This is a genomic window from Sphaerisporangium sp. NPDC005289, from assembly GCF_040607455.1.
Taxonomy (GTDB): Bacteria; Actinomycetota; Actinomycetes; order Streptosporangiales; family Streptosporangiaceae; genus Sphaerisporangium; species Sphaerisporangium rhizosphaerae.
Genome location: NZ_JBEXGS010000015.1, coordinates 174931 through 225586 on the forward strand (window position 1 = coordinate 174931; position 50656 = coordinate 225586).

Sequence of the window (50656 nt, forward strand, 5' to 3'; positions counted from 1 at the left end):
CCGCGTCGCCGTAGGTGCCTCGGCCGGGCGTCCCCGCACCGTCACGGGGCAGAGACTCCGGCTCGCGGGGAATCGTGGACCGCCAGTAACCTGCCTCGCCGGCCAGCTCGGGAGAGCGGGCCATATCGTGCAGGCGCTCCGCCCATGTCGGGAAGGAGGTGGTCCTGGCGGGCAGCACGGGGTCGGTCCGGCCGTCGAGGAGCTGACGGCACACAGAATCGAGGTCCTCGGTCAGGATGCGCCACGAGACGGCGTCGACGCAGAGGTGGTGGACGACCATCAGCAGCACGGGCCTGGTGCCGTGACGTTCCAGGTACACCGCCCGGGCCATCCGGCCCGCCAGCGGGTCGAGCGATTCGGCCGCCCTCGTCGCGTGGTCGTCCAGCAGGGCGTCGAGGTCAGGGGCGTCCACTGTGACCCGGGCCAGCCGGTCCTCTGGCCGGTACGCCTCCACGGTCTGGGTCCAGGACCCGCCGTCGAAGACCAGTCTCGCCCTGAGCATGTCATGGTGCCGCACCAGGTGGTCGACCGCGGTACCGATGATCTCGGCGGGCAGGTCCGCGATGATCTCCAGGGCCAGGTACTGCGTCTGGTAGTCCCGGCGGGCGTCGCCGACCGAGACGAAGGAACGCTGGATCGGGGTGAGGCCCACCGGCCCGGTGACCTCACCCCGCTGGGCCGCCTCCTCGCCGTCGGTCTCGGTCTCGGTCTCGGTCGCGGCCGAGGCCAGCTCGGCGAGGCTCTGGTGCTGGAACAGCTGGTTGGGGCGCAGCCGCAGCCCGGAGGCGGCCGCCAGTGACGTCACCTCGATCGCGCGGATCGAGTCACCGCCGAGCGCGAAGAAGTTGTCGTGCACGCCCACCTCGTCCAGGCGCAGCACCGCCTGCCACACCTCGCCCAGTACCCGCTCCGCCCTGGTGCGCGGTGCGACCACCACCGGACGGTCAGGCGCAACGGCGGGCGGCGGAAGCGCGCCCACGTCCACTTTGCCGTTGCGGTTGAGGGGCAGGGAATCAAGGACGACGAACGCCGAGGGCACCAGATAACCCGGCAGACGACCCGACAGGCCGGCCCGCAGCGCCGCGGGCAACCGGCCGGGGTCGGCGATGCCGTGCGGGACCACGTAGGCCACCAGCCGCTTGTCACCGGAGGCGTCCTGCCTCGCCACCACGACGGCCTGGCGAACGGCGGGATCGGCCGTCAGGTGACTTTGGATCTCGCCGGGCTCGATGCGGACGCCACCGATCTTCACCTGGTGGTCGGTGCGGCCGAGGAACTCCAGCGTCCCGTCGGGAAGCCACCGGACAAGGTCACCGGTGCGGTACATCCGGCCGCCCGGTGCGCCGAAGGGGTCGGGCAGGAACCGTTCGGCGGTCATGCCCGGCTGGTCGTGGTAACCACGGGCGAGTTGGACACCCGTGAGGTACAGCTCACCGATGGCGCCCTGCGGGACAGGGCTTCCGGCGGCGTCAAGAACGTACACCCGGGTGTTCCACACCGGACGGCCGAGCGAGACCTTCTCCTCTCCCGGCCGCAGATCGCACCCGGTGACCTGGATGGAGGCTTCGGCAGGGCCGTACTGGTTGTGCAGCACGGCGTCGAAGGTCCGGTGGAAGCGGCTCACCAGGTCCGTGGTGATGGCCTCGCCGCCACAGATCACCAGACGCAGTTCCGCGCACTCCGCGGCGGCGGACTCGGCGACGACGAATCGCAGCACGGAGGGCACGAAGTGCGCGACGGTGATCCGCGCCTGCCTGATCAGGTCGACGAGGTATCTCGGATTCCCCTGCTCGCCGGGCCGGGCCGGCACCACGGTGGCTCCGGCGCTGAGCGGCCAGAAGATCTCCCACACCGACACGTCGAACCCGAACGGCGCCTTGTGCAGCACCCGGTCCCCCGCGGACAGTCCGTGCTCGCTCTGCAACCAGGTCAGGTAGTTGACGATGCCGGCGTGCGGCGTGACGACGCACTTGGGACGGCCGGTGGAGCCCGACGTGTGGATGGCGTAGGCGAGGTTCTGCGGGACGGTGGTGCCGACCGGCGGCGTGGTGGGGAATCTCTCCGTGGTGGCCCAGTCGCGTTCGAAGACGTAGGTCCCCATGCCGTCCACCGCGGAAAGCGTGGCCGGCCGGGTCCGGGTGATCAGCATCGACGCACCGGCGTCGGTGAGCAGCGAGGCCAGCCGGTCGACGGGCTGGTCCGGATCGAGTCCCAGGTAGACGCCGCCGGCCTTGAGGACGGCGAGGGCGGCGATGACGAACTCAGCGGACCGCTCGACACAGACGCCGATCATCGACTCGGTCCCGGTGCCGAGCGCGCGGAGGTGGTGGGCCAGCGCGTTGGCGCTTTCGTCGAGCTCCCGGTAGGTCAGCCGAACGTCCTCGGCGATCACGGCGACCGCGTCCGGCACGCGTTCCGCCTGCGCCTGTACGAGTTCGTGCAAGCATCGTCCGTCGGTACCCGGCCGGGCGGTGTCGTTCCACTCCTCCAGGACGCGCACGCGCTCCCGCTCGGCGAACGGCGGCAGTTCGGACAGCCTGCTGTCCGGACCGGCCGCGATTCCTTCGAGCAGGGCGGTGAGGTTGTCGGCGAACCGCTCGATGGTGGACCCGTCGTACAGGTCGGTGGAGTATTCGATCCGGCCGGTGAGGTCCCGCCCGCTTTCGCCGAATTCGACGGACAGGTCGAACTTGCTCGTGCGCGTCGCCACGGGCAGCGACTCGACGTGCAGGCCGGCCAGGTGCAGGTCCTCGCCGTGCGCCGAGGTACGGTCCGCCGCGGGAAACCGGGCCGGGTCGAGGTTCTGCCTCTCGTAGACCTGGAAGTTCACCTGAGCCAGCGGGTGCACGCTCAGGTTGCGCGTCGGCCGCAGTTCGTCCACCAGTTTCTCGAACGGCAGTTCCTGGTGGTCGTAGGCGTCCAGTGCGGTGCGGCGGACCCGCCTGATGAGCTCGGTGAACGGCGGGTCGCCGGCCAGGTCGGTCCTGAGCACCAGGTTGTTGACGAAGAAGCCGATCAGCGGCTCCAGGTCGACGTGGCCGCGGCCGGCGACCGGAGAGCCGACGACGATGTCGGTCTCGCCGCAGTACCGGGAGAGCTGCGCCTTGAACGCGGCCAGCAGCACCATGAACAACGTCGCGTCCTGTGCCGTGGCGATCGACCGCAGCAGCGCCACAGTCGGCTCGGGCACGGTGAAGACGTGCTCCGCACCGCCGAAGGACGGCACGGCACGGCGTTGCCGATCCGAGGGGAGGGTGAGGATCTGGGGTGTGCCGTCCAGCCGGTCGCTCCAGTGGGCGAGCTCCCCTCGCATGCGTGCACCGGACATCGTCCGGCGCTGCCAGAGGGCGAAATCCGCGTACTGCACGGCGAGGTCCGGCAGGGCCGGCGAGACTCCGTCGCGTGCCGCGGCGTACAGCGTGGCGATCTCACCGAACATCACGCCGAGCGACCAGGTGTCGGTCACGATGTGGTGCAGTGTGATCAGCAGAACATGGTCGTCGGTGGCCAGTTCGATCAGCTCGAGCCGAAGCGGCCGATCGGTCTGCAAGTCGAAGGGAACCCTCGCCTCGGCCATGGACCGGCGGACGGCTTCGGCCTCCCTGTCCGGCCTCCCGGCCAGACTCACCACCGGGATGTCGATGGGGCGGGGGGCGCCGATCACCTGGACGGGGTTTCCCGCGCGCACGGCGAAGGTGGTCCGCAGCGCCTCGTGGCGGGCGACCACGCCCGTGAACGCCCTGCGCAGGGCGGAGAGGTCCAGCGCGCCGCGTATCCGGTAGGCCAGGGGCGCGTTGTACAGGGAGCGCTCGGGCAGCAGGCCGTCGAGGGTCCACAGCCGTTGCTGGGCGAACGAGAGCGGCAGGTCCACGGCCCGGTCGGCAGGAGTGATCCGATTCGAGCGGCCTTCCCTGGTGATCAGAAGATCCAGCAACCGCTGCCTGTTCGCGACCGCTCGAGCCTGTGCATCTGCGCTCATCCTGCGATGCCCTCCACTTCCGCCGCCAGGTGAAGCGGGCTCACCGGCTTCGGTGCCCATCATGACCTCGCGCACCGGTACGGCACCGACGCGCGCGTGGTCGGCCGGCCGCGACGACACCGCTGGTCGGGCACATCACCGTCGGTGTGCATGGGACCGTTACGGGTCGAGTACGGGGATGGGACGACGGCCAGGGCCGCATCGCGCCCGCTGTGCGGCACACGAGCACCCGGCTTTCCCCGCCGTCCGGACAATCATTCCGTAGGCGACCCGTACCCGACCCGGCACCGGTCTCGATCACCAGCGGATACCTGCGCCCGAGTCGTTGATCTCGGTGACCTTCACACGTCCGTGCCATGACAGGCGCGCATTTCACCATGGGCGAGCAGCGAAACTCGTGAAAGAGGCCGTGATGCTTGAGCCCACCGACGAAGCGACCGGCCCGCCCGCGCCGCCCTCGGAGGAGTACCGCCGGCAGATCACCGAGTGGAACGCGACCGAGGTGACACGGCCTGTCATCCCGGTCCAGGTCCGGATCGCGGCGCAGGCCGCGCAGCGCCCGGACGCGGTCGCCGTGACCGACGGGACACGGTCACTGACCTACGGGGAACTCGACGCCGCCGCCGCCCGGCTGGCCCGCCGGCTACGTGAGGCGGGCGTGGTCCCGGATGTCGCCGTGTCGATCTGCCTGCCGCGCTCACCCGAACTGGTCATCGCCATGCTGGCCGTGCTCAAGGCGGGCGGCGCCTACGTACCGCTGGATCCGGACTACCCCGACGCGCACCTCGAGTACATGCTGACGGACTGCGGCGCTCTACTCCTGATCACCACGGACGACATCCGCGCACGGCTCTCCGTCCCCGAGGGCGTCCGGGTCCTGCGCCCCGGCGCCCGCGGCGGTGAGCTGAGCGACGCTCCGGTGGATCCCCGCAACCTGGCCTACGTCATCTACACATCCGGATCGACGGGACGGCCCAAGGGCGTCGCGGTCACGCACGCGGGTCTGGCCAATCTGGTGGCGTGGCACCTGGATACCTACCGAATCGGCCCCACTGACCACATCGGGCAGTGCGCCGCCGTCGGATTCGATGCTTCGGGGTGGGAGATCTGGCCCGCGCTGGCCGCCGGAGCGACCCTGCACATCGCCGGGGACGACGTGCGGCTACGGCCGGACCTGCTGCTGAGTTGGCTGGCGGACCGGCAGGTCACCGTCACATTCCTGCCGACCCCGCTCGCCGCGGAGGTTCTGAGGCTGCCGCCGCCACCGGGTCTGGTGCTGCGCGCGTTGCTCACCGGCGGTGACCGGCTCGGCGAGCGGCCCGCGCCCGACGCCGGATACGAGCTGGTCAACCACTACGGACCGACCGAGGCCAGCGTGGTCACCACGGCCGGCGTCGTCTCGCCGCGCACCGGTTCGCGGCGGGCGCCTTCGATCGGGCGGCCGATCGACAACGTCCGCGCCTACATCCTGGACCACGCCCTGCGCCCCGTCCCCCCCGGCGTCACCGGTGAACTGCACATCGCCGGGACGAGCCTCGCCCGCGGGTATCTGGGCGGCCCGAGGCTGACCGCCGAGCGATTCGTCCCCGATCCGTTCGCCACCCGGCCGGGTGAGCGGATGTACCGGACGGGCGATCTCGCCCGTCACCGCTCCGATGGCGCGATCGAGTTCGTCGGGCGGAGCGACGGCCAGGTCAGCATCGGCGGTGTCCGCGTCGAGACCGGGGAGATCGAAGCCAGGCTGCGGGACCACCCGGCGGTATCCGAAGCCGTGGTCACCGCGTGCGCCGGCGAGCGGGAGAACACCTACCTTGTCGGCTACCTCACCCCCGTGGCGGGTGGGACGATCGACATCGACGCCGTACGCGGACATCTGGTGGACCACCTGCCGGGTCCGATGATTCCGGCGGTCCTCGTGCCGCTGCGACGCCTCCCTCTCACGCCGAACGGCAAGATAGACGTCGGCAATCTCCCGGTGCCCGAGTCGGCCGGCGCCGACACACCCCGGGATCCGGTCGAGGAGCTGATCGCCACGACCTGGGCCCTGGTGCTGGACCTGCCGGAACCCGGCCGGATCGACGTCCACGCGAACTTCCTGACGCTGGGCGGGCATTCGCTGCTCGCGCACCAGGTGATCGCTCGCGTCAACGCGACCTTCGACGTCGACCTGTCCGTGCGCGCCCTGTTCGGCGCGCCCACGATCGCGTCGTTCGCCGACGTGGTCCGTCGCGCCGGTACGCCGGGGCGGATCGAGGCGATCGCCCGGCTGCTCCGTCAGGTCGACGAGATGTCCGACGACGAGATCGAACGGCTGCTCGCCGAGCACTCGACCACGGACCACCCCCCTGCCGAGGAACGGAAAGGAGAGCGGGCAGATGACCTCGACCGAAGATGACGACCGGTCCTACCTGGTCGTCGTGAACGACGAGGAGCAGTACTCGATCTGGCCGGAGGACCGGGAGGTCCCGGCCGGCTGGGAAGCGGTGGGAACGGGCCGTTCGAAACGGGACTGTCTCGGCTACATCGAAACGGTGTGGACCGACATGCGGCCGCGCAGTCTGCGTGAGCGCATGGCGGGCTCCTGAACAGGCCGGCGTCCGACGGCAGATGGATGGTGAGGCGTCATATGACCAGAGTTCCCGCAGGGGCGTCCGTCGTGATCATCGGCGGCGGAGTCATCGGAGTCAGCGCCGCCTACCACCTGGCCGCCGCCGGAGTGCGTGACGTCGTCCTGATCGAGCGCGGTGCCCTCGGGTCCGGATCCACCTGCCGCGCGGCGGGTGGGGTCCGCGCCCAGTTCTCCGACCGCGTCAACATCGAGCTGGCGACGCGCAGTCTTGAGACCTACGAGCGCTTCGGCGAACGCTTCGGCCAGGACATCGACCTGCGTCAGGTGGGTTACCTGTTCCTGCTGGACCGGCCGGAGACCGTGGCCGAGTTCGAGTCGGCCGTCGCCCTCCAGAACGACCTCGGCGTGCCCAGCCGGATGGTATCGGTCGCCGAGGCGCGGCGCCTGTCACCGTTGATCGGCACCGACGGGCTCGTGGCGGCCGTGTACTCGCCGACCGACGGCCACTGCACCCCCGAATCGGTGGTGCTGGGATTCGCCACCGCCGCCCGCAGGCTCGGTGCGCGGCTGGTCACCCACTGCGCCGCGACCGGTATCGAGCGCGACGGGGACCGGATCGTCGCGGTCGACACCGAAGGCGGCCGGATCGAGACCGACACGGTCATCTGCGCGGCCGGTCCCTGGTCTCGCGAGGTGGGCGCGTGGGCCGGCGCCGACCTGCCCGTCTTCCCACTGCGACGGCAGATCGTGCTCACCGAGCCGATGGACGGCGTCGATCCGGCGACGCCTTTCACCATCGATTTCGGCACCGCCTTCTATTTCCGCGCCGAGGGCGCCGGGCTACTGCTGGGCATGTCCGATCCGAACGAGAAGCCGGGCTTCGACACCAGCTGGTCGGAGAGCTGGCTGGAGGGGGTCGCCACGGCTGTGCAGCGAAGGGCCCCCGCTCTCGCGGAGGTGGGCCTCACCACCGGCTGGGCGGGCCTGTACGAGATGACTCCCGACCACAACGCGCTGATCGGGGCCGGCAGCGACGGCCGTTTCCTCTACGCCGCCGGGTTCTCCGGACACGGCTTCATGATGGGCCCCGCCGTCGGGGAGGTCCTGCGCGACCTCTACCTGCAGCGGCCGACCTTCACCGACATCAGCGGCTTTCACGCGGGCCGGTTCGCCGACGCCGCGAACCGCCCCGAACTGAACGTGGTGTGACCGACGACAAGGAGCTGGGGATGGCTAATGGCACCGGCCGCGCACCGCGGCGCATCTCGATTTTCGACACGACCCTGCGGGACGGCGAGCAGGCTCCGCGCAACGCGATGAGCCCGCGGACGAAACTCGATCTCGCCCTGCGGATCGAGGCACTCGGCGTGGACGCCGTGGAAGCCGGATTCCCCGCTTCGTCCGCCAAGGACGTCGAAGCCACCCGGCTGATCTCCGAGGCGCTCACCACCGCGCGGGTGGCGACCCTGTGCCGGGCGACCCGCGGTGACGTCGAGACCGCGGTCGAGGCGGCGGGCACGAGGAACCATCAGCTGCAGGTCATCGCCACCGCCAGCGAGATCCACCTTGAGCACAAGCGCGGCATCACCCGTGACACCGCGTTGCGTGAGCTGCGCGACGCCATCTCGCTCGCCTCCTCGCTCGGCGTCCCGTTCATCACCCTGGCGATGGAGGACTCCAGCCGCGGTTCACTCGACCTGCTGCGTGCCACCGTCGAGACCGCTCTGGAGGCCGGCGCCACCCAGGTCGGAGTCGGGGACACGATGGGGTGCTCGACACCGGCCGAGTTCGGGGAGCTGGTCGCGACGGTCCGGGAGTGGGCCCCGGCGACGGCGAGCCTCACCGTGCACTGCCACAACGACTTCGGGCTGGCGCTGGCCAACACCATGGCCGCCATCGAGTCCGGCGCGGACGAGGTCCAGGTGACGCTGGGCGGCATCGGCGAACGCGCGGGCAACACGGCCCTTGAGGAGGTCATCGGCCTGCTGGCGTACAAGAGCGACGTCTACGGGGCCACGACCGACGTCAAGACCGAGGGGATGTACGAGGTCTACTCGGCGGTCCGCGCGGCGATCGGACTCGAAGAGCCGCGCAACAAGGCGCTGTTCGGCACCTACGCCTTCTCCACCGCGGCGGGCATGCACCAGCAGGGGATGCTGCAGAACCCGCTGACCTACGAGTACGTCGAGCCGAGCCGGTTCGGCCGCGAGTCGCAGCTGCTGGTCGCCCGCCATTCCGGCCGCGCGGTGCTGCGGCACGTCGCCGCGCAGGCCGGACTCGACCTCGACGACGCCACGGTGGACTCGCTGTACGAGAAGTACGTCAACGGCCGTCCCGACGGCGACTGCGTCGAGCCGGGTGTCCTGCGCGAGGAGATCATCGCCGAGGTCGCGGGCACCGCGAGGGTGGCCCGATGAGCGGCGGTACGCTGGCCGAGAAGCTGTGGCGGCGCCACGTCGTCCGCGCGCTGGACGAGCGGACCGATCTGCTCTACATCGATCTGCATCTGATCCACGAGGTGTCCTCGCCCCAGGCGTTCGAGGGTCTGCGGCTGTCCGGCCGCCGGGTCCGGCGCCCGGAGCTGACGCTCGCGGTCGAGGACCACAATGTGCCGACCCGCTCGCTGACCATCGGCGACGACGCGAGCAGGGCGCAGATCGAGGCGTTGCGCGGCAACTGCGCCGAGTACGACATCGAGCTGTACTCCATCGGTGACGCCAGCCAGGGCATCGTGCACGTCGTCGGTCCCGAACTCGGACTGGTACACCCCGGAATGCTCGTGGTGTGCGGTGACAGTCATACCTCGACCCACGGCGCCCTCGGCGCGCTCGCATTCGGGGTGGGCACCAGTGATGTCGAGCACGTGCTCGCCACGCAGACGCTCGCGGTCGCCCGTCCCCGCACCATGGCGGTCGAGTTCACCGGCCTGCCCCCGGCGGGGACCGAGGCCAAGGACATGATCCTCGCGGTCATCGGCGCCGTCGGCACCAACGGCGCCCAGGGCTTCCTTATCGAGTACCGCGGCGAGGCGGTGCGCTCACTGTCCATAGAAGGCCGGATGACCATGTGCAACATGAGCATCGAGGCCGGTGCGCGCGCCGGGATGATCGCGCCGGACGACATCACGCTCGACTACTTGAGGGACCGGCCCTACGCGCCGTCCGGCGCGGCCTGGCAGGAGGCGGTGTCGGAGTGGGAGACGCTGGTGACCGACGACCCGGACGCCTTCGACCGCGTGGTCCATGTCGACCTCTCCGAGCTCAGCCCGCACGTCACGTGGGGAACCAATCCCGGGCACGCCTTGCCACTGAACGCGGCGGTGCCCTCGCCCGAGTCGTTCACCGACCCGGCGCAACGGGCCAGCGCCGAGCGCGCGCTGGAGTACATGGATCTCCGGCCCGGGACCCGGATGCGTGACATCCCGATCGACGTCGTGTTCATCGGCTCGTGTACGAACGGGCGGATCGAGGATCTGCGAGCGGCGGGCGAGATCCTGCGTGGCCGCCGGGTCAAACCCGGTGTCCGGATGCTCGTGGTGCCCGGCTCCGGCCGGGTGCGCGCCCAGGCCGAGCAGGAGGGCCTGCACGAGGTCTTCCAGGCGGCGGGCGCCGAGTGGCGCCTGCCCGGCTGCTCCATGTGCCTCGGCATGAACCCCGACCGGATCTCCGGCAGCGAACGGGTGGCGTCCACGTCGAACCGGAACTTCGAGGGGCGCCAGGGCGGCAGGGCCCGCACCCATCTGGTGTCGCCCGCCGTCGCGGCGGCGACCGCAGTGACCGGCAGGCTCACCGCCCCCCACGATCTGGTCTGAGAGCAGGCACAATGGAACCGTTCCTCACACATACCGGCCGGGCGCTGGTGCTCCGGCGCAGCAATGTCGACACCGACCAGATCATTCCGGCCGAGTTCGGCAAGCGGATCTCGCGGCACGGCCTTTCGGACGCCCTGTTCGCGCGGTGGCGCAAGGACCCCGGCTTCATCTTCAACTCCAAGGAGCACGAAGGCGCGACGGTGCTGATCGCGGACACGAACTTCGGCACTGGAAGCTCGCGTGAGCAGGCGGTCTGGGCGCTGCGCGACTGGGGGCTGGCGGCGGTCATCTCGACCCGGTTCGGCGACATCTTCCATCGCAACGCGTTGCGCAACGGCCTGCTGGCGGTCGTCCTGCCGGAGGAGGCCGTCGCGTCGCTGATGGACCGCGCCGAAGCCGATCCGGCCTTCGAGATCAGCATCGACCTGACGACGTGCGAGGTGAGCGCCGGACGGGACCGCTGGTCGTTCGACATCGACGAACGGGCACGCTGGCTGCTCCTCAACGGGCTCGACACCATCGAGGTGACCCTGCGCAACGCGGCCGACATCGCCGACTACGAGCGGAGCCGGCCGTCGTGGCTGCCCGAGATTCCGCGAGGCGGTGGCGCGACGCAGGCCAGAGCGGCCACCCGGTGACAGGCGGAGCGCCCCGGGCCGCGGGCGCGCGCCGCCTGGCCCGCATCCCCGCCGACGGCCTCAGCGAGTTGATCGAGGCGGGGCGCAGAATGGGCGCGGTGGACCTCGCGCTCGGCAGCCCCGGATGGCCACGGCCGCCGGAGGCGATGATCGACCAGGCGTGCGCCGCCCTGCGGGAGGGCAACAACCAGTACGGCGACATGCGGGGCAACGGGGAGCTCCGGGCGGCGCTGGGCCGGTCCTTCCGGACCCCGGCCGATCCCGACACCGAACTCACCATCACGGTGGGAACGGCCGGAGGGCTGGCCGTCGCGATGCTCGGCGTCCTGGACCCGGGTGACGAGATCGTCGTCTTCGAGCCGTTCTTCGAGCCCTATCTCGTCTCGATCGCGACGGCGTCGGCCGTGCCGAGGTTCGTCCGGGTCCGGCCACCCGACTGGCGGTGGGACGCCGCGTCGCTCGCCGCCGCGATCGGTCCACGCACCAGGGCGATCCTGGTGAACACCCCGAACAACCCCACCGGCCACGTCCTGGAGGAGGACGAGTGGGCGGTCATCGCGGAACTGTGCGAGCGCCACGACCTGGTGGTCATCTCCGACGAGGTGTACGCGTCGTACGTCTACGACGGCAGGCGGCACATCTCGGCGGCGGACGTGCCGGGCCTGCGGGACCGTGCGATCGTGGTCGGCAGCTTCTCGAAGAGTCACGCCATCAGTGGTTGGCGGATCGGTTTCCTCCGTGCCCCCGCCGCGCTCACCCGTTCCCTGCGGAGCATCCACATCGGCCTGACGGGAGGGGCCCCGGTGCCCCTGCAACAGGCCGTGGCCCGTTGGCAACAGCTCGACGGGCGCGACTGGGATCCGCGGCCGGAGCTTCAGCGGCTGCGGGACAGGGCGCTGCGCATCTTCCGCGGTGTGGGGTTGGGCTGCTCACGCCCCCGCGGAGGCTGTTATCTGGTCGCCGACCTCGGGCCGTACGGCCGGGAGGACTGCCGGTCCTTCGTCCACAGGCTCGCGACCGACCTCGGCGTGCTCCTCGCGCCGGGACGGCTCTTCCTGTCCGACCGGACATTGGACTCCGGCTTCGTTCGTATCGCGTTCAACAAACCGCAGGCATATCTCGACACCGCGCAGGGACGGCTGGCGACCCTGGAACCCCAGCGATGACGACCACGCTTTCTGAGGAGACCACAGTGACGGTGATCGCTGTTGTACCCGGTGACGGAATCGGGCCGGAGGTGACGGACGAGGCCGTCAGGCTCCTCGACGACATGCGGCTCGGACTCGAGTTCGATCACCTCGACGAGGTCAACGCCACCACGTTCCGGAGAACGGGGGCGGGCATGTCCCCGCAGGACTTCGAACGGATCCGTTCCTCGAAGTCGGTGCTGTTCGGCGCCATCGGCGCCCCCGGTGTCAACAACTCGGAGTACGGCCGGGGCGTGCTGATCAAGATGCGTTTCGAGCTGGACCTGTACGTGAACCACCGGCCGGCGTTCCTGTGGGAGGACCGGCTGAGCCCTCTGCGGGACGAACGCCGCAGGAACGTCGACTGCGTCATCGTGCGGGAGAACTCCGAAGGCCTGTACGTCGGAGTCGGCGGCAGGGTGCGCGCCGACACACCGCACGAGATCGCGATCGACGAGGAGGTCACCACCTACCACGGTGTCTCACGCGTACTCGACTACGCCTTCTCGAAGGCGCGCAAATCAGTGTGCCTCGTGGACAAGTCGAACGCCGTCCCCAACGGCGGGAACCTGTGGCAGCGCTGCTGGCGCGACGCGGTCGAGAAGAACCCCGGCATCGACTGTTCCCACCTGTACGTGGACGCGGCCGCGATGAGACTCATCGCCGACCCGTCGGCATTCGACGTCATCGTGACCAGCAACTCCTACGGTGACATCCTGAGCGACCTCACCGCCCAGCTGGCCGGCGGCCTCGGCATGGCGGCATCGGCGAACCTCAACCCTGAGACCGGTTTCGGGGTGTACGAACCGGTTCATGGCAGCGCACCCGACATCGCGGGGCGAGGAACGGCGAACCCCCTCGGAGCGATCCTCAGTGCCGCGCTCCTCTGCGAGGGGATCGGCCTCACGGAGGCCGCACTGGCGATCCGGGGAGCGGTGTCGGCGGCGGTGTCGGCGGGGCGCTGCACACCCGACATCGGCGGCTCATTGAGCACCCGGGAGGCCGGCGCCGCCGTTCGCGCCGAACTCGGGTGATCTTGGTCTGCCTCGACGACCTCGAAGATGCCGTTCCCGCGGAGCGCTTCGAGGCTGGTCGGCTGGTCAGGAATACCGCAGCCCTTTGAGAGCCGCGCCCGGGAGGCCGCTCGGGTGGCGCCCGGGCACCACGGGCCGTTCTCATCCTCAAGTTGGGGGATGAGGGCGGGGCGGGGACGGCGAAGGATGGAAGGCGGGCATCGTCCGTGCCCACTCTCACGCATGTCGGGAGGAGCGCGATGATCGGGATCGACATCCCTCTGTGGGCCGCGCGGCTGCGGGCGTGGCGGCGGGGTCGGCTGTGGAGCCGCGAGGACCTGGCCGGGCGGATGGCCGGCGCCGCGGACGACGACACCCGTGACCGCCTTCCCGCCGGGGAGGGCCTCACCGCCATGATCCGCGCGTGGGAGACCGGCGAGGCGCGGCCGGCGCCCCGGTACGCCGAGCTGCTGTGCGGGGTGTTCGGCGCGCGGGAGCGGGAGCTGTTCGGCCAGGAGAGCGGGGAGCCCGCCGGCACCACGCTGTGGCACCACCTCACCGGCGTCCCGCTGCTGCCCGGGCGCTTCACCGCCGAGGAGGAGGAGCGCACCGGGCGGGCGATCGAGGACCCGCGCCGGGCCGACGAGCCGACGGTGGCCTACCTGTCGGCCGTGGTCGAGGCGTGCGACCGGCCGGACCTGCGGCCCGGCGAGCAGGCGGGCGCGCTGTCGGCGGTGTTCGGCGTGCTCCGGGGGTTCCGCGGCGAGGCGGGGAGCGGCGTGCGCAGGTCGCTGATCACGCTGTCGTCCCGGGACGCCGACGCCGTGGGCCGCATGTGGTACGAGGCCGGCGACCTGCGGCGGGCGCTGTGGTGGTCCGACGTCGCCCGGCGCTCGGCCGCCCAGGCGCAGGACGAGCGGCTGGTGGCCTACACACTGGCGGGTCGCGCCGGGCTCACCGGCCCGGAGACCGACCCTGGAGAGGTGGTGGAGATCGCGGTGGCGGCGCGGGAGCGCCCGGCCCGCGAGCACGCCGTCCCCTCGCCGGGCCTGGCGGCGATGGCGCGTCTGCGCGAGGCGCTCGGTCACGCCATGGCCGGGGAGGAGGATCTGTGCCGCCGGCGCCTGGATGAGTCCGCCGAGCCGCCCGGGGAGGAACCCGAGGAGCGCCCGAGGTTCGGGTGGGACTACTCCCGGACCCTGCACGACCTGCTGGCCGCCGACTGCCTGCTGGACCTCGGCCATACCGGCGACGCGATCGAGATTTTGGAGCGGGAGCTCGCCACGGCCGGGCGCAGCCGCGAGACGGCCTACGACCTGGCCCGTCTGGCCCACGCCTACGCCGACGCCCACGAGGGCGAGCGGTGCGCGCAGGCGGCGCGCCGCGCTCTCGATCTGGCCAGGCAGACCGGCGCGGCGCGCGCCCTGCGGGAGCTGGACCTCACGCTGGCAGCGAGGTCCCGAGCTCCAGTGTCGACGGCAGCTCCGCGCGGCTGGTGATGTCCAGCTTGCGGTAGGTGCGCGTCAGGTGCTGCTCGACGGTGCTCACGGTGACGTAGAGCTTGTCGGCGATCTCGCGGTTGGTGTACCCGGCCGCGGCCAGCACCGCGACCCGCCGCTCGGCGTCGCTGAGAATGGCCGTCACGTCGGCCGTCTCCGCCACCGCGCCCGGCGCCGGGACGGTGCTCGCGTCGCCCTCGCGGGCCAGCGAGCGGGTCAGCGGGTCGGCGTGGCATTCCTGGGCGACGGCGCGCGCCCGCCCGCCGATCATGCCGGCCCGGCGGTACTCGCCGAGCGCCTGGAAGGCCTCGGTGAGGTCCACCAGCACGCGGGCCAGCTCGTATCGGTCGCCGCCGGACTGCAGCAGGTCACCGGCCTGGCGCAGCAGCATGGGCCGGTGCCGGGGCTCGCTGGTGGCGGCGAGCAGGCGCATGGCGATGCCGTGCACGCGGGGCGCGCTGGTCCCGCACCGCCTGATCTGCTCCTCCACCAGTCGGCGGGCCTGGTCGGGCCGGCCCAGGCGCAGGCACGCCTCGGCGGCCTCGGCCCGCCACGGGATGAGCCAGGGAACGTCCAGGTCCCAGCGGCCCATCAGCTCTCCGCAGCGCTGGAAGTCGCGCAGCGCGAGCTGGGGGTGGTCGGTGGCCATGCTGTACCGGCCGCGGGCGTGCAGGTAGTGCAGGCCCCACCGGGTTTGGAACATGGCCTCGGGCACCGGCTGGTCGAGCAGGTCGTTGACCACGTCGTACTTGCCCATGGCCGTCGAGGCGATGATCAGGCTGGACAGCGGGCCGCCGACGGCGACGCCCCAGCCGCTCAGCGGGATGATGTCCAGGGCCAGCCGCCCGTGGAACTCGGCGCCCAGCATGTCGCCCTGGCGCAGGGCGATCTCGGCGCGGATCGCCGACAGCCTGGCCTGCCTGCTCGGGGCGTGCCGGGAGGAGGCCTCGTCGATGAACAGGTCGCACCAGGGGGCGGCCTTGTCCGGACGGCCGCCGTAGGTGAGCGCGAGCAGGGCGCTCTCCACGGTGTCCATGGACATCTCGTCCAGGCGGGAGCCGCGCAGGATGCGCTCGACCACGTTGACGATCTCGTCGCGCGGCCCGCGGGTGAGCACGGCGGCCAGCGTGATCGACGACTCCAGCCTGCGGTAGGCGGCCACGGACAGGATGGCCGCCCGTGACTGCTCGCCGCTCACCTGGGGCAGGTGGGACAGGAACGGGGTGTAGGAGCAGCGCAGCCACGGGCGGGTGACCACCAGCTCGGTGACGGCGTCGGCGTCGAGCTTCTCCCCCGCCTCACCGGCCTCGCCCAGGTGCTTGAGCACCTCCTCGGCGTCGGCGAACCTGCCGTGCCACAGCAGGGCCTTGGCCAGCACGACGGCGTCGCTGCCGCGCAGCTGGCCGCGGTGCAGGGCGTCGGTCAGCTCGGAGAAGTGCCCGGTGGGCGTGCTGGGGTTGATCCGCCACTCGGCGCGCATCAGAGCGGTGGTGATCCTGACCCGCTGCTGGTCGTCGGCGCAGAGGCGGCACGCGAGCCGCAGGTAGGCGACGGCGGGCTCGACGCGGCCCTCGCGCAGGGCGTGGCGCGCGGCGTCCTCCAGGACGTCGACGGCCCACGGTTCCTCCACGCGCCCGGCGTTGAGGATGTGGTCGGCGATGACGGAGGTGGCGCCGCCGTCGTCGTAGGCCAGCACCGCGGCGCGGTGGTGCAGCTCGGCCCGCTGCTCCGGCTCCAACTCTGCCAGGACGGCGGTCCGCGCCGACTCGTGCCGGAAGCGGCCCATGGACAGCAGGCCGGCGACCGACAGGGAGTGCAGCTCGCGGTTGACGTACTCCTGCCCGGTGCCGAGGAGCCGGTCCAGCGAGTCGGACTGGTTCAGAACGGCCAGGCCCGAGGCCACCTGGAGCATCTTGACGTCGGCACGGTGCAGGCAGGAGACGACCGCCTGCCCGTACCCCTCTCCGGGCACCAGCTCGGAGGGCGGCCGCCCGCTGCTTCTGGCCGCGGTCTGGTAGTCCTCGACCAGGCCGGAGACCAGCAGGGCGTTGCCGCCGCTGAGCCCGTACCACTCCACGGCGAACCGCTCGGCGGCGTCCTTTCCGACCTGTTCGGCGACGACGCTCATGGTCCCGGCCTGAGTGAGCGGGGCGAGCTGGATACGGCGGCAGTGCGGCTGGCGCAGAAGCTCGGTGGGGAAGGAGCTCTCCGCGTACCGGCCGTGGGTGGAGTGGCTGAAGACCGCGACGATGGAGGCGAAGCGCACCCGGCGCGAGAGGTAGGCCAGGCACAGCAGCGAGGCCCGGTCGGCGTGGTGCACGTCGTCCACGACGATCATGAGGGGGTAGCGCTCGGACAGTTCGAGCAGCACGGTGCACAGGGCGTGGACGATCTGGGCGTCCACCTGGTTGAGCGGTTCGCCGCCGGGGGCCGACAGCATGACGGTGCGCGCCCCCTCCGCGAGAAGGGCCATGGCGCGGTCGCGCTCCTCCATGACCAGCGGGGCATCGTGAATGAGCTGCCCGAGCACGCCGAGGGGCAGATCCCTCTCCGCCAGCGAGCCGGTCGCGGTGATCGGCAGCGCGCCCAGCTCGGCGGCCTGCTCGGCGAAGGAGTGCAGCAGGTCGCTCTTACCGGTCGCGACGGTGCCGCTGACCAGCGCCACCCGCCCCTTGCCCATGATGGCGCTGGCGAGCAGTCCCTCTAGAGAGGTCAACGCTTCCTGGCGTTCGATCAGGCTCATGGCGAGCCTCCCTTTTTGACGTCTTTACATGTCGCCGCGTGGCGCCTTCCATTTGTCCGCGCTTGTCGGTATTTGGTGTCACTTGCCACGCTAGGTTGGCGCGCCTTTCAGCTGTTATCGAGCGGCTATCCGGGGTGATGCCGACGCCGGACGGGACGGGCGGGAGCGGGGACGGTGACGGGGACGACGGGAGCGGCGGCGGCCGCGAGCGCCCGCACGCGCGCCGCCGGAGCCTCGCGCACGACGGGAGCCTCGGGGACGGCGGTGGCGGTGATGGCGTCCAGGCGGGCCCGGGTCATCGCCGAGCGAACGGCCGACAGGGCGGCCGCGCCGGCGTCGGCGGCCACGCCGGCGCCCCACGTCGACCTGCCCCCGGCCCTGCACTGGGCGTAGACCACCACCTCGGCGCTCGCCTCACGATCTCCTCGCGCCCCCTCACGGGCGGTGTGGTGGACGGCCCGCACCTCGACGCCCCAGCGGGCCAGGGCCTCCTTCAGGCCGTTCAGGCGGGCCGTCCGCGCGTCGCCGGGATCGAAGCCGCCGGCGTCGATGTGCAGCTCGGCGCTCACCGGGTCACCGGCGAAGACCAGCGGGACGGGCAGCGCCGGGTACTCCAGGTACTCGCGGTCGAACAGGTCCTTGACCCGCTCGGGGGTGACCTCGCCGCCCTCGGCGTCGGCGTGCGCCTGCACGACGCGGGCGAAGTCGGCCTGGAGCGGGCGCGGCAGGTTCATCCCGTGCCAGGCGCCCATGATGTAGGCCACGCCGCCCTTGCCCGACTGACTGTTGATCCGCACCACCGCCTCGTAGGTGCGGCCGACGTCCCGCGGGTCGATCGGCAGGTAGGGCATCTCCCACGGCAGCTCCCGCGGGTCGGCGCCGGTCTCGGCGGCGGCGCGCTCCAGGGCGTCGAATCCCTTGTTGATGGCGTCCTGGTGGGAGCCGGAGAAGGAGGTGTAGACCAGGTCGCCGCCGTAGGGGTGACGAGGGTGGACGAGCAGTCCGTTGCACTCCTCCACGGTGTGGCGCACGCCTTCCAGGTCCGCGAAGTCGATGCCCGGGTCCACGCCCTGGGCGAGCATGTTCAGCCCCAGCGTGACCAGGCAGACGTTGCCGGCCCGCTCCCCGTTGCCGAACAGGCAGCCCTCGATGCGCTGCGCCCCGGCCAGCAGTGCCATCTCGGCCGAGGCCACGCCGGTGCCGCGGTCGTTGTGCGGGTGGACCGACAGGCAGACGTGCGCGCGGCGCGACAGGTGCAGGTCGAGCCACTCGATCTGGTCGGCGAAGACGTTCGGCATGGAACGCTCGACGGTCGTGGGGAAGTTCAGGATGATTTCGCGCCCTTCGCAGGGGTCCCACTCGTCCATCACCGCCTCGCACACCTCCAGCGAGAACTCCGGCTCGGTGTCGTTGAACAGCTCTGGCGAGTACTGGAAGCCCAGGTCGCAGCCGCCGAGCAGCCGGTCGGCGTACTTCATCACCAGCCGGGTGCCCTGCACCGCGAGGTCCTTGCACTCGTCGCGGTCCATCCCGAACACCACCCGCCGGAACAGCGGCGAGGTGGCGTTGTAGAGGTGGATCGTGGCGGCGCGGGCGCCCTCCAGGCTCTCCACCGTGCGCCTGATCAGTTCGTCGCGCGCCTGCACCAGCACCGATATGCGCACGTCGTCGGGGATGAGGTCGCCGTCGATGAGGGCGCGCACGAAGGTGAAGTCGTCCTGGCTCGCCACCGGGAAGCCGATTTCGATCTCCCGGTACCCCATGCGCACCAGCAGGTCGAACATCGCCATCTTGCGCTCGGGCCCCATCGGGCGGGCCAGCGACTGGTTGCCGTCGCGAAGGTCGGTGGACAGCCAGCGCGGCGCGCGGGTGATGGCGTTGCCGGGCCAGCGGCGGCCGGGCAGGTCCACCTGCGCGGACGGGCGGTAACGAGCGGCCGCGCGGGCGCCGGGGCCGGCGGGCGCGGGATCGGCTGTGGTCACTGTCGGGTTCCCTTCTCCCCTCACTCCGCCGTACGCCGCCGCGCGCCGCCCTGGAACGGGAAGGCCGGAACGGGCACGGCGGGAATACCGTCGCTCACGCGATCCGGAAATGCGTGGAATACGAATACGGGGACAGCATCACCTGGATCTGGTAGGCGTCCGTCTCGTCCTGCATTCGAAATGTCACGATTATTTCCGGGTACGCCGCGCTGACACCCAGGCCGACGAAGTAGTAGTCGCTGTCGAAGACGATGCGATAAAGGCCGCGCTCGAGCTTCTTGTCGCGCCACTCGCTGATGCGGCCCTCGCTGTCGGTCTCGGCGTCGGCGAGGTCGTGCCACCCGCCGAGGCCGTCGCGTTCCAGACGTGCGCGTACGCCCGCGGCCGACCGGCCGTAGACGCCGTCCAGCGCCTGCGCGGTAACACTCATGTCCAGCACACCTATCTGCCGTGCCCGCCGCAACGGACAGCCTCCAGCACCATCGCGGTCGCGGGCCGCGGAGCGGCGCTCCTCACTGCGAGCACGCACGTGAGCCTGGAGCGTCTTTCGTCAGGACCACCGTCCCTGGCCAGACGCGCGTACGACGGGGACGGACGGACGCCCTGGGCGCCGGCCGATCCCGGCCTGGGGGCAAGAATGCCCAACGCCACTATCGATTCGCTTTCCATGTTCTATCCGTCGCCGCCTCCGGCGCGCTCCGCGAGAACGTCCGGGCAGCTCAGACCGCTTTTCACCCGGCTCGGCGGGCATTCTTCCGGGCGATTTGTCCGGCGATAACAGGAAAACGCATAAATAGGGGGCGGGCACACCCCTGAGCTGCCCCGATGGCCGCGGAGAAGCGATCCGATAAGGACCGAATGGTGGCGGTTTCTACGTTGACGGTGTTCCCAGCGAACGGCTGATGGACGACCCGCACCACCGACACGGGAAGAGGCCAGGAAATGAGCGCTCAGAGCAGTGGCCGAGTGGCACGGTTCCCCCTCTCATCCCTCGCCATCGGCGGACGGGACGCCGCCGCGGGGACGCGAGGCCGCTCACACGGAGCGACCGTCCACCGCGCGGCCGCCGGCGGCAACACCCCCTGGGGCTGACCGTCCCGTCCCCGCTTGCACGCCGGCGACATGAATCAGACGTCCACATCCGGACACGCCCCCCAGTGGACCTCCGGCACACCCTTGACACAAATCCCCCACAACGGGACAAATCACCAAACAGATCGCCGCCTGCCCCCCGCGATCCCGTTGCACACGCGAATGAACACCGTCAGTGCGAGAAGTATCCGTCGACTCTCTATAGATCCGAACCTCGTATAGTTGTACGATCCAGACATAAGTGACATTGCCATAAGTAACCAGCTCGCACCCGACAGTAGATGCCGGGCAATGGTCATAAACTAAGAGGCGATGTTCACGACGAGAGCGGATCTCCTGGCGCCACGCGTTTGTCGTATCTCTCGCATCGGAGGGTGATCGAACACTTCCGGATGGGCCGCGAGTCTTATTGCGAGGAGATGCAGTGCAATTCGGGATTCTTGGGGCGCTTGAGGCGGTCGCCGCGGATCGCCGGCTCGACCTTGGCGGCATCCGGCAGCAGATCGTGCTCGCCGTGTTGCTCCTCGACGCCAACCGGGTGGTCACCATCGGCCGCCTCATGGAGGCGATCTACGGCGACGAGCCGCCCAACACCTCCCGCGCCCAGGTCCAGATCTGCGTCTCCGCCCTGCGCCGGCTGTTCGCCGCCAACGGAAGTCCCGACATCATCACCACCCAGTCCCTGGGCTACTCCATCCGCGTCGCCGCCGACCAGGTCGACGCCCAGTGCTACGAGAGCCTGGTCCAGCGCGCCCGCCGCGCCCGCGAGGCCCGCAACCTCAACGAGGCCATCCGGCACTACCGCGAGGCCCTGTCGCTGTGGCGCGGGCCGGCTCTGGACGGCATCGAGAGCAGGCTCGTGCAGTCGGCGGCCAGCAGGCTGACCGAAAGCCGCATCACCGCCAACGAGGACTGCATCCAGCTCGAACTCGACCTCGGCCGCCACCACGAACTGGTGGGCGAGCTGAGCGAGCTGACCGAGGAGTACCCCCTGCGCGAGCGGCTGCGCGGCCTGCTGATGACCGCGCTGTACCGTTCGGGCCGCCAAGCCGAGGCGTTGCAGGTCTACCGCAACGCCCGCCGCACCATGATCGAAGAGCTGGGCATCGAGCCCAACGAGCGCCTCCAGCAGCTCGAGCACGCGATCCTCACCTCCGACGAGAGCCTGGCCGCCCCGGCCCCGCCCCCCGCGGAGAGGATCGAGGTGCAGGCGCCGACCGGGACGACGATGCCCAACGTCCCGGGGATGCTGCCGACCGACATCGCCGACTTCACCGGCCGCACCAAGCAGATCGAGGACATCCGCCAGCGCCTGATGCTGGCCTCGGAGGACCGCACGCGCTTCGCGGTCCCGATCATCGTGATCGTCGGCAAGCCCGGCGTGGGCAAGACCACCATCGCCGTGCATGCCTCCCACGCCATCGGAGAGCGCTTCCCGCACGGCACGCTGTTCGCCGACCTGCACGGCGGCGGCTCGCGTCCCACCAGCCCCATGCAGGTGCTCGAGCGCTTCCTGCGCGTGCTCGGCGTCGCCGGCACCGGCATCCCCGACGGCCTGGAGGAGCGGGCCGAGATGTACCGCGCGCTGCTGGCCGACCGCAAGATGCTCATCGTGCTCGACAACGCCGGCAGCGAGAGCCAGGTGCTGCCACTGCTGCCGGGCACCCCTTCCTCCGCGGTGCTCATGACGAGCCGGAGCCGCCTGGCCGGCCTGGCGGGTGCGAGCCACATCGACGTGGAGATCTTCGACTCCGACCAGTCGGTCAACCTGCTCTCCCGCATCGCGGGCATCGAGCGGGTGCAGTCGGAGATCGAGGCCGCCGAGGCGCTGGCCGAGCTGTGCGGCCATCTGCCGCTGGCGCTGCGCATCGCCGGCGCCCGGCTGTCGGCCCGCCCGCACTGGAGCATCGAGCAGCTGGTCAGCCGCCTGGAGGACGAGACCCGCCGGCTGGACGAGCTCAAGCACGGCGAGATGGGCATCCGGGCGAGCATCTCGCTGACCTACGACAGCGTCGGGGAGGACGCGCGCCGGCTGTTCCGGCGGCTGACGATCCTGGACTCCCAGATCTTCTCGGCCTGGGTGAGCGCCGCCCTGCTCGACCGGCCGCTGCCCATCGCGCAGGACCTGCTGGACGACCTGGCCGACGCCCAGCTCATCGAGACCACCGGCGTCGGGTACGGCGTGCACAGCCAGTACCGCCTGCACGACCTGATCCGGGTGTTCGCGCGCGAGCGCCTGGCGGCCGAGGAGACCGCGGCCGACCGCAACGCGGCGCTCGAACGCGTCCTCGGCGGCCTGCTGTTCCTGGCCGAGGCGGCCCACCGCCGCGAGTACGGCGGCGACTACGTGCAGATCCACAGCCACGCCCCGCGCTGGCCGCTGCCCGACAAGCTGGTCGGGCAGCTCGTCGCCTCCCCCCTGCAGTGGTACGAGCGCGAGCGCTCCATGCTGGTGTCGGGCATCCGCCAGGCGGCCCAGGCGGGGCTGGTGGACCTGTGCTGGGACCTGGCGATCAGCTCGGTGACGTTGTTCGAGTCCCGCGTGTACCTCGACGACTGGCGCGAGACCCACCAGATAGCGCTGGCGGCCACCCGGCAGGCCGACGACAGGTGCGGGCAGGCGGCCATGCTGTACTCCCGCGGGTCCCTCTACATCACCGAGCAGCGCTTCGGCGACGCCCGCTGCGACTTCGAGGCGGCGGTCCAGCTGTTCGAGGAGGTCGGCGACGGCCAGGGGACGGCCCTGGTCATCAGGAACATCGGCTTCCTGGACCGGCTGAGCGGCCGCTTCGCCGAGGCCGAGGCGCACTACCGGCGGGCCCTTGAGATCTTCCGCGGCAACGGCGACCAGGTGGCCTCGGCGTACGTGCTGCACAACCTGGCCCAGCTCCGGCTGGAGTTCGACGACCTGCCCGGCGCGCAGCGCCTGCTGGCCGAGGCGCTGGAGCTGAGCCGCAGCAGCGGCAGCAGGCGGGTGGAGGCGCAGGTGCTGCACCGCATCGGCCACACCTACCTGCAGGCCGACCAAGCGGCGCTCGCGGTGGACGTGTTCGAGGAGGCCCTGACGGCGGTGCGCAACATCGGCGACCCCACCGGCGAGGCCTACGCCCTGCACGGGCTCGGCATCGCGCGCATGCGGCGCGGGGAGCTGGTGGAGTGCGAGAGCGCCCTGACCCGTGCGCTGATGCTGGCCAGCACCTCCAGCGAGCACCTGGTCGAGGCGCGGGTGCAGCTCGGGCTGGGCGAGCTGGCCATGACCCGCGACGACGCCACCCAGGCGGTCATCTACCTGGAGCAGGCGCTGTCGCTGTTCCGCCAGATGCACATGCCCCTGCAGGAAGCGCGCACGCTGATCAGGCTGAGCGACGCCCAGCAGGCCGCCGGCGACCTGGAGGCCTCGCAGGACTCGCTGAACCAGGCCCTCACGCTGACCGACAAGATGGACGCCCCCGTGGCCGAGCAGATGCGCGGCCAGCTCGGCCAGCGCCTCGGCGAGGGCCGCTGAAACCGCCCCCGGCGGCTCAGCCGGTGGGGTCGCCGGGGCGGGCGGCCAGGGGGCGCAGGCGGTTGAGGCGCAGGGCGAGCTGGATCTCCAGGGCGCGTTCGGGAGACTGCCAGCCGTCGCCGAGCAGCCGGCCCACCCGGTCCAGGCGCTGGGTGACGGTGTTGACGTGGATGTGCAGCCGCTCGGCGGTGCGCGACAGGCTGGACCCGGTGCCGAAGTAGGTCTCCAGGGTCCGCACCAGCGCGGTGCCGCGGCGCAGGTCGTAGGCCAGCACCGGCCCGATGGCGCTGTGGAGGAACCCGCCGACGTCGCGGTCGCGGCCGATCAGCAGGCCGACGAAGCCCAGCTCGTCGCTGCCGGCGCCCTCGCCTTCGCGTCCGAGGGCGAGCAGGGCCTCGGCGCAGCGCCGGGCCTCGCGGTAAGCCTCGGCGACGGCGGCCGGGCCGTGGACCGGGCCCGCCGCGCCGGCGGTGACGGGGGTGCCGAGCGAAGCGCCGAGTTCTCTGGCCACCCGGCGGGCCGCCGCGGCCGGTTCGGTGCCGGGCAGCAGCAGGATGGTCTCCTCTCCCCTGGCGGCCACGAGCCCATGGCGCGAGGAAGCGTCGGAGGCGGCCCAGAAGGCCGTGCGCTGGGCGGAGAGCGGCTCCTCGGCGCGGTGGCGGGCGACGACGAGGATGTGCGGGGCGTCCAGGTCGACGCCCAGCAGCCGCGCCCGGCCGTGCAGGGCGTCGGAGTGGACGGCCCGTCCGGTGAGCAGGTCGTCCAGCAGCTCGCCGCGCACCCGGCCCTCGGCCGCCGCCGCGGTGCGGCGGAACAGCAGGAGCAGGGCGGTGACCAGGGCGGCGCGTTCGAGGATCCGCTGGTCGGCGCCGGAGACCTCGTCAGGGGTGCGCAGTGCGAGCGTGCCGAGGTTCTCGGCCCCGGAGGCGACCGAGGCCACCCACAGCTCGCCGCGCTGGACGGTGCGGCCGAGCCGGCGGGAGGCGGCGGCGGCCGCCGCCACCTCGGCCTCGTCCAGGTCGCCGGCCGACCCCACTTCGGCCAGCCGCCGCCCGTCGGCGTCCACCACCACGATGGCGCCGCCGAGGATGTCGGTGACCACCGCGGCGACGTCCTCCACCCCACCGCCGCGCACGACCAGGCCGGTCATGCGGTCGTGGGCCTGCGCGGCGCGCTCGACCGAGGCGCTGTGCGCCTGCAGGAGCCGGTTGGCGGAGCTCAGCTCGCCGAGCGCCGTGCGGGTCTCCTCCAGCAGGCGGGCGTTGTCCAGGGCGACGGCGGCGTGGGCGGCCAGCGAGGCCAGCAGCGCCACCTCCTCCTGAGCGAAGGGGCGGGCGCTGCGGTTGGCGGCGAACAGCACGCCGATGATCTGCGCGCCGAGCCGCATGGGGACGCCGAGGATGGCGACCAGCGCCTCCTCCTTGACGGCGGCGTCGATGTGGGTGCGGTGGCGGAAGCGCTCGTCGGAGAAGTAGTCGGCGCTGGCGTACGGGGTGCCGGTCTGGGCGACCAGGCCGCCGAGACCGGCGCCCATGGGCAGGCGCAGCGCCCGGAAGGCCGCCGAGACCGATCCGTCGGTGACCCGCATGTAGGTGTCGCCGTGGTCGGGGTCGTGCAGGGTCATGTAGGAGATGTCGGCGTGCAGCAGCCGGCGGGCGCGGCGGACGATGGCCTCCAGGACGGCGCCGACGTCGCGCAGCCCCGCCAGGTCGCCCGCCGTCTCGAACAGCGCCGACAGCTCGGCCTCGCGGCGGGCGCGGTGCTCCAGCAGCGCGCGCACGCGCAGCGCGGCCAGTTTGGCCCGGTCCAGCTCGGCCAGCACCTCGGGGGCGGCGCCGGCGGCCCGCGCCTCGACCAGCGGGGCCTCGAACTCCACCGGCGGGGCCTCGCGGGCGAGCAGGTCGAGAAAGACGGTGCAGCTCATGGGGTTCATTGTCCCCTTGATCACAATATTTCCCCCGATGCGTCGGCTCGGGCCGCGGCCACGCCGGCGCGGCCCCGGATGACCCCCCTCAGTGCGCCGTCCACCCGCCGTCGATGGTCAGGGAGGCACCGGTGATCATGGACGCCTGCGGCGAGCACAGGTAGGCGACGGCCTCGGCGACCTCGTCCGGCTCGATCAGCCGCCTGATGGCCGCCGGGGCCAGCATGATCTGCTCGACGACCTCCTCGGGCGGCAGGCCGTGGACGCGCGCCTGGTCGGCGATCTGCTCCTCCACCAGCGGGGTCCGCACGTAGGCCGGGTTCACGCAGTTGGAGGTCACGCCGTGCTCGGCGCCCTCCAGCGCGATCACCTTGGACATCCCCTCCAGGGCGTGCTTGGCGGTGACGTAGGCGACCTTGTACGGCGAGGCGCGCAGCCCGTGCACCGAGGAGATGTTCACCACCCGCCCCCAGCCTCGCTCGTACATATCGGGCAGGACCCGCCTGACCAGCCGGAACGGCGCCTCCACCATGATCTTGAGAATGGCGGCGAAGATCTCCGGCGGGAACTCGGGGATCGGCGCGACGTGCTGGAAGCCCGCGTTGTTGACCAGGATGTCCACCGCGCCGCAGTCGAGCGCGTCCACCGCCGCCATGTCGGTCAGGTCGGCGCCCAGCGCCATCCCGCCGATCTCCCCGGCGGCCTCGCGCGCCTCCCGCTCGCGGACGTCCAGGATGAGGACCTCCGCTCCCGCGTCCGCCAGTCGCCGGGCGCAGGCCCGCCCGATGCCGCTGGCCCCGCCGGTCACCAGGGCACGCCGGCCCGTCAGGTCCACCTCGGCTACCTGCCCGGCGGTCACGCTCGTTGAAACCACAGCGAATGCTCCTAGAAGTACGGGGGATGCGGTGAGCGGCCTGCGACCGGGCCGGTGCCGTCAGACCGGCGAGCCGACGCCCTCCGGCCGGGCGGGCGAGCCATCGGGCGCCTCGCCGGACGGTGGCTCGGCGCGCCCGCCGCCCGCGCGGGAGCGAAGCAGGTCGCGGGCCGTGCCCCAGATGCCGCGCCGGAAGACCAGGACGATGATCACGAAGATGGTGCCGGTGACGATGCCGATGCCCTCGAACCCGGAGGTGACCAGGTAGTCGTTCAGCTCGACCACCAGGGCCGCGCCGAGCACCCCGCCCCACAGCGTGCCGATGCCGCCGAGGACGACCATCATCACGACCTGGCCGGAGGTGGTCCAGTACACGCTCTCCAGGGAGGCGAAGCCGTGGCCGATCGCGAACAGCCCGCCGGCCAGCCCGGACAGCGCGGCCGACAGCACGAACGCCAGCAGCCGGTAGCGGTCCACCGGGTAACCGAGCGCCTGCGCCCGCGCGGGGTTGTCCCTGATCGAGGCGAGCACCCGCCCGAACGGCGAGCGCACGATGCGCCACACCACGACGAACCCGGCCAGCACCAGCGGCAGGCCCGCGTAGTAGAAGACGAACGAGTCCGACAGGTCCAGGCCGAACAGCTCGCGCGGCACGCCCTGCAGGCCGTTCTCGCCGCCGGTCAGGTCGCGCCACTGGTTGACCACGAAGTACACCATCTGCGCGAACGCCAGGGTGACCATCGCGAAGTAGATGCCGCGCAGGCGCACCGACAGGTAGCCGATGGGCAGGGCCAGCACGGCGGCGAACGCCGCGCCGCCGAGCACGGCCACCGGGAAGGGCAGCCCGGTGCGCAGGGCGATGATGCCGGCGATGTAGGCGGCGCCGCCCCAGAAGGCGGCGTGCCCGAACGACAGCAGCCCGGTGAAGCCGAGCAGCAGGTCCAGCGCCGCCGCGAACAGCGCCCAGCAGGCGATGTCGAGCGCGACCGGCGGATAGACCATCCAGGGCAGCGCCAGGGCCAGCAGCAGCCCGGCGGCGAGCAGGAGGGGCCGGGCGGCGAGCCGGGAAAGGATCACGACGGCGACTCCTCGCGTCCGAACAGGCCGGCCGGGCGCCACAGCAGCACGGCCGCCATCAGGATGAACACCAGCGTCTGCGACAGCGCGGGCACATAGAGGTTGCCCAGCGCCGAGACCAGCCCGATGGCGAACCCCGCCGCCACCGAGCCGAAGATCGAGCCGAGGCCGCCGATGACCACGACCGCGAAGACCGTGATGATCAGGTCGGCGCCCATCAGCGGGTTGACCGCGCGCATCGGCGCGGCCAGCACCCCGGCGAAGCCGGCCAGCCCGATGCCGAACCCGAACACCGGCGTCACCCAGCGGCCCACGTCGATGCCGAGCGCCCGGGTGAGCTCGGGCCGTTCGGTCGACGCCCGCACGATCATGCCGACGCGGGTGCGGGTCAGCACCACCCAGACCGCCGCGCAGACGACCAGGGAGACGGCCAGCACGAACACCTGGTAGGCCGGGTAGGTGAACAGCCCGAGGTCCACGGTGCCCGACAGCAGCGCGGGGCGCGGGTAGGGCTGCGACTGCACGCCGTACTCCCGCTTGACCAGATCCTGCAGGACGAGCGCCAGACCGAAGGTGAACAGGAAGTTGTACAGCGGGTCCAGCGGGGCGAGCCTGCGGATGAACAGCCGCTCCAGCAGCGTGCCGGCGAGCCCGAGCACGACCGGGACCGCCACCAGCGCGACCCAGAAGTTAACGCCGAAGGAGTCCAGCAGCACGTACGACCCGAACGCGCCGAGCATGTAGAAGGCACCGTGGGCGAAGTTGACGACGCCCAGCATGCCGAAGATGACGGCCAGGCCCAGGGCGAGCAGGGCGTAGAAGGCGCCACCCACCAGGCCGTTGAACGCCTGTTGGAGCACGGTGACCTCCAGGGGGACGGGAAGGACGGGCGCGCGGGCCGCGGGTGCCGGCGCGCCCGCCGGGGATCAGAGCTTGCAGGCGGGGCTGACCGGCTGGAACGCCTGGTCGGCCGGGATGGTGCTGAGCACCTTCTCGTAGTCCCAGGGCTCCTTGACCTCGCCGGCCGGCTTGACCTGCGCCAGCGAGACGTCGTGCAGCAGCAGATGGTCCTGGGCGCGGATGGTGGCGTTCTTGGCGAAGGCGTCCTCGAACTTGTAGCCCTCGAGCTGCTTGACCACCGCGTCGGGGCCGTCGGTGCCGGCCCGCTGCACGGCCTCCAGGTACTGGGTGGCGGCCGAGTAGTTGGCGGCGTTGGGGAAACTCGGCCGCTTGTTCGCCTTGGCCTGGAACTTGTCGGCCCAGGCGCGGTTGTCCGGCGTGGCGTTCCAGTACCAGGCGTCGGTGAACTTGGTGCCGGCCAGCGCGTCCGGGCCGAGGGAGTGGATGTCGGTGATGAACATCAGCCCGACGGCGAGCCCGACGCCCTTGTCGCGCAGCTTGTACTCGTTGTACTGCTTGACCAGGTTGACCAGGTCACCGCCGGCCTGCATGGCGCCGAGCACCTGCGGCTTGGGGTCCAGCCCCGGGGCCTTGAGCAGGAAGGTGGAGAAGTTGTCGTTGGGGAACGGCGCGGGGTCGCTCTGGATGACCTTGCCCCCGGCCCCGGTGACGGCGGCGGTGAAGTTCTTCTGCATGTCCTGCCCGAAGGCGTAGTCGGGGTAGACGATGTACCAGTTCTTCGAGCCGTCCTTGGTCACGGTGTCGCCGGTGCCGTGGGCCAGCATGTAGGTGTTGTACCCATAGTGGAAGGTGTACTTGTTGCACTGGGCGCCCTCCAGCTCGGTGGTGGCGGCGCCGATGTTCATGTAGATCTTCTTCTTGCTCTTGGCGACGCCCGCGACGGCGAGCGCCGCCGCCGAGGAGGGCACGTCCAGGATGACGTCGGCCTTCTGGCGGTCGTAGAGCTCCTGCGCCTTGGAGTTGGCCACCTCCGGCTTGTTCTGGTGGTCGGCGGACACCACCTCGACGTCCTTCACGACGGCCTTGTCGCCGTACTTGGCCTTGTAGTCCTCGACGGCCATCTGCACGGCCGTGACGCTGCTCTTGCCCGACAGGTCGGCGTAGACCGCCGACTGGTCGTTCAGCACGGCGAGCACGACCTTGCCGTCGCTGATCTTGTCCCCGCTCCCCCCGCCGCCCGGTCCGCCTGCGCAGCCGGCGAGCGTGGCTCCCGCCGCCACCAGGGCGGCGGCTCGGCCCAGAGCTTTCATATGTCTCTCCTTGCGATCTTTTCCGGGGCGTGGAACTCCGGGGGGTGCGGATGCCGGGCGGCGGGCCCGGGTCAGATGCCGAGGTGGTCGAGCAGCTCGTGCTCGCGGGCGCGCATCTCGTCGTTGTCCAGCGACTCGACGACCCGCCCCTCGGCGAGCAGGTAGTGGCGGTCGGCGACCGTCAGGGCGAAGTGGACGTTCTGCTCGATCAGCAGCACGGTCGTGCCCTGCCGCTTGACCTCGCGCAGGATGTCGCCGATCTGCTGGACGATCAGCGGCGACAGTCCCTCGGTGGGCTCGTCGCACAGCAGCAGCCGCGCCCCCATCCGCAGCACCCGCGCCAGGGCGAGCATCTGCTGCTCGCCGCCCGACAGCTTGGTGCCGGGGAACGCGCGCCGCTCGGCGAGGCGAGGGAAGGTCTCGTAGACCCGCGACAGCGGCCAGGGGTCGGGGCCGACGCGGGGCGGCAGCGTGAGGTTCTCCTCGACGGTGAGCGTCGAGTACACCCCCCGGTCGTCGGGGACGTAGCCCAGGCCCTGCCGGGCCCGGCGGTGCGCGGGCAGCCGGGTGATCTCCCGGCCGAGGAACGAGACGCTGCCCGAGTAGCGGCCCTGCAGGCCCATCAGGCAGCGCAGCAGCGTGGTCTTGCCGGCGCCGTTGCGGCCGACGAGCGTGACGATCTCGCCCTGCCCTACCTGCAGGGACACCTCCCGCAGCACCTGAGCCTCGCCGTACCAGGCCGACAGGCCGCCGACGGCCAGCAGGGGGGCGGTGTCAGTCCTCGGCATGGGGGTCTCCCAGGTAGGCGCTGATGACCCGTGGGTCGTGGCGGATCTCGGCGTAGGGGCCCTCGACGAGCACGCGGCCGCTCTGCAGGACGGTCACCCGGTCGGCCAGGCTGGACACAACGCTCATGTTGTGCTCGACCATCACGACGGTGCGCCCGGCCCGCACCTTCCTGACCAGTTCCACGGTGCGGTCGATGTCCTCGACGCCCATGCCGGCGGTCGGCTCGTCCAGCAGTAGCACGCGGGGGTCCAGCGCGAGGGCGAGGGCGAGCTCCAGCGCCCGCTTGTGGCCGTAGGCGAGGGTGCCGGCCGGGGTGCCGGCGTGCGCGCTCAGGCCGACCTCGGAGAGCAGCTCGGCGGCCCGATCGGCGTACCGGTCCAGCAGCCGCTCGGTGCGCCAGAAGCGCCAGGTGAGCCCGGTGGCGCCGGCCAGGGCCAGCTCCAGGTGCTCGCGCGGGGTCATCTGCGGGAACAGGCTGGTGATCTGGAAGGACCGGGCGACGCCGAGGCGGGCCACCTGCTCGGGCCGCCGGCCGGTCAGGTCGCGGTCGCCGAGCATGATGCGCCCGGCGGTGGGCTTGAGGAAGCCGGTCAGCAGGTTGAACAGCGTGGTCTTGCCGGCCCCGTTCGGCCCGACCAGCGCGTGGACGCTGCCCTCGGCGACGTCCAGGTCCACCCCGTCGACGGCGCGGAAGCCCCGGAACTCCTTGGCCAGGCCCTGCGCCCGCAGGACGGGACCGTCCATCTGGCCTTCCTCCTCGTCGTCTCGATCCGGCATCGCCGCCCCCGTCCCGGCCGGTGCGCGGTGTTACCCGCGGATAACCTGGCGGTTAACGGACGAAGTCGTTGTGACGCGGAACACTAAGTGAGCCGGCGGGGCCGTTCCATGTGGCGCCGGCACACAATCTCCGCCGCGAAGACGGGTTCGCGTCACATGTCCCGCAGGTCAGGGGGCACGCCACCCCGCCCGGTGCGCGCATGTGTGGGGCCGCCACGTACGCCGGGCTCCCCCGGACGGAGGGCGCGGCACCCCGGATGGCGGTCCGGCACGGCGCCGGGCGGGGGTCCCATGGGGGCGCCCGACATGATCGGCCGGGCGATTGTGGGGACGGCGGACGTGGCCCGGCCCACAGCCGATGAGCACCATGGCGGACACGCTCGGGCCCGATGTCACCCGCGTCGTCACCCGCGATGCCCCCCGATGTCACCCGAGTGTCGCCGGTATCGCCGCCTATGTGAGGAGCCCCCCATGCGATCCTTCCGACGACGCCCGGGCCGGCCACCGGGCCTGGCCGCGGCCCTCCTGGCCGGCGCGGCACTGCTCGGGCCGGTGCCCGCGGCCGCGGCGGCCGCCGCCCCCTGCCCGGGACTGAACCGGATCACGGTGCCCGGGGCCGAGAAGCAGATCTCCGCCTGCCTCACCGACCTGACCACGGCCGCCACCGTCGCCTCCGGCCACTCGGTCGCCGCCGACTTCGCCGGGCTCACCTCGGCCGGCGCCAAGAACCCCACCGGCGTGCCCGGCGCGCAGATCGACGGCTACTTCCCCGACTCCTCCACCTTCAACACCGCCCACGGGTGGAACCACGACAGCCAGTTCGTCATCCGGCTGCCCGAGCACTGGAACGGCGGGCTGGTCGTCGCCGGCACCCCCGGCGTGCGCCGCCAGTACGCCAACGACTACGCCATCTCCGACTGGGTGCTGGCGCGCGGCTACGCCTACGCGGCGACCGACAAGGGCAACAGCGGCGCGACCTTCTACCAGGACGGCGTCAGGCCCGGCGACGCGCTGGTGGAGTGGAACACGCGGGTCACCCAGCTCACCCGCGCCGCCAAGGCCGTGGTCGCCCAGCGGTACGGCCGCGCGCCGCGGCGCACCTACGCCGCCGGCATCAGCAACGGCGGCTACCTGGTGCGCTGGCAGCTGGAGAACCACCCCGAGCTCTACACCGGGGGCGTGGACTGGGAGGGCACCCTGTGGCGCGAGCAGGGCCCGAACCTGCTGGACTTCCTGCCGCCGGCCCTGCGCGAGTACCCGAAGTACGCCGCCACCGGCGACGCCGCCGCGCACGACGCGATCATCGCGGCGGGCTTCGCACCCGGCTCCGAGCCGCTGTGGGACTACCACGCCAAGGTGTACTGGGACCTCACCCAGCGCATCTACCGCGAGGAACTCGACCCGTCCTACGACGGGGCGGCCGAGGCCGGCACGCCGTTCTGCGCGCCGGGGACGCCGGCCTGCGACGCCGACTACGACTACGCCTCCCGGCCCAGCGCCGTGCACCGGGCGGTCGGGCGCATCGCGCTGACCGGCCGCATCGGCCGGCCGCTCATCACCCTGCACGGCACGCTGGACACCCTGCTGCCGATCACCGAAGACTCCGACGTCTATGACGAACTGATCAGGGCGCGTGGCCGCGACCGGCTGCACCGCTACTACCGCATCGAGGGCGGCAACCACGTCGACGGTCTGTACGACGCCCAGCCGGGGCTGCTGCGGCCGCTCCTGCCCTGCTTCCGTGACGCCTTCGAGGCTCTGGAGGGCTGGACGACCCGCGGCGAGGCGCCGCCCGCCGACGCGACCATCCCGCGCCCGGCCACCGGAGACCTCGCCAACTCCTGTTCCCTCACGGGCTGACGCCCGCGTCGGCGGCGGCGCCGCACTTCACCGCGAACGCGGCTGAAACGGGCGCCGTCCGCCGATCGGTTGGGACGCCAGATCGGCCGGCGTGGCGCGCCGCGCCGGCCGGCGCGCTCCCCCACCGGAAACTCTCCGTGGTCATTTCATCACCCCCCGGTTTCCGGTCTCAGTCAGGGAGCACAATCGGATGACAACCATCGACCGCCGCGGGTTCGGGCGGCTGGCCGGACTCGGCGCCGCCGGGTCCCTCGTGGGCGCCGCCCCCGCCGCGCCCGCCGCCGCCTCCGCCACCCCCGTCCTTCCCGCGGCCCCGGCCCGCGGCCCCGCCGCGCCGAGCTGGCGCACCTGCCTCGACGTGGCGCGCGACCTGCTGCTCGTCGGCGAGGACGGCTCGGACCTCAAGCTCTCCTACCTTCGGGTCCTCATCGACACCGGCCTGCCCAGGGCCCGCAGGCCGAAGAAGGTCCTGATCATCGGGGCGGGCATCTCCGGCCTGGTGGCCGCCACGCTGCTGAAGCGGGCCGGCCACCAGGTCACGGTCATCGAGGCCAACGGCAACCGCGTCGGCGGCCGCATCAAGACCTTCCAGACCGGCTTCGCCGACCCCGCCCAGTACGCCGAGGCGGGCGCCATGCGCGTCCCGGACTTCCACCCGCTCACGCTCGCGCTGATCGACAAGCTGGGCATCCCGCGCCGGCCCTTCTACAACGTGGACGTGCGCCCGGGCTCGGCCCCGAGCGGCCCGGTCCCGCCCGTCGTCTACACCTCGCGCCGCGGCCGGGTGTGGCGCTCGGGGCCCGGCAGGGGCGAGTTCGTCCCGCCCCGGCGGCTCAACCACACCTGGATCCACGTCAACGGCATCCTCCAGCGCCGCGACGAGTACGCCGCCGACCCGCGCAGGATCAACGCCTCGTTCGGCCTGAAGGACCGCAGGACCACCGCCGACATCCTCGACCAGGCGCTGGACCCGGTGCGCGACCACTTCTCGGTGGTCCGTGGCGGCAAGCGGGCCGACAAGCCGCTCCCTGAGCTGATCAAGGGCTGGGCGCGGGTGCTGCACGAGTTCGACGGCTACTCGATGCGCCGCTTCCTCACCGAGCGGGCCCACCTGAGCGAGGCGGCGATCGACGCCATCGGCACCGTGGAGAACCTCACCTCGCGGCTGCCGCTGGCGTTCATGCACACCTTCCTGACCAGGAGCCTGGTCAACCCGTCGGCCACCTACTGGGAGATGGCGGGCGGCAGCCGCCTGCTGCCCTACCGGCTGCAGGCCGATCTGCGGCAGGAGATCCGCATGGACCGCCGGGCCGTGCGCATCTCCACCTCCGGCGGCGGCGTGCGCGTCGAGACGGTCACCGAGAAGGGCAGCGACGAGTCCTCCTCGGCGCCGCAGGCCAGGGCCGAGACCTTCCAGGCGGACGTGGCGATCATCACTATCCCCTTCCCTGCGCTGCGGCACGTCGAGATCGCCCCGGCGCTGTCGTACCCCAAGCGCCGCGCGATCATCGAGCTGCACTACGACTCGGCGACCAAGGTGCTGCTGGAGTTCCGCAAGCGTTGGTGGGAGTTCGAGGAGGAGGACTGGAAGCGCGAGCTCGGCGCGCGCTACCGCCCGGGTCCGGTGACCCACGTGACCGGCGGCGGCTCGGTGGCCGACAACGCCAACCGGTTCACCTACTACCCCTCCCACCGGGTGCCGGGCAGCGAGGGCGGCGTGGTGCTGGCCAGCTACGTGTGGGCCGACGACGCCTCCCGGTGGGACTCCATGGACGACCGCGAGCGGTACGGGTACGCGCTGCGGGGCCTGCAGGAGGTGCACGGCGACCGCGTCGCCGAGTTCTACACCGGGCACGGCCAGACCCAGAGCTGGCTGCGCAACCGGTACGCGTTCGGCGAGGCGGCCGTCTTCCTGCCCGGCCAGATGACCGAGATCCACCCCGCGATCGCGGTGCCCGAGGGTCCGCTGCACTTCGCCGGGGAGCACACCTCGCTCAAGCACGCCTGGATCGAGGGCTCGCTGGAGTCCGCCGTCCGCGCCGCGCTGGAGGTCAACGGCTGACGCCCGTCACCGGCGGCCCACCCGTGCGCCCGTTCCAGGCTCCGCGGGTGGGCCGCCGGCGGCGTTGACCGTCCTACTGCCTATCGCGGGAATGGCAAAGGAAATACCACGCGAAGGTGAAGCGAAGTCCGCTATATCGTTATGCGCATCCTTACAACACGGCGACATTGGCCAAAACGGGCTAACCGGCCTTGTAAATCGCCCATAACGTGATAACTTGAGTCTTTCCAGATAACCAACGATTATGCCGCCCGTAATGAACATGACGGGTGCGGCACGGACAGGCCCGGCCCGGCTGGAGGAGGGCGAGATTCCCGATGCAGTTCTCTGAGCAGCACCTCCGTCCCTCCCGTCCCGTCCGGCCGCCCCACGCGACCGGCCACCCGCGAACTTCGGGCAACCGAACGCCAACTACTATGGAAAGCGCTTTCCGTCTCTTGCATGCCCGGGGCAGACCCGCCGCAGCTGAACCCGTGGAGAGCAGGATGAAAGAGTCACCCGGTGATCCGCATCCGCGAACCGCATGGCGCATTCGCACGCGCGCGCTGATCCGCCCGCGCTCCATTCGCGGGCGGATCACCGCTTTGGTCGCCCTCCTCGCCGCCCTCCTGCTCATACCTTCGGGGCTGCTGGCCGGCATGGTTGCACATCAGTCCGTGGGCGGTGACACCTGGACGGCCGCACGGCGGGAGTCGGCGATCGTGGCCGCCGCCGATCGCCTCGGCCAGGTCACCGGACCCATCGGCCGGCACGTGCCGGGGGTGACGCTGGTCCAGGTGGTCGCCCCCGGGCACCGGGTGATCGCCGCCTCGTCCATGGCGCGCGGGCTGCCGGCGCTGACCCGGGTGTGGCCGACGCCGCAGGAGCCGCAGCAGGACGTGCACACCTGCGCGCAGGCGCGCCTCGGCTGCGTCAACCTCTCGGCGCGGCGGGTCTCCGCCGCCCCCGACTCCCACGTCGTGTACGCGGGCAGCCCCGCGCCGACGGAGAGCATCACCGGCGTCATCGACTGGATCTTCGTCATCCAGGGCGTCGCGCTGATCCTGCTCGCCATCACCATGGCATGGAAGGTGACCGGCCGGACGCTGCGGCCGGTGGAGGCCATCCGGGCCGAGCTGGCCGCGATCAACGTCAACGATCTGAGCACCCGCGTCCCCGAGCCTCCCGGCTACGACGAGGTCGCCCGGCTCGCCCACACCATCAACGGCACGCTGTCGCGGCTGGAGCACGCCAAGGACGGGATGCAACGGACGCTGGACCATCAGAGGCGCTTCGCGGCGGACGCCTCGCACGAGCTGCGCACCCCGGTCGCGGGCCTGCGCGCGCAACTGGAGGAGGCCCAGCTGCATCCCGAGGACACCGACCTCAAGGAGCTGCTGAACCACTCCCTGCGGGACGTCGACCGGCTGCAGGCGATCATCGCCGACCTGCTGCTGCTGGAGAGGGTGGGCGCGGGTCCCTCGCAACCAGGGACCGGTCTCGACCTGGCCGACGTCGTCCGCTCGGAGGTCGCGCGACGCTCCGACCCGCACCAGGTGCGCCTGGAGCTGGTCCCCGGCGTGAGGGTCGAGGCCGTGCGCACCCATATCGGCCGCGTCCTTGGCAACCTGATGGACAACGCCGCGCGGCACGCCAGGGGGACCGTGACCGTGACGGTCCGCCGAACGGATGACGCCGCCGAGCTGATCGTCGACGACGACGGCGATGGCGTCGCGGTCGAGGACCGCGAGCGGATCTTCCAGCGGTTCACCCGGCTGGACGCCGCGCGCAGCCGGGACAAGGGAGGCACCGGACTCGGCCTGGCCATCGCGCGCGACCTGGCGCGGACCCATGGCGGCACGATCACGGTGGACGCCTCCCCGCAGGGCGGCGCGCGGTTCGTCGTCCGCCTGCCGTTGTCCCGGCACAACGCGCACGCCCCTTCCCTGCCGGGCAGCAGAGTGTGAGGAACGCGCGATCCCGCCGGCCCGGAGGCTCAGAGCGGGTGCGGCCTCCGCGCCCGGGTGTGACGGGGGGGTGCGCTTGACCGGCACGTGACATCACACCCCTAGCCTTTTGTCTGGTTTGCACCCTTTTGGGGCTTCTGCTATGTTGGCTGTAGCCCGAGGAGACATCCGACGGGCCGTGCGGGCATCACCGCCGTCCGTTCCCCGGGCCGCCGCACAGCTACGGCACCACGCCGTACCCCCTCCGGTGTCCCGCCCCGGAACTTCCGCCCGATCGGGCGCATCCCCCCATCGCCCCTAGTGACCGGCGCCGCCGGTCACCGCGAGGAGGAGTCGCGTCCCATGAGATCGTCCTTCCGGCCCCCCGGGCGCCGCGTCCCTCGGCCGTGGCGCCCCCGGTCGATACGCGGGCAGGTCACCGCACTGGTCGCCCTGCTGTCGATGCTGCTGCTCGTCCCCTCCGGCGTGCTGGCCGGAATGGTCGCGCGTCAGGAGCTGGCCAACGCCGGCTGGCTGGACGCGCGCCGCGCCGCCGGCCTGATGGCCGCCGCCGACCGGGCCGGACGGCTGCACGACCCGGTGGTCACCAGCAGCGTGCCGGGCGTCAACGTGGTCCAGGTCGTCGCCGCCGACGGGCGGGTCCTGGCCTCCTCCCCCGACGCGCGCGGCCTGCCGCCCCTGTCCACCCTGCGGCCGACGGCCGACGACCCCCAGCGCGACGTGCAGACCTGCGCGAACACCCGCCTGGGATGCGTCCGCCTGTCGGCGGTGCGGGTCAGCGCCGACGACGATTCCACCGTCGTCTACGCCGGCGGCCCCGTCCGCACCGTCATCGCGACGGGCGTGTTCGACGCGCTGTTCGCGGTGCAGGTCGGGGTGCTCATCTCCATCGCCATCTGGGCCGCGTGGAAGATCACCGGCCGGACGCTGCGGCCGGTCGAGGCCATCCGCGCCGAGCTGGCCGCCACCAACGTCAACGACCTGAGCAGCCGCGTCCCCGAGCCGGCGGGCGACGACGAGATCTCCCGCCTGGCCCGCACGGTCAACAGCACGCTGGAACGCCTGGAGAACGCCAAGGGGCGCATGGAACAGGCCCTTTCCGCCCAGCGGCAGTTCGCCTCCGACGCCTCCCACGAGCTGCGCACCCCGGTCGCCGGCCTGCGCGCCCAGCTGGAGGAGGCCAAGATGCATCCCCAGGACACCGACCTGGACGCCCTGCTGGACCGCACGCTGGGCGACGTCGACCGGCTGCAGGCCATCATGGCCGACCTGCTGCTGCTGGCCAAGATCGGCGGGACGCCGCCGGCGATGGGCGAGGTCGACCTGTCGGAGACCGTCCGCATGGAGGTCTCCCGCCGCGCCGACCGGCTCCCCGTCCGGCTGCGGCTGGCCAGGGCGACCATCGTCCAGGGCGTCGACACCCAGATCACCCGCATCCTCACCAACCTGCTGGACAACGCCCAGCGGCACGCCAGGAGCGCGGTGATGGTGGAGGTGCGCCACGACGACCGCCACGCCGAGCTGGTGGTCTCCGACGACGGCGACGGCATCGCCGAGGCCGACCGGGAACGCATCTTCGAGCGGTTCACCCGGCTGGACGCCTCCCGCTGCCGCGACCGGGGCGGAACCGGCCTCGGCCTGGCGATCGTCCGCGACATCGTGCGCGCGCATGGCGGCACCATCGGCGTGGACACCGGCGACGCCGGAGGCGCCCGCTTCACCGTCCGCCTCCCCCTCCACCCCCGCCCCTCCGACGCCCCGGCCCCCTCGGGGACCACGATGAGCCTGGCCGCCTTCTCCGCCCACTGACGGAGGTGAGGGACCCGGCCATCGGCGACTCCCGGTGTCTCAGAATCCGATGGCCTCGCGCAGCAGCAGGACGGTGCCGCGCCCGGGGTGAGGTTCGGCGTTGAGGATGAGCAGGCGGTTGACGGCGCTGGGCTGCCCATAGGCCTGCTGGGCTCGGACGGTCTCCAGCGGGAGGGCGTGCTCCTCCACGCGGCGGAGTGCCGTGCTCAGGTCGGGCACGATCTTCTGCGCGCCGACGATCCAGATCGCGTGGGCGGCGCCGCCCGCGTAGGCGGGCAGCTGGCTGCCACTCGCGGAGGGGATCACGAGGGAGCCGGTCTCGGTGACCGCGGCGACACTGCCCACGACGACGTCAGGGCTGGCGAGCAGCCGGCGGATGTCGTCGGCCTCGGTGACGCGATCCATGCTCAGCAGGCGCGGCCTGAAGCCCTGATATCGCCCGCCGGCGTTGATGTCGTCGTCGATGCCGGACAGGCGCAGGGTCTCGCTGGCCGCGGTGAACACGCCGGCGCCCGCGGGGATCAGCTCTTGGACGCGGGTACGCGCGGCGGCGGCGTCGTCGAGGATCTCGACGGCGAAACGGTTGGCCCTCAGCGCGGCGGCCGCCCGCTCCAGGCGCTCCGCGGATGCCGGTTCGGTGAAGGACCCGTCCCCGGCCGGCGGGCCGGCGACCGTCTGTGGCACGTCGGGTGAGCCCGGGAGCGGAGTGGTGTCGAAGTACCTCACCTCGAAGACGCGTTCGGCGAACTTCCAACCGCCCGGAGTGCGCTGGTAGCGGTCGTGAAACAGGGCGTAGTTGAGAATCGAACCGCCGTCGCGCAGGCGCCCGAGCTCGAAGATGTAGGCGCGGCCGGACGCGGTGTCGCCGTCGAATTCGACCGCGCCCGGGTGCGTGGTCTGCACGAAGTACTCCCACGCCTGCCCCATCCGCCCTGTCCCGGCGCGGATCTGCTCCCGGCCGACGTGCTCGATCCCCGCGTCAGGGATCCGGTACACGGCGTCGTCGGTGAACAGCGACACCAAGCGGTCGTGGTCCCCCATCATCGCCGCGTCGGTGAACTCGCCGCGTAGCGCCTCGATGTCGACGCGGTCGGCGATGGCCTGCATGTTGTTCACGGGTTTCCTCTTCGTCGAGTCGCAGGGTGTGGACAGCGGTACTCACCAGCACCCCGGCTCAGCGATGTCATCGGCGATGTCAACGGTGAGCCCTGTGCCGCGGTGGCTGTCACACCTGACCGACGAGCAGGCTCGGCACGCCGGGACGCCCGCAGAACGTGACGTGCGTCACTCCCGTCCGGCGCCCGCGGCGCGTGCCGGCACATCGGCCGCGAGATGGGCAGGCCTTCTCCGCGGACACCCGACGCGCGTGCTCGAACCGTCAGCCCAGGTCGGGGTGGGGGAGGTAGCGGTCGAGGCGGATCGCGGACGGGTCGGTGGCCATGAGGGTGTCCATGTCGTCGATCCGCCAGCCGGCCCGCACCAGCCGGGGCAGGATCGGGTGCGCCCCGGGCACGGCCACCTGGACCTCGTCGACGCCCGGGTGCGCGGCGACGGCCGCGGACAGCGCCTTGGCGCAGTCCTCCGGGGTCTCCCCGCCCGCCGGGCCCATCTCCAGGTCGCCGCCCTCGGTCACCCGGGCGAAGGCGTACCCCGTGCCTGTGGTGTGGACGGTGACCCCGGGCAGGCCCGCGTACCAGGACAGTGACCCGGCCCGGTCGCCGCCCGCGAGCCCGGCGTCCAGCATCGCGGCCTCCCGCACGTCCGGCCGGTCCCCCCGCGCGCGGGCCGCCCGGCGAACGGGCCGCCCGTCCGGCGCCGATGCCCGGGGCGTTTCGGGCGCGTCGGGGCGAGCGGAGCCGGGGGTGAAGGTGAGGTAGAGCAGCGGGCAGACCGGGCGCATGCCCTGTCTGACGTACAGGGCCAGGGCCCGGCCGTCGTCGGAGGCGAAGGTGACCCCGGGCGTGCCCGGCGGCAGCAGCAGGGCGAGGATCTCCCGGCCGATGCCCGACGACTGGTGCTCCGGCAGGACGAACAGGTCACCCAGATGGGAGACCCGGGCCCGCCGGAGGATCCCGCCGAAGCCCACGACCCGTCCGTCGGCCTCGCCGACGACCAGCGCCCCGAACTCCCGCTCGGCGTCCAGGAAGTCCGGCATGTCCGCCCAGTCGTCCAGCAGTTCGTAATGCGCGGCCACCTCCCGCACGCCCGGCATGTCCGCGTCCGTCGCGACCCGCACCACCGATCCGCCCATCACCGCGCCCCACCTGCCGCTATTCGCCACCACCCGCCTACCTTAGAGCGCCGGTGAGCCCCGCTCCCCCAAGGCGGGCGGGCAGCGTGTCGCGGCAGGTGTCACCTGGTGAGGGTGAAGGTGTCCACGTCGAACAGCGAGCCGGAGCCGCCGGTGAACACCAGGAACACCGGCCCGGACGCCGACCCGGACAGCGTCGTGGACACGGTGGTGAAGGTGTCCCAGCCGCCGGTGCTCGCGACGTTCACCGAGCCCAGCAGGGTGCCGGTGGCCGAGCCGGAGCGGATCTGGATGGTGCCGCCCGCGCCGCCCGAGGACACCCGCGCCGAGAACCCGGTCGCCCCGGCCGTGCTCACCGACGCGTACCCCGCCCAGTCGCCGTTGTCGATGTACCCCACCGTCTTACCACCACTGGCCCCGGTGTGAGCGGCGACCTGCACCCCGGACTGGGAGGTGAACGCCTCGCCCTCGACCGGGGCGGCGGCGCTGGAGCGGGTGATGGTGAAGGTGTCCACGTCGAACAGCGAGCCGGAGCCGCCGGTGAACACCAGGAACACCGGCCCGGACGCCGACCCGGTCAACGTCGTGGAGACCGTGGTGAAGGTGTCCCAGCTCCCCGTGGACGGAACCTGCACCGACCCCAGCAACGTGCCGGTCGCCGACCCCGAACGCACCTGGATCGTCCCGCCCGGACCACCCGAGGACACCCGCGCCGAGAACCCGGTCGCCCCGGCCGTGCTCACCGACGCGTACCCCGCCCAGTCGCCGTTGTCGATGTACCCCACCGTCCTGCCACCGCTGGCCCCGGTGTGAGCGGCCGCCTGCACCCCGGACTGGGAGGTGAACGCCTCGCCCTCGACCGTGGTGGAGCCGCCGGGGTTGCCGGTCGGCGGGGCGCAGTTGGCCTGGACGGCGCCGGCCGCGTACTTGATGCCGCCGAGCAGCAGGTTGCGGAAGGCCGGGTCGGCGTAGGACTCGATGGTGTGGCCGAGACCGGTGTAGAAGGAGCGGCCGGACTGCTGCGGGTGGCACCAGGTGATCGGGTGGTCGCCGCTCATCTCGCCGCCGCTGTAGGTGGACTCGTCCAGGCTCTGCAGCACGTGGACCGAGGCGCGGGGGTTGGTGCGGTAGTTGTACCACTCGTCGGTGCGCGTCCAGGTGGCCGCCAGTCCCGAGGTCGCCGGGTGCGTGCGGTCCTCGTTCTTCACGGTCGCCTGCTGAATGGCCGGGTGGCTCTTGAACCAGGCGCCGACCAGGCCGCCGTAATAGGGCCAGTCGTACTCGGTGTCGGCGGCGGCGTGGACGCCCACGTAGCCTCCGCCGCCGTCCACGTAGGAGGTGAGGGCGGTCTGCTGGGCGTCGTTGAGGACGTCGCCGGTGGTGCTGAGGAACACCACCGCCTTGTACTGGGCGAGGTTGGCCGCGGTGAAGGCGGCGGCGTCCTCGGTCGCGGTGACCGTGAAGCCGTTGGCCGTGCCGAGGTCGCGGATGGCCTGGACGCCGGTGGGGATGGAGTCGTGCCTGAAGCCGGCCGTCTTGGAGAAGACCAGCACCTGGTAGTCGGCCGCGTACGCGGCGGACGGGACGAACTGGGCGGCGATCACCGCGGTGGCGACCAGCGCCAGTCCGCGGCGGATGACGTTGAGCATTTCTGTCCCTAGGGGTCGGCGGGCCGCCGGCGCGGCGCGGGCACGTTCGTGAGGTGCCCGCGCCTCGCCGGTCCGGCTAGCGGGTGATGGTGAAGGTGTCGACGTCCAGCAGGGAGCCGGAGCCGCCGGTGAAGACCAGGAACACCGCCCCGGACGCCGAGCCGGTCAACGTCGCGGAGACCGTGGTGAAGGTGTCCCAGTTGCCGGTGTTGGCGACGTTCACCGAACCCAGCAGGGTGCCGGTGGCCGAGCCCGAGCGGATCTGGATGGTGCCGCCGGCGCCGCCGGAGGACACCCGGGCGGAGAATCCGGTGGCGCCCTGCGTCGTCACCGACGCGTACCCGGCCCAGTCGCCGCTGTCGATGTAGCCCAGCGTCTTGCCGCCGCTCGCGCCGGCGTGGTCGGCCGGCTGCACGCCGGACTGGGAGGTGTAGGCCTCGCCCTCGACCGTGGTGGAACCGCCGCCGGTCCCGGTGCCGAAGGTGAAGGCGTCCAGGTCGAACAGGTTGCCCTGGCCCGTCGGGCCCTTGAAGACCAGGTACAGCGTCGTGGTCCCGGACGGGGCGTTGGTGATGGGCGCGCTGACGTCGGCGAAGGTGTCCCAGCCGCCGGTACCGGCGACGTTCACCGAGCCGAGCAGCGTGCCGGTCGCCGATCCGGCCCGCACCTCCAGGGTGCCGCCGGCGCCGCCGGAGGAGACCCGGGCGGTGAAGTTCTTGGCGTTGCCCAGGGCGTAGGGCGTGAAGGAGATCCAGTCGCCGTTGTCGGTGAAGCCCACGGTCTTGGCGCCCTCGGCGCCGGCGTGGTCGGCGAGCTGGACGCCGGACTGGGCGCCGTAGTGCTCGGCCTGGCGGTGCCGGGGCTGCAGGGTGCGGACGTTGTGGGTGACCAGGCCGCCCTTGTCGGTGTAGGCGGCGTCGAACACGCCGTAGATGTTGGCCGCCGCGTCGTGCTCGCCGTCGGTCGGGACGACCATCGAGCCGCTGCAGCCGGTCTTGGAGGTGATCTGGTGGCGGTGGCTGTCATGCCCGAGCAGGTAGGTGAGGCTCGCCCGGGTGCAGTCGATCGTGCCGTCCTCGGGGTCGGTGACCGTCATCTGGTACGGCACGGTGTCGCCGAAGGAGAACAGCTGGCCGTCGATGGGCTGGGTGAGCGTCACCGTCGGCGCGGTGTTGCCGACCGTGATGACGACGCTCGCGGTCCCGGTGAGCCCCTGCGGGTCCCTGACGGTCAGCGTCGGGGTGTAGGTGCCGTTGGTGGTGTAGGTGTGGCTCGGGTTGGCCGCGGTGGAGGTGCCGCCGTCGCCGAAGGTCCACGAGTAGGTCAGCGTGCCGCCCTCGGGGTCGGAGCTGCCGGCGGAGGAGAAGGTCACGGCCAGCGGGTTCGGCCCGGAGGTCTTGTTCGCCGAGGCCTTGGCGATCGGGTTGCGGTTGGTGCCGCCGATGTACTCCACCCGGATCAGGGCCTGGTTGTCGCTGCCGGTGCCGTAGTCCAGCACGTACAGCGCGCCGTCGGGGCCGAAGGCCATGTCCATGACCTGCGTGCCGGTCCAGGGGAAGTCGCCGATGTCGCCGGGGGTGCCGTCGGACTTCACCTCGATCGCCTTGATCCACCGCCGGCCGTACTCGCCGGCGAAGTACCGGCCGTTCAGCGACTGGGGGAACTTCACGCTGGAGTTGAGCGCGGCGTCGTACCGGTAGACCGGGCCGCCCATCGGCGACTCCGAGCCGCCGCCGAACTCCGGCGGGGAGCCGGCGTCGCCGCCGTACTTGATCCAGCTCGGCTTGGCCGGGGGCAGCGTGGTCAGGCCGGTGTTGCGGAAGGAGTTGTTGGTCGGCCCGTTGGCGCAGTCGTACTTGGCGAGGGAGGGGCCGCTGGGGAAGGTGTACTCGTTGTAGGTCTCGCTGGTGGTGTTGGTGCCGGTGCAGTACGGCCAGCCGTAGTTGCCCGGGCCGGTGATGCGGTCGAACTCCACCTGCCCGCTCGGGCCGCGCGAGGCGTTGGTGCCGCCGGCGTCGGGGCCGTAGTCGCCGAGGTAGACGATGCCGGTGGCCTTGTCGACCGACATGCGGAACGGGTTGCGGAAGCCCATGGCGTAGATCTCCGGGCGGGTCTTGGCCGTCCCCGGGGGGAACAGGTTGCCCGAGGGGATCGTGTAGGTGCCGTCCGCCTGCGGCTTGATGCGCAGCACCTTGCCGCGCAGGTCGTTGGTGTTGCCCGCGGAGCGCTGCGCGTCGAACTGCGGGTTGCGGTCGGTGCGCTCGTCGATCGGCGCGTAGGCGTCCGACTCGAAGGGGTTGGTGTCGTCGCCGGTCGTCAGGTACAGGTTGCCCGCGGCGTCGAAGTCGAGGTCGCCGCCGACGTGGCAGCACTGGCCGCGGTCGTTGGGCACCTTGAGCACGACCTTCTCGCTGGTCATGTCGATGGTGTCGTCGGACTTGAGCGTGAACCGCGACAGGTGCAGCTCGCCCTTCCACTGGTCGAAGTCGGCGGCGGTGCCGTTCTTGGGCGCGTCGCCGCCGGGCGTGCTCAGCTTGGGCGAGAAGTACAGGTAGATGTACCTGTTGGTGGCGAAGCCGGGGTCGGCCGCGACGCCCTGAAGCCCTTCTTCGTCGTGGGTGTAGACGTCCAGCCTGCCGGCGACCTTGGTGTTGCCGGCGGCGTCGGTGACGCGCACCGTGCCGTCGCGGGCGGTGTGCACCACCGAGCGGTTGGGGAGCACCGCGAGGGACATGGCCTCGCCCAGTTCGGCGCCTCCGGTGGCCAGGCTGACCTGCTGGTAGTCGGAGGCCGGGATGACCGAGGCGTGGGCCGCGGGGCCGGTGGCCGTGACCGCGCCGCCGACGACCAGCGAGATCGTGGCGAGCAGCCGTGCCCACGGCCGGGGACGTGGTGACATGGGAGTCCTTTCCTGACTTGGGGGGAGTCAGGCAAGGCGCGCGCCGCCGCGCTTGCTGTCGGTCGTGCGGTGTCGTGAGGTTGTGGGTGACGCCTTCGGAGGGTGCCGCCTCCGGCTCGTGCGGTTCGTTGAGCAGGACGATGTCAACGGATCCGCAATAATCGGATTGACCTTCGCAATTACCTGTTATAGAGCTGCCGGGCTGCGCAACCTCCCAACGACCGATGCCGAGGCGGCCTCGGGGCGAAGTCTTGAATGGAGTTCTAACACGGACGCACGGCGCCGTAAATCCCCGCTGCTCCACTGCTTCTCGCAACGGGCGTGAAACCTGACATCACCCCGGCCCGGCCCGGCGCGTTACAGAAGTGTTACAGACGCGATGGACTCCGGGCTTGCGTCGGATGGGAGAGCGCTCTCTAATAGTCGGAAGGCATCGCAAAATCAGCTACTCCTCTTGCAACTTGCTCGATGATCGTTGCAAAAGATGAGCAGATGTCGCTCCATCGAGACTCCCGTCCGGCCGGCCGCCCCGATCTGTGCCGGGGCCGTTCCCGCCGACTTCGGCCTCGCCATGGTGGTGCCGCAGGCGCGGCCGGGCGGACGGGCACCCTCGTACCGGCGAATCCCCCTTCGACGCGAGGAGTCACCATTCATGCGTAACTGGCGCCGAGCGACCGCGGCCGCCGTCCTGCTGGCGGCGTCGCTGCTGACGTCGGCCCCGGCGGGCCCGGCTCTGGCCGCCGCGGCCGCGCCCGTGGCGGCGGCCGTCCACACCTCCGCCGACGTGCACCTGTTCTACTACCCGTGGTACGGCTCCCCCGCCGTCGCCGGGAGCTACCGGCACTGGCCGCAGGGCGGCCACACCCCTCCGGCCGACATCGGCGCCGACTACTACCCCAAGCTCGGCCCCTACGACTCCGGCGACCTGTCCGGCGCCGTGGACCAGCACATGCGGTGGATCCAGCAGTCCGGCGCCGGCGTGATCGTCTACAGCTGGTGGGGCCAGGGGTCCTACGAGGACCAGCTCGCCGCCGGCGTGCTCTCCGCGGCCGCGCGCTTCGGGGTCAAGGTGGCCTGGCACCTGGAGCCGTACACCGGCCGCACCGCCGCCTCGACCGTCGCCGACATCCAGTACATCAACGCCCGGTACGGCGGCAGCCCGGCGTTCTACCGCGACGAGGCGCACGGGCGGCGGGGCGCGTTCTACGTGTTCGAGAGCCTGCGCGTCACCGACTGGTCCGCGCTGGACCAGGTGAGCTCCAGCAGCATCGTCCTGGCCCAGACCACCGACACCACCAAGGTGGCCCACTTCGGCGGCATGTACACCTACGACGGCATCGCCGGCGCGACCGCGCCCGGGTGGAAGGGCGCGAGCGACTACTGCAAGGCCAACGGCCTGATCTGGGCGCCGTCGGTCGCCCCCGGCTACATCGACGACCGGGCGGTGCCGGGCAACACCACGCCCACCCTCGGCCGCGCCGGCGGCGCCACCTACGACACCGAGTGGCAGAACGCCCTGACCCAGGGCGAGCCGAGCTGGGTCTCGGTCACCTCCTTCAACGAGTGGCACGAGGGGTCGGTGATCGAGCCGGCCACCTCCACCCCGCCGTCCGGGTTCGGCTACCAGACCTTCGACGGCGCCTACGGCAGGACCGGCGCCGCCGCCGAGACGGCCTACCTGGACCGGACCAGGTACTGGGTGGACCGTTTCGCCGGGACGACCACCCCTCCCCCCGGCACCGACCTGGCGGCGGGCAGGCCGATCAGCGCCACCAGCCACACCCAGGGCTACACCCCGGCCAATGCCAACGACGGCAACCCGGGCACGTACTGGGAGAGCGCCAACAACGCCTTCCCGCAGTCGCTCACCGTGGACCTGGGCGCCGCGACCGGCGTGTCCCGGATCGTCCTCGCGCTGCCGCCTTCGTCCGCCTGGGGAGCCCGGACGCAGACGATCGCGGTGCTGGGCAGCCAGAACGGCACCTCGTACACCACGGTGGCGGCGGCGGCCGGCCGCCGCTTCGACCCGGCGACCGGCAACACCGCGACGATCACCTTCCCCGGCACCACCCAGCGCTACATCCGGCTGACCTTCACCGGCAACACCGGCTGGCCGGCGGGGCAGGCGGCCGAGCTGCGGGTGTACGCCGCGTAGGCCGGGACGGGCGTCCCCGCCTCCACCGCCCATCGGCGGGCCTCCCTTCCCGGAGGCCCGCCTTTCTCCTCATTCATCCGCCTTTCAGCCGCACTCGGGCGGGTCGCTGGAAATGAGTTTGCGCGGCGATGGGATTTGGCCGGTGATGTCCAGGAAATTGTGAGGGACAGTGCGGTTCTCCGGGTGCGCGGGAAAACGCGTGTGATGACGACGCCGTCCGCCTGTATGGAGACCGTGGAACAGTCCGATGCACCGTCGCCGACGGGAAGGTGTGTGGCGTGGCAAGCGTGGATACCACCAGGAACAGTCGCCAGTCGGAGAAATCAGTTACGGGCACCGTGGGCCAGGCGAACGCCGGAAAGGTGGTGAGCGGCGGCAGGAAGCCGGACGCGCCCGCGGGCGCGTTCCCCACGGTGGAGTGGGAGCACAGGATGCTCGACGTCACGCAGGCCGGAGGCCCGCGGTCGCAGGACGTCAGGGCGCCCAGCTACGAGGAACTCCGGCCCTTCGGGCACCGCGAGACCGCGGGATTCCCGGTCTACAAGAATCTGGAAAGGCGGCTTCTGGAGGCCGGCGGCCATCCCGACCCGGAAATCGCGCACGTTCTCGCCACCTGCGCCGCGTACGCCTATTCGGACGCCAGGACGCTCTCCATGATCATGGCGAGAATGGGCCTGGAGGACAATCACTGCCAGATGATCCAGACGTCGGTCGACGCGATGCTCATCTGCTCGACCGCCTTCCTCATCCAGAGCAAGAGCGGCCGGGTCGCCATTCTGTGCTACCGCGGAACAGAGCCGCTCAATTTCATCAACTGGCTGAGCGACATCGACGTCGAGCCCGAGCGCATCGGCTACCAGATCGGCGACCCGCGCGCCACCGTGCACGCCGGCGTCTACCGCAACGTCCGGGCGACGCGGTACGAGGTCATGAACATGCTGCGGCGCGCCTGCGACCGCCAGGGAACCCACCCTCCGCACAGCGACGGCGCCTCCCAGGTCCATGACTCCTACGGCTCGCCGCCGGCGGAGGGCAACCTCGAGGCCCTGTACGTCACCGGGCACAGCCAGGGCGGGGCGATGGCCGCGCTCATGGGCGTCATGCTGCGGCACGAGCGCAAGTACAAGGAGGCGCTCGGCGACCGGCTCAGGGCCGTCTACACCTTCGGCCAGCCCATGATCGGCGACCCGGCCTTCGCCGAGGCCTGCGAGCGCGACGAGTTCCTGCGCGAGCACGTCATCCGTTACGTGTACGACAGCGACATCGTGCCGCACCTGCCGTCCACCGCGTCGGGACCGTTCCGGCACTTCGGCCGCGAGTACCACTACCGCGTCCCGCACCTGCGCAACAGCCTCATCGACACCCTCACCCGTCCGAGGTGCGCCCCGCAGTCGAGAAGGGGCCAGTGGGAGACCAGGAGGCGCCCGACCTCGCAGATGCCGGGCCTGCTCGGCCTGCCGATGTCGGCGCTGTCCTTCATCGCCCGCAAGTTCGAGGCGACGCGCTCGCTGCCGGCCGTCTACTCGGTCGACGACCACCTGCCGCAGCACTACATCGCGGCGCTCACCCCGGCGGGCGTCACCAACGAATACGGCGACTGACCGGAGTACACGGCGACCGACCGGTCACGCGGATCGCCGGCCCGCTCGACGGGACCGGCGATCCGCCATGTGCGGACCGCGGGACACGCCACGCCGGGCATCTCCGCCCACCGCGACCATATCATCACTCTCCGTTATGATGATCGTGGTGTCGATCCACAGTGGAGGAGAATGCCATGCGACGTGCCATGTCCGCTCTGAGCGCCCTGCTCGCCACCGCGCCCCTGACCCTCGCCGCTCCCGCGCCGGCCTCCGCCGCGACCGGGACGCTGGTCGTCGAGGGCGACCAGGTGCCGCGCACGCGGCTGGTGAATCCCGCGCCCGGGTGCTACGCACTTCCCTGGTTCCCGCTGTTCACCCATGCCTCCGTGGTCAACTCGACCGACGCCGACGTGATCCTCTACTCCGGCGAAGGCTGTAAGGCGGGGTTGCTGCGCGCCGCGACCAGCGTGCGCGCGGGCACCACCCGCGAGCGCACGCTCAGCGGCACGCACAGCATCCTGGTGCAGAGCACCTGACGAGACGTCCACATGCTTCGAGGTGGACGCTGGAGCATGCGGGCGTCTCGCTCAGACGTTGAAGTATTTGGCTTCGGGGTGGTGGACGATCAGGGCGGAGGTGGCCTGTTCGGGATGCAGCTGGAACTCCTCCGACAGGGTGACCCCGATCCGGCCCGGATCCAGCAACTCGAACAACTGCCGCTGGTCCTCAAGATTGGGACACGCCGGATAGCCGAAGGAGTACCGGCAACCCGCGATGTTGACCTTCAACATGTCGGCCAGCGCCTCATCACC

Annotated in this window: 33 protein-coding genes (1 of these 33 cut by a window edge); 17 read left to right on the forward strand and 16 right to left on the reverse strand. The window is 71.5% G+C overall.

The window, feature by feature from the left end:
* Positions 1-3979 carry the 5' portion of an amino acid adenylation domain-containing protein gene (locus ABZT47_RS25535; RefSeq protein WP_354846895.1) on the reverse strand. Its footprint begins 2060 nt before the window's first position, so the window shows 3979 of its 6039 coding nt (coding positions 1-3979); the start codon lies at positions 3977-3979; the stop codon falls past the left edge of the window.
* Positions 3980-4391: 412 nt separating this feature from the next.
* Here ABZT47_RS25535 and ABZT47_RS25540 point away from each other — a divergent pair, with 412 nt between their 5' ends.
* From ABZT47_RS25540 to ABZT47_RS25580, 9 genes are all read left to right on the forward strand, one after another.
* Positions 4392-6374 carry a non-ribosomal peptide synthetase gene (locus ABZT47_RS25540; RefSeq protein ID WP_354846898.1) on the forward strand — a complete coding sequence of 661 codons (1983 nt, stop codon included), beginning with the start codon at positions 4392-4394 and terminating at the stop codon, positions 6372-6374.
* Positions 6355-6564 carry an MbtH family NRPS accessory protein gene (locus ABZT47_RS25545; protein ID WP_354846901.1) on the forward strand — a complete coding sequence of 70 codons (210 nt, stop codon included), beginning with the start codon at positions 6355-6357 and terminating at the stop codon, positions 6562-6564. Before ABZT47_RS25540 ends, ABZT47_RS25545 begins: the two co-directional genes overlap by 20 nt.
* A 41-nt stretch (positions 6565-6605) precedes the next feature.
* Positions 6606-7757 carry an FAD-binding oxidoreductase gene (locus ABZT47_RS25550; protein WP_354846903.1) on the forward strand — a complete coding sequence of 384 codons (1152 nt, stop codon included), beginning with the start codon at positions 6606-6608 and terminating at the stop codon, positions 7755-7757.
* A 20-nt stretch (positions 7758-7777) separates the two neighbouring features.
* Positions 7778-8965: a hypothetical protein gene (locus ABZT47_RS25555; RefSeq protein WP_354846905.1), complete on the forward strand. Its 1188-nt coding sequence runs from the start codon at positions 7778-7780 to the stop codon at positions 8963-8965.
* Positions 8962-10359, forward strand: a complete 1398-nt coding sequence (gene leuC / locus ABZT47_RS25560; protein ID WP_354846907.1) for a 3-isopropylmalate dehydratase large subunit — start codon at positions 8962-8964, stop codon at positions 10357-10359. The genes ABZT47_RS25555 and leuC overlap by 4 nt, the downstream gene beginning before the upstream one ends.
* A gap of 11 nt (positions 10360-10370) precedes the next feature.
* Complete coding sequence (leuD, locus tag ABZT47_RS25565; RefSeq protein ID WP_354846909.1) at positions 10371-10997, forward strand: 3-isopropylmalate dehydratase small subunit; 627 nt, start codon at positions 10371-10373, stop codon at positions 10995-10997.
* Positions 10994-12163 (forward strand): aminotransferase class I/II-fold pyridoxal phosphate-dependent enzyme, encoded by a 1170-nt coding sequence (locus tag ABZT47_RS25570; protein ID WP_354846912.1) that lies wholly within the window; start codon positions 10994-10996, stop codon positions 12161-12163. Before leuD ends, ABZT47_RS25570 begins: the two co-directional genes overlap by 4 nt.
* Before the next feature lie 26 nt (positions 12164-12189).
* A complete protein-coding gene (locus tag ABZT47_RS25575) occupies positions 12190-13218 on the forward strand; it encodes an isocitrate/isopropylmalate dehydrogenase family protein (protein WP_354846915.1) in 1029 nt (342 codons plus the stop codon).
* 239 nt (positions 13219-13457) lie between these two features.
* Positions 13458-14696, forward strand: coding sequence for a helix-turn-helix transcriptional regulator (locus ABZT47_RS25580; protein ID WP_354846917.1), 1239 nt, complete (start codon positions 13458-13460; stop codon positions 14694-14696).
* Here the strand turns inward: ABZT47_RS25580 and ABZT47_RS25585 are convergent.
* The 3 genes from ABZT47_RS25585 to ABZT47_RS25595 all read right to left on the reverse strand — a co-directional run bounded on the left by ABZT47_RS25585 (position 14638) and on the right by ABZT47_RS25595 (position 19851).
* Complete coding sequence (locus tag ABZT47_RS25585; RefSeq protein WP_354846920.1) at positions 14638-17439, reverse strand: AAA family ATPase; 2802 nt, start codon at positions 17437-17439, stop codon at positions 14638-14640. The genes ABZT47_RS25580 and ABZT47_RS25585 overlap by 59 nt on opposite strands.
* 125 nt (positions 17440-17564) lie before the next feature.
* Complete coding sequence (locus tag ABZT47_RS25590; RefSeq protein ID WP_354846994.1) at positions 17565-19349, reverse strand: 2-isopropylmalate synthase; 1785 nt, start codon at positions 19347-19349, stop codon at positions 17565-17567.
* 166 nt (positions 19350-19515) lie between these two features.
* Positions 19516-19851, reverse strand: coding sequence for a hydroxyisourate hydrolase (locus tag ABZT47_RS25595; RefSeq protein ID WP_354846923.1), 336 nt, complete (start codon positions 19849-19851; stop codon positions 19516-19518).
* Between the two features lie 1086 nt (positions 19852-20937).
* Between ABZT47_RS25595 and ABZT47_RS25600 the strand changes: the two genes are divergently transcribed.
* Positions 20938-24018 (forward strand): BTAD domain-containing putative transcriptional regulator, encoded by a 3081-nt coding sequence (locus ABZT47_RS25600; protein WP_354846925.1) that lies wholly within the window; start codon positions 20938-20940, stop codon positions 24016-24018.
* Between the two features lie 16 nt (positions 24019-24034).
* Here the strand turns inward: ABZT47_RS25600 and ABZT47_RS25605 are convergent, their stop codons facing one another.
* The 7 genes from ABZT47_RS25605 to ABZT47_RS25635 form a co-directional block, all read right to left on the reverse strand.
* Positions 24035-25942 (reverse strand): helix-turn-helix domain-containing protein, encoded by a 1908-nt coding sequence (locus tag ABZT47_RS25605; protein ID WP_354846928.1) that lies wholly within the window; start codon positions 25940-25942, stop codon positions 24035-24037.
* An 88-nt stretch (positions 25943-26030) separates the two neighbouring features.
* Entirely contained in the window at positions 26031-26816 is a 786-nt protein-coding gene (locus tag ABZT47_RS25610; protein ID WP_354846930.1) for a 3-hydroxybutyrate dehydrogenase, read from the reverse strand.
* Positions 26817-26876: 60 nt separating this feature from the next.
* The gene (locus tag ABZT47_RS25615) at positions 26877-27893 is read right to left on the reverse strand and encodes a branched-chain amino acid ABC transporter permease (RefSeq protein ID WP_354846933.1); all 1017 of its coding nucleotides are present in this window, start codon (positions 27891-27893) and stop codon (positions 26877-26879) included.
* Positions 27890-28753, reverse strand: a complete 864-nt coding sequence (locus ABZT47_RS25620; protein ID WP_354846936.1) for a branched-chain amino acid ABC transporter permease — start codon at positions 28751-28753, stop codon at positions 27890-27892. The genes ABZT47_RS25615 and ABZT47_RS25620 overlap by 4 nt, the downstream gene beginning before the upstream one ends.
* Before the next feature lie 66 nt (positions 28754-28819).
* Positions 28820-30064 carry an ABC transporter substrate-binding protein gene (locus tag ABZT47_RS25625; protein ID WP_354846939.1) on the reverse strand — a complete coding sequence of 415 codons (1245 nt, stop codon included), beginning with the start codon at positions 30062-30064 and terminating at the stop codon, positions 28820-28822.
* A 71-nt stretch (positions 30065-30135) separates the two neighbouring features.
* The gene (locus tag ABZT47_RS25630) at positions 30136-30852 is read right to left on the reverse strand and encodes an ABC transporter ATP-binding protein (RefSeq protein WP_354846942.1); all 717 of its coding nucleotides are present in this window, start codon (positions 30850-30852) and stop codon (positions 30136-30138) included.
* Positions 30839-31630 (reverse strand): ABC transporter ATP-binding protein, encoded by a 792-nt coding sequence (locus ABZT47_RS25635; RefSeq protein ID WP_354846945.1) that lies wholly within the window; start codon positions 31628-31630, stop codon positions 30839-30841. The genes ABZT47_RS25630 and ABZT47_RS25635 overlap by 14 nt, the downstream gene beginning before the upstream one ends.
* A 471-nt stretch (positions 31631-32101) precedes the next feature.
* Between ABZT47_RS25635 and ABZT47_RS25640 the strand changes: the two genes are divergently transcribed.
* The 4 genes from ABZT47_RS25640 to ABZT47_RS25655 all read left to right on the forward strand — a co-directional run bounded on the left by ABZT47_RS25640 (position 32102) and on the right by ABZT47_RS25655 (position 39307).
* Complete coding sequence (locus ABZT47_RS25640) at positions 32102-33490, forward strand: tannase/feruloyl esterase family alpha/beta hydrolase (protein ID WP_354846948.1); 1389 nt, start codon at positions 32102-32104, stop codon at positions 33488-33490.
* Positions 33491-33680: 190 nt separating this feature from the next.
* A complete protein-coding gene (locus tag ABZT47_RS25645; protein WP_354846951.1) occupies positions 33681-35552 on the forward strand; it encodes an FAD-dependent oxidoreductase in 1872 nt (623 codons plus the stop codon).
* A gap of 584 nt (positions 35553-36136) precedes the next feature.
* Entirely contained in the window at positions 36137-37498 is a 1362-nt protein-coding gene (locus tag ABZT47_RS25650; protein WP_354846954.1) for a HAMP domain-containing sensor histidine kinase, read from the forward strand.
* A 342-nt stretch (positions 37499-37840) separates the two neighbouring features.
* Positions 37841-39307, forward strand: a complete 1467-nt coding sequence (locus ABZT47_RS25655) for a HAMP domain-containing sensor histidine kinase (protein ID WP_354846957.1) — start codon at positions 37841-37843, stop codon at positions 39305-39307.
* A 39-nt stretch (positions 39308-39346) separates the two neighbouring features.
* On the opposite strand, the gene ABZT47_RS25660 is transcribed toward ABZT47_RS25655, so the two are convergent.
* The 4 genes from ABZT47_RS25660 to ABZT47_RS25675 all read right to left on the reverse strand — a co-directional run bounded on the left by ABZT47_RS25660 (position 39347) and on the right by ABZT47_RS25675 (position 46106).
* A complete protein-coding gene (locus ABZT47_RS25660; RefSeq protein ID WP_354846997.1) occupies positions 39347-40414 on the reverse strand; it encodes a nuclear transport factor 2 family protein in 1068 nt (355 codons plus the stop codon).
* 271 nt (positions 40415-40685) lie between these two features.
* Entirely contained in the window at positions 40686-41591 is a 906-nt protein-coding gene (locus ABZT47_RS25665) for a GNAT family N-acetyltransferase (protein WP_354846960.1), read from the reverse strand.
* Between the two features lie 68 nt (positions 41592-41659).
* Complete coding sequence (locus ABZT47_RS25670) at positions 41660-43207, reverse strand: ThuA domain-containing protein (RefSeq protein WP_354846963.1); 1548 nt, start codon at positions 43205-43207, stop codon at positions 41660-41662.
* Positions 43208-43283: 76 nt separating this feature from the next.
* Positions 43284-46106 carry a carbohydrate-binding protein gene (locus ABZT47_RS25675; protein WP_354846966.1) on the reverse strand — a complete coding sequence of 941 codons (2823 nt, stop codon included), beginning with the start codon at positions 46104-46106 and terminating at the stop codon, positions 43284-43286.
* A gap of 652 nt (positions 46107-46758) precedes the next feature.
* Between ABZT47_RS25675 and ABZT47_RS25680 the strand changes: the two genes are divergently transcribed.
* The 3 genes from ABZT47_RS25680 (at position 46759) to ABZT47_RS25690 (ending at position 50380) form a co-directional block, all read left to right on the forward strand.
* Positions 46759-48261 (forward strand): discoidin domain-containing protein, encoded by a 1503-nt coding sequence (locus tag ABZT47_RS25680; RefSeq protein WP_354846969.1) that lies wholly within the window; start codon positions 46759-46761, stop codon positions 48259-48261.
* Between the two features lie 278 nt (positions 48262-48539).
* Complete coding sequence (locus tag ABZT47_RS25685) at positions 48540-49862, forward strand: lipase family protein (RefSeq protein ID WP_354846972.1); 1323 nt, start codon at positions 48540-48542, stop codon at positions 49860-49862.
* Between the two features lie 176 nt (positions 49863-50038).
* Positions 50039-50380 (forward strand): hypothetical protein, encoded by a 342-nt coding sequence (locus ABZT47_RS25690; RefSeq protein ID WP_354846975.1) that lies wholly within the window; start codon positions 50039-50041, stop codon positions 50378-50380.
* Between the two features lie 51 nt (positions 50381-50431).
* On the opposite strand, the gene ABZT47_RS25695 is transcribed toward ABZT47_RS25690, so the two are convergent.
* On the reverse strand, positions 50432-50656 hold a 225-nt coding region (locus ABZT47_RS25695; RefSeq protein WP_354846977.1), incomplete at its 5' end, for a vitamin B12 dependent-methionine synthase activation domain-containing protein.

Bases quoted from the DNA above. Each gene is read 5' to 3' on its own strand.
- ABZT47_RS25655 (WP_354846957.1), top strand. From the start codon at position 37,841: ATGAGATCGTCCTTCCGGCCCCCCGGGCGCCGCGTCCCTCGGCCGTGG.
- ABZT47_RS25645 (WP_354846951.1), top strand. From the start codon at position 33,681: ATGACAACCATCGACCGCCGCGGGTTCGGGCGGCTGGCCGGACTCGGC.
- ABZT47_RS25680 (WP_354846969.1), top strand. From the start codon at position 46,759: ATGCGTAACTGGCGCCGAGCGACCGCGGCCGCCGTCCTGCTGGCGGCG.
- ABZT47_RS25625 (WP_354846939.1), bottom strand. From the start codon at position 30,064: ATGAAAGCTCTGGGCCGAGCCGCCGCCCTGGTGGCGGCGGGAGCCACG.
- ABZT47_RS25540 (WP_354846898.1), top strand. From the start codon at position 4,392: ATGCTTGAGCCCACCGACGAAGCGACCGGCCCGCCCGCGCCGCCCTCG.
- ABZT47_RS25550 (WP_354846903.1), top strand. From the start codon at position 6,606: ATGACCAGAGTTCCCGCAGGGGCGTCCGTCGTGATCATCGGCGGCGGA.
- ABZT47_RS25670 (WP_354846963.1), bottom strand. From the start codon at position 43,207: ATGCTCAACGTCATCCGCCGCGGACTGGCGCTGGTCGCCACCGCGGTG.
- leuD (WP_354846909.1), top strand. From the start codon at position 10,371: ATGGAACCGTTCCTCACACATACCGGCCGGGCGCTGGTGCTCCGGCGC.
- ABZT47_RS25660 (WP_354846997.1), bottom strand. From the start codon at position 40,414: ATGCAGGCCATCGCCGACCGCGTCGACATCGAGGCGCTACGCGGCGAG.
- ABZT47_RS25555 (WP_354846905.1), top strand. From the start codon at position 7,778: ATGGCTAATGGCACCGGCCGCGCACCGCGGCGCATCTCGATTTTCGAC.
- ABZT47_RS25640 (WP_354846948.1), top strand. From the start codon at position 32,102: ATGCGATCCTTCCGACGACGCCCGGGCCGGCCACCGGGCCTGGCCGCG.
- ABZT47_RS25545 (WP_354846901.1), top strand. From the start codon at position 6,355: ATGACCTCGACCGAAGATGACGACCGGTCCTACCTGGTCGTCGTGAAC.
- ABZT47_RS25690 (WP_354846975.1), top strand. From the start codon at position 50,039: ATGCGACGTGCCATGTCCGCTCTGAGCGCCCTGCTCGCCACCGCGCCC.
- leuC (WP_354846907.1), top strand. From the start codon at position 8,962: ATGAGCGGCGGTACGCTGGCCGAGAAGCTGTGGCGGCGCCACGTCGTC.
- ABZT47_RS25605 (WP_354846928.1), bottom strand. From the start codon at position 25,942: ATGAGCTGCACCGTCTTTCTCGACCTGCTCGCCCGCGAGGCCCCGCCG.
- ABZT47_RS25635 (WP_354846945.1), bottom strand. From the start codon at position 31,630: ATGCCGGATCGAGACGACGAGGAGGAAGGCCAGATGGACGGTCCCGTC.
- ABZT47_RS25580 (WP_354846917.1), top strand. From the start codon at position 13,458: ATGATCGGGATCGACATCCCTCTGTGGGCCGCGCGGCTGCGGGCGTGG.
- ABZT47_RS25675 (WP_354846966.1), bottom strand. From the start codon at position 46,106: ATGTCACCACGTCCCCGGCCGTGGGCACGGCTGCTCGCCACGATCTCG.
- ABZT47_RS25585 (WP_354846920.1), bottom strand. From the start codon at position 17,439: ATGAGCCTGATCGAACGCCAGGAAGCGTTGACCTCTCTAGAGGGACTG.
- ABZT47_RS25595 (WP_354846923.1), bottom strand. From the start codon at position 19,851: ATGAGTGTTACCGCGCAGGCGCTGGACGGCGTCTACGGCCGGTCGGCC.
- ABZT47_RS25630 (WP_354846942.1), bottom strand. From the start codon at position 30,852: ATGCCGAGGACTGACACCGCCCCCCTGCTGGCCGTCGGCGGCCTGTCG.